This is a genomic window from Achromobacter sp. UBA2119 (genome assembly GCF_002331005.1).
GTDB lineage: Bacteria > Pseudomonadota > Gammaproteobacteria > Burkholderiales > Burkholderiaceae_B > Achromobacter > Achromobacter animicus.
This window is the reverse complement of sequence record NZ_DCYD01000022.1, coordinates 1-48021: the sequence shown is the minus strand read 5'-3', so window position 1 is coordinate 48021 and position 48021 is coordinate 1. Positions and strand designations below refer to the sequence as shown.

General features: G+C 67.0%; 42 protein-coding genes. 26 read left to right on the top strand and 16 right to left on the bottom strand.

The window, feature by feature from the left end:
• Nucleotides 1-186: 186 nt before the first annotated feature.
• The 3 genes from B3098_RS27675 to macA are packed head-to-tail and all read right to left on the bottom strand — an operon-like array spanning nt 187 to nt 4758.
• Entirely contained in the window at nt 187-1611 is a 1425-nt protein-coding gene (locus B3098_RS27675; RefSeq protein ID WP_286900394.1) for an efflux transporter outer membrane subunit, read from the bottom strand.
• Between the two features lie 5 nt (nt 1612-1616).
• Nucleotides 1617-3575 carry a MacB family efflux pump subunit gene (locus tag B3098_RS27670; RefSeq protein ID WP_175123247.1) on the bottom strand — a complete coding sequence of 653 codons (1959 nt, stop codon included), beginning with the start codon at nt 3573-3575 and terminating at the stop codon, nt 1617-1619.
• A gap of 1 nt (nt 3576) precedes the next feature.
• Nucleotides 3577-4758, bottom strand: a complete 1182-nt coding sequence (macA, locus tag B3098_RS27665; protein ID WP_286900393.1) for a macrolide transporter subunit MacA — start codon at nt 4756-4758, stop codon at nt 3577-3579.
• Nucleotides 4759-5071: 313 nt separating this feature from the next.
• On the opposite strand from macA, the gene B3098_RS27660 reads away from it, so the two are divergent.
• From B3098_RS27660 to purU, 6 genes are all read left to right on the top strand, one after another.
• Nucleotides 5072-6280 (top strand): MFS transporter, encoded by a 1209-nt coding sequence (locus tag B3098_RS27660; protein ID WP_286900390.1) that lies wholly within the window; start codon nt 5072-5074, stop codon nt 6278-6280.
• 2 nt (nt 6281-6282) lie between these two features.
• Complete coding sequence (locus B3098_RS27655; protein ID WP_286900389.1) at nt 6283-6939, top strand: gamma-glutamylcyclotransferase; 657 nt, start codon at nt 6283-6285, stop codon at nt 6937-6939.
• 115 nt (nt 6940-7054) lie between these two features.
• The gene (gene pdxH, locus B3098_RS27650) at nt 7055-7684 is read left to right on the top strand and encodes a pyridoxamine 5'-phosphate oxidase (RefSeq protein WP_175123250.1); all 630 of its coding nucleotides are present in this window, start codon (nt 7055-7057) and stop codon (nt 7682-7684) included.
• 69 nt (nt 7685-7753) lie between these two features.
• On the top strand, nt 7754-8278 hold the full coding sequence (locus B3098_RS27645; protein ID WP_175138841.1) for a flavin reductase family protein: 525 nt from the start codon (nt 7754-7756) through the stop codon (nt 8276-8278).
• Complete coding sequence (locus B3098_RS27640) at nt 8275-9384, top strand: NAD(P)/FAD-dependent oxidoreductase (RefSeq protein WP_286900388.1); 1110 nt, start codon at nt 8275-8277, stop codon at nt 9382-9384. The genes B3098_RS27645 and B3098_RS27640 overlap by 4 nt, the downstream gene beginning before the upstream one ends.
• A gap of 40 nt (nt 9385-9424) precedes the next feature.
• A complete protein-coding gene (purU, locus tag B3098_RS27635; protein WP_175138843.1) occupies nt 9425-10279 on the top strand; it encodes a formyltetrahydrofolate deformylase in 855 nt (284 codons plus the stop codon).
• Nucleotides 10280-10282: 3 nt separating this feature from the next.
• Here purU and B3098_RS27630 read toward each other — a convergent pair whose 3' ends face one another.
• On the bottom strand, nt 10283-11203 hold the full coding sequence (locus B3098_RS27630; protein WP_286900387.1) for a LysR family transcriptional regulator: 921 nt from the start codon (nt 11201-11203) through the stop codon (nt 10283-10285).
• Between the two features lie 120 nt (nt 11204-11323).
• On the opposite strand from B3098_RS27630, the gene B3098_RS27625 reads away from it, so the two are divergent.
• From B3098_RS27625 to B3098_RS27610, 4 genes are all read left to right on the top strand, one after another.
• Nucleotides 11324-13024, top strand: a complete 1701-nt coding sequence (locus B3098_RS27625; protein ID WP_286900385.1) for an acyl-CoA dehydrogenase family protein — start codon at nt 11324-11326, stop codon at nt 13022-13024.
• Between the two features lie 69 nt (nt 13025-13093).
• Nucleotides 13094-14074: a Bug family tripartite tricarboxylate transporter substrate binding protein gene (locus B3098_RS27620; RefSeq protein ID WP_218344949.1), complete on the top strand. Its 981-nt coding sequence runs from the start codon at nt 13094-13096 to the stop codon at nt 14072-14074.
• 13 nt (nt 14075-14087) lie between these two features.
• Nucleotides 14088-15215, top strand: coding sequence for a CaiB/BaiF CoA transferase family protein (locus B3098_RS27615; protein ID WP_218344950.1), 1128 nt, complete (start codon nt 14088-14090; stop codon nt 15213-15215).
• A gap of 239 nt (nt 15216-15454) precedes the next feature.
• Nucleotides 15455-16846: an APC family permease gene (locus B3098_RS27610; protein ID WP_286900384.1), complete on the top strand. Its 1392-nt coding sequence runs from the start codon at nt 15455-15457 to the stop codon at nt 16844-16846.
• Nucleotides 16847-16955: 109 nt separating this feature from the next.
• Here B3098_RS27610 and ggt read toward each other — a convergent pair whose 3' ends face one another.
• A complete protein-coding gene (ggt, locus tag B3098_RS27605) occupies nt 16956-18719 on the bottom strand; it encodes a gamma-glutamyltransferase (RefSeq protein WP_286900383.1) in 1764 nt (587 codons plus the stop codon).
• Nucleotides 18720-18915: 196 nt separating this feature from the next.
• Between ggt and B3098_RS27600 the strand changes: the two genes are divergently transcribed.
• The gene (locus B3098_RS27600; RefSeq protein WP_286900381.1) at nt 18916-19836 is read left to right on the top strand and encodes a LysR family transcriptional regulator; all 921 of its coding nucleotides are present in this window, start codon (nt 18916-18918) and stop codon (nt 19834-19836) included.
• A 111-nt stretch (nt 19837-19947) separates the two neighbouring features.
• Here B3098_RS27600 and B3098_RS27595 read toward each other — a convergent pair whose 3' ends face one another.
• On the bottom strand, nt 19948-20940 hold the full coding sequence (locus B3098_RS27595; RefSeq protein ID WP_279975763.1) for a tripartite tricarboxylate transporter substrate binding protein BugE: 993 nt from the start codon (nt 20938-20940) through the stop codon (nt 19948-19950).
• Between the two features lie 242 nt (nt 20941-21182).
• Between B3098_RS27595 and B3098_RS27590 the strand changes: the two genes are divergently transcribed.
• A complete protein-coding gene (locus B3098_RS27590; protein ID WP_286900379.1) occupies nt 21183-22079 on the top strand; it encodes an AEC family transporter in 897 nt (298 codons plus the stop codon).
• Between the two features lie 79 nt (nt 22080-22158).
• On the opposite strand, the gene fumC is transcribed toward B3098_RS27590, so the two are convergent.
• Nucleotides 22159-23556, bottom strand: coding sequence for a class II fumarate hydratase (fumC, locus tag B3098_RS27585; RefSeq protein WP_175123263.1), 1398 nt, complete (start codon nt 23554-23556; stop codon nt 22159-22161).
• Nucleotides 23557-23718: 162 nt separating this feature from the next.
• On the opposite strand from fumC, the gene tsaE reads away from it, so the two are divergent.
• A complete protein-coding gene (tsaE, locus tag B3098_RS27580; protein ID WP_175123264.1) occupies nt 23719-24258 on the top strand; it encodes a tRNA (adenosine(37)-N6)-threonylcarbamoyltransferase complex ATPase subunit type 1 TsaE in 540 nt (179 codons plus the stop codon).
• Nucleotides 24186-25568, top strand: coding sequence for an N-acetylmuramoyl-L-alanine amidase (locus B3098_RS27575; protein WP_286900376.1), 1383 nt, complete (start codon nt 24186-24188; stop codon nt 25566-25568). Before tsaE ends, B3098_RS27575 begins: the two co-directional genes overlap by 73 nt.
• Nucleotides 25569-25665: 97 nt before the next feature.
• On the opposite strand, the gene B3098_RS27570 is transcribed toward B3098_RS27575, so the two are convergent.
• Nucleotides 25666-26304 (bottom strand): VTT domain-containing protein, encoded by a 639-nt coding sequence (locus B3098_RS27570; RefSeq protein ID WP_175123266.1) that lies wholly within the window; start codon nt 26302-26304, stop codon nt 25666-25668.
• Nucleotides 26305-26403: 99 nt separating this feature from the next.
• Between B3098_RS27570 and mutL the strand changes: the two genes are divergently transcribed.
• Both mutL and miaA read left to right on the top strand, forming a co-directional pair.
• Nucleotides 26404-28443, top strand: a complete 2040-nt coding sequence (gene mutL / locus B3098_RS27565) for a DNA mismatch repair endonuclease MutL (protein ID WP_286900374.1) — start codon at nt 26404-26406, stop codon at nt 28441-28443.
• A 1-nt stretch (nt 28444) separates the two neighbouring features.
• Nucleotides 28445-29404, top strand: coding sequence for a tRNA (adenosine(37)-N6)-dimethylallyltransferase MiaA (miaA, locus tag B3098_RS27560; RefSeq protein WP_286900371.1), 960 nt, complete (start codon nt 28445-28447; stop codon nt 29402-29404).
• A 196-nt stretch (nt 29405-29600) separates the two neighbouring features.
• Here miaA and purM read toward each other — a convergent pair whose 3' ends face one another.
• Nucleotides 29601-30650: a phosphoribosylformylglycinamidine cyclo-ligase gene (gene purM / locus B3098_RS27555; RefSeq protein WP_286900369.1), complete on the bottom strand. Its 1050-nt coding sequence runs from the start codon at nt 30648-30650 to the stop codon at nt 29601-29603.
• A gap of 340 nt (nt 30651-30990) precedes the next feature.
• Here purM and hda point away from each other — a divergent pair, with 340 nt between their 5' ends.
• Genes hda through B3098_RS27535 form a run of 4 tightly spaced genes read left to right on the top strand, consistent with a single transcriptional unit; the run spans nt 30991 to nt 34254 of the window.
• Nucleotides 30991-31692, top strand: a complete 702-nt coding sequence (gene hda, locus B3098_RS27550; protein WP_105237474.1) for a DnaA regulatory inactivator Hda — start codon at nt 30991-30993, stop codon at nt 31690-31692.
• On the top strand, nt 31689-32387 hold the full coding sequence (locus tag B3098_RS27545) for an HAD family hydrolase (protein ID WP_286900367.1): 699 nt from the start codon (nt 31689-31691) through the stop codon (nt 32385-32387). Before hda ends, B3098_RS27545 begins: the two co-directional genes overlap by 4 nt.
• Entirely contained in the window at nt 32388-33761 is a 1374-nt protein-coding gene (pcnB, locus tag B3098_RS27540; protein ID WP_286900365.1) for a polynucleotide adenylyltransferase PcnB, read from the top strand. It abuts the gene before it with no gap.
• 4 nt (nt 33762-33765) lie between these two features.
• The gene (locus B3098_RS27535) at nt 33766-34254 is read left to right on the top strand and encodes a 2-amino-4-hydroxy-6-hydroxymethyldihydropteridine diphosphokinase (RefSeq protein ID WP_286900363.1); all 489 of its coding nucleotides are present in this window, start codon (nt 33766-33768) and stop codon (nt 34252-34254) included.
• A 145-nt stretch (nt 34255-34399) separates the two neighbouring features.
• Here B3098_RS27535 and B3098_RS27530 read toward each other — a convergent pair whose 3' ends face one another.
• The 4 genes from B3098_RS27530 to B3098_RS27515 form a co-directional block, all read right to left on the bottom strand.
• Complete coding sequence (locus B3098_RS27530) at nt 34400-35296, bottom strand: sugar kinase (RefSeq protein ID WP_286900362.1); 897 nt, start codon at nt 35294-35296, stop codon at nt 34400-34402.
• A gap of 71 nt (nt 35297-35367) precedes the next feature.
• The gene (locus B3098_RS27525) at nt 35368-36201 is read right to left on the bottom strand and encodes an HpcH/HpaI aldolase/citrate lyase family protein (protein ID WP_175123274.1); all 834 of its coding nucleotides are present in this window, start codon (nt 36199-36201) and stop codon (nt 35368-35370) included.
• On the bottom strand, nt 36198-37391 hold the full coding sequence (locus B3098_RS27520) for a CaiB/BaiF CoA transferase family protein (protein WP_286900360.1): 1194 nt from the start codon (nt 37389-37391) through the stop codon (nt 36198-36200). Before B3098_RS27520 ends, B3098_RS27525 begins: the two co-directional genes overlap by 4 nt.
• Complete coding sequence (locus B3098_RS27515) at nt 37388-38218, bottom strand: FAS1-like dehydratase domain-containing protein (RefSeq protein WP_286900359.1); 831 nt, start codon at nt 38216-38218, stop codon at nt 37388-37390. The genes B3098_RS27520 and B3098_RS27515 overlap by 4 nt, the downstream gene beginning before the upstream one ends.
• 143 nt (nt 38219-38361) lie before the next feature.
• On the opposite strand from B3098_RS27515, the gene B3098_RS27510 reads away from it, so the two are divergent.
• Nucleotides 38362-39255 (top strand): LysR substrate-binding domain-containing protein, encoded by an 894-nt coding sequence (locus B3098_RS27510; RefSeq protein WP_175123277.1) that lies wholly within the window; start codon nt 38362-38364, stop codon nt 39253-39255.
• Between the two features lie 12 nt (nt 39256-39267).
• Here B3098_RS27510 and paaG read toward each other — a convergent pair whose 3' ends face one another.
• From paaG to B3098_RS27495, 3 genes are read right to left on the bottom strand one after another with little or no spacing between them, the layout of a single operon-like run.
• Nucleotides 39268-40074: a 2-(1,2-epoxy-1,2-dihydrophenyl)acetyl-CoA isomerase PaaG gene (gene paaG, locus B3098_RS27505; RefSeq protein ID WP_286900358.1), complete on the bottom strand. Its 807-nt coding sequence runs from the start codon at nt 40072-40074 to the stop codon at nt 39268-39270.
• Nucleotides 40071-41183, bottom strand: a complete 1113-nt coding sequence (locus B3098_RS27500; protein WP_286900357.1) for an acyl-CoA dehydrogenase family protein — start codon at nt 41181-41183, stop codon at nt 40071-40073. The genes paaG and B3098_RS27500 overlap by 4 nt, the downstream gene beginning before the upstream one ends.
• A gap of 33 nt (nt 41184-41216) precedes the next feature.
• Nucleotides 41217-42407: an acyl-CoA dehydrogenase family protein gene (locus tag B3098_RS27495; protein WP_286900354.1), complete on the bottom strand. Its 1191-nt coding sequence runs from the start codon at nt 42405-42407 to the stop codon at nt 41217-41219.
• Between the two features lie 228 nt (nt 42408-42635).
• Between B3098_RS27495 and B3098_RS27490 the strand changes: the two genes are divergently transcribed.
• From B3098_RS27490 to B3098_RS27470, 5 genes are read left to right on the top strand one after another with little or no spacing between them, the layout of a single operon-like run.
• Entirely contained in the window at nt 42636-43040 is a 405-nt protein-coding gene (locus B3098_RS27490) for a Zn-ribbon domain-containing OB-fold protein (protein ID WP_286900352.1), read from the top strand.
• Nucleotides 43037-44209, top strand: a complete 1173-nt coding sequence (locus tag B3098_RS27485; RefSeq protein ID WP_175123282.1) for a thiolase — start codon at nt 43037-43039, stop codon at nt 44207-44209. The genes B3098_RS27490 and B3098_RS27485 overlap by 4 nt, the downstream gene beginning before the upstream one ends.
• A gap of 17 nt (nt 44210-44226) precedes the next feature.
• Nucleotides 44227-45744: a class I adenylate-forming enzyme family protein gene (locus tag B3098_RS27480; RefSeq protein ID WP_286900350.1), complete on the top strand. Its 1518-nt coding sequence runs from the start codon at nt 44227-44229 to the stop codon at nt 45742-45744.
• A 57-nt stretch (nt 45745-45801) separates the two neighbouring features.
• Nucleotides 45802-46776, top strand: coding sequence for a Bug family tripartite tricarboxylate transporter substrate binding protein (locus tag B3098_RS27475; protein ID WP_279975787.1), 975 nt, complete (start codon nt 45802-45804; stop codon nt 46774-46776).
• 19 nt (nt 46777-46795) lie between these two features.
• A complete protein-coding gene (locus tag B3098_RS27470; protein WP_286900348.1) occupies nt 46796-47761 on the top strand; it encodes an NAD(P)H-dependent flavin oxidoreductase in 966 nt (321 codons plus the stop codon).
• Nucleotides 47762-48021 lie beyond the last annotated feature (260 nt).

Below are 48021 nucleotides of genomic sequence, written 5' to 3'. Positions count from 1 at the left end.
CCCGCGCGCCCCAGGCCGACGACGCGCCGGGCGTCTTAAGAACCACAATCGACACCTAAAACACCCGCCAAGCGCCACAAGAACCACAATCGACACCCAAAACACCCGCCGAGCACCACAAGAACCGCAACCGACACCCGCCCCCCGACTTTCGCCGAAAATCGATGCGCCGGCCGGCTGAAAACGTCACATCCGCAGCCCATCCCCCTCAACAGCCACCACATCATCCCCGCCAAGCGCCTGATAAACCGTGACCTGATTCACCAACCGATTCAGCATATTCTCATCGCTGGCCACCTCAGCCACCCGCCGTTTCTCCTGCGCATCCAGCCAATCCCGCAGCGGCACCGCCCCCGCCCGATACCTGACTTCGTACAGCCGCTCAGCCTCCCGAGCCGCCCGCAACGACAGATCCAGCTGCGCCGCACGAATCGACAACTGCGTCCGATTCGACAGCGCATTCTCCACATCCGCCATCGCCTGATACAGCGCCTGCCGGAACGTCACCACCCGCTCCTCAAAATCCGCTTTCGAAATCCGGATATTGAGCTGCATCTGGTTCCATTGCAGAAATGGCAACGTCAACCCCGCCCCCAACGTCCCGATCGGATTCTTCAACACATCCGACAACGTCGGGCTAGAACTCCCCAACGCCCCCGTCAACGTCACAGGCGGATAAAAGCTAGCCCGCGTCGCATCCACGGTAGCCAGCGACTCCCGCAACCGCAGCTCCGCCGCCCGCAGATCCGGCCGCCGCCCCAGCAACTCCGCTGGCACCCCCGCCCGCGCCTCCGGCAACGCGCTCGACGGCAACCGCATCGGATCCGCCGTAATGCGATCCGGCGGCCCATCGAACAGAATCGTCAACGCATTGATGTACTCCACCCGTTGCTGCACCAGCAACGCATGCGCCGCCTCCTGGCTAGCCACCGTCTGCTCCGCCTCGGCCAACTCCAGCGCCGACGCCCCGCCCGCCGCGTACTGCGCCCGCACCAGGTCCTGCGTGCGCCGCGCGTAGGCAATGCTCTCCTCGCTGCTGGCGATGCGTTGGTTGATGAACGCCGTCTGCCAATACAACGTCGCCGTCGTCCCCACCAGCGACAGCGCCGCGGCCTGGCGGTCCTGCTCCGTCGCCAGCGCCTCCCACTGCGCCGCATCCCGCTGGCGCGCCAGCTTGCCCCACAGGTCCACCTGATAGCTCACCGTCAGCTCGGCCGAATTGGCCCGCGTGATCGCGCGATCCCCATACAGATTGCGCACCCGCGACACATTGGCGTCCCCGCCAAACTGCGGCATCAGCTGATCATCCGCCAATCCCGCCTGATACTGCGCCCGCCGCACGCGGATCGCCGCCGCCGCCAGATCGTTATTGCGCGCCAGCGCCGTCTCCACCAACCTGTTCAGCACCGGATCATCGAAATTGCGCCACCAGTCGCCTCCATCGGCCAGCGAAGCCTGCGCGCCCGCATCAGCGCCCGCCCCCGCATAAGTCCAGGACGCCGGCACACTTACCGCCGGCCGCTCGTAATCCGTACGCAGCAGACCGCACCCGCCCAGCGCCAGCAACAGCGCCACGCCCAGCGGCTTGCACACCAGAGAAACTGCTTTCATCTTCCTCATTCCCGGGCCAACGCCTCGACGGGATCCAGGCGCGCCGCGTTGCGCGCCGGCAGATAGCCAAAAATCACACCGATCAGCGTCGAGCACGTGAATGCCGCCACCATCGATGCCGTGGAATAGATCATCTGGAACGAGCCGCCCGTCGCCTTGCTGACCAGCACGCCCAAGCCCAGCGACAACAGGATGCCGACCGCCCCGCCGATCAGGCACACCAGCACCGCCTCGATCAGGAACTGCTGCATGATGTCGCTGCGCCGCGCGCCCACCGCCATCCGCACCCCGATCTCGCGCGTGCGCTCGGTCACCGACACCAGCATGATGTTCATCACGCCGATGCCGCCCACCATCAGCGAAATCAGGGCGATCAGCGACACCAGCAGCGTCATCGTCGCCGTCGTGCGCTCGATCGTCTTGCGCACCGCATCCGTGTTGAACACGAAAAAGTCCTTCACCACGTGCCGGCGCGTCAGCACCCGCACGATCGCCTGTTCGGCGGCGGCCGGCGGCGTCGCGTCGTTCACGCGCACCGTGATGCTTTTCAGGTGCTGCTGCCCCAGCACCCGTGACAGCGCCGTCGTATAGGGAATCCACACGTTCAGCGAGTCGTTGCTGCCGAACACCGTGTCCTTCTTCTGCGTCACCCCGATCACGCGCGCCGGCATCGATCCCAGGAAGATCACCTGCCCGATGGGCTCCGTATGCGACCCGAACAGCGCACGCCGCGTGCCCTCGTCGATCACCACTTCCTGCGCGCGGCGCGCCACGCTGGTCTCGTCAAAGAACTTGCCCTCGGCCAGCTTGATCGCGCGCACCCGGAAGTACTGATCGCCCACGCCCTGGATCGACCCATTCACCGACACGTTGCGATAACGCAGCGTATTGCTCGTTCCCACTTCCGGCGTCACGCTGTCCACATAGGACTCGCGCGCCAACGCCTCGGCGTCCGCCGCCACCAGCGTGCGGATGTTCACCGCCTTCTCGTCGCCGAAATCCTTACCCGGAAAAACCTCAACCGTGTTCGTGCCGATTGCGCTGATGTCTTCGAGGATCTTGCGCCGCGAGCCCTCGCCCAGCGCCACCACCGACACCACCGCCGCAATGCCGATGATGATGCCCAGCATCGTCAGCGACGTGCGCAGCCGATGCGCGTTCATCGCCAGCAGCGCCATGCGCAGCGCCTCGCCGCAGCGGTCCAGATACGCCTGCCAGGCCGGCCGCTGGGCCATCGCCGGGGCCTCGTCCAATGCCGTCTGATGGCGCGGCGCGTCCGGATTGCGCTTGTCCGCGACGATCTCGCCGTCACTGATCTCGATGATGCGCTGCGCGTGGCGCGCCACGTTCATATCGTGCGTGACGATGATGATCGTGTGTCCCGCCGCGTTCAGTTCTTCCAGGATGCGCAGCACCTCCTGGCCCGTATGCGTGTCCAGCGCGCCCGTGGGCTCGTCGGCCAGGATGATGTCGCCGCCGTTCATCAGCGCTCGCGCGATACTCACGCGCTGCTGCTGACCGCCGGACAACTGGCCGGGCCGGTGCTCGGAACGATCGGCCAGGCCCAGCCGCGCCAGCAAGGCCGAAGCCCGCTCCAGCCGCGCCTCGCGGCGCTTGCCTGCGTAGACCGCCGGAACCTCCACGTTGCCCTGCGCGCTCAGGTCCGCCAGCAGGTGATAGCGCTGGAAGATGAACCCGAAGTGCTCCCGGCGCAGCTCTGCGAGCTCGTCCGGATCGAGCTCGCCCGTGCTGCGGCCGTCGACCTTGTAATCGCCGCGCGTGGGCCGGTCCAGGCAGCCCAGGATGTTCATGAGCGTCGACTTGCCCGACCCGGACGCCCCCACGATGGCGACCATCTCGCCCGCCTCGATCGTGAGGTTGACGTCCTTCAGGACCGCGATCGTCTGGTCGCCCGCTGGAAACTCGCGGCGCACGCCCGACAGGGAAATGAGCGGACCGCTCATGTCAGGCTCCCGGCTTGGCGGCGGCCGGCGACGAATCCGCCGACACGACGCGTTCGCCCACCTCCAGGCCTTCCAGCACCTGCGCCTGCACATTGTTGTTCATGCCGATGCGGACCTGGCGCGTCTCGGTCTTGTTGCCGTCCAGCACCACGCGCACCTCGTATCGTCCGTCCGCGCCGCGCTTGCCCAGCGCCGACGCCGGCACCACCACCGCCCCCTTGGCCTCGCCCAGCACGATGAAGACCTGCGCCGTCATCGAGATGCGCAGCTTCTCGTCGGGATTGGGCACATCGAACAGCCCGTTGTAATAGACCGCGGCGCTGGTGGAGGTGCTGGTCGAGGACGTCAGCGATGACGCCGCGTCGTCCTTCTGGATGGAATCGGGGGCCGGTTCCACCGCGCGCAGCGTGGCGCGGTAGCGCTCGTCCGGTTCGCCCAGGATCGTGAAGTAAACCGGCAGCCCGGGCTTAACCCGCGTCACATCGGCCTCGGAGATCTGCGCCTTGATCGTCATGGTGTCCACCTGCGCCACCTTGATGATGGTGGGCGCGCTCTGGATGGAGTTGACCGTCTGGCCTTCCTTGGTCACCACGGCGACCACCATGCCGTCCATCGGCGAGACGATGCGCGTGTAACCCAGGTTGACCCGGGCCGTGTCCACCTGGATCTCGGCCTGCGCGATCTGCGCGTCCAGCGACGCGATCTCGGCACGGGTCACGGCCAGCGTGGCCTCGGCGGTTTCATAGGCCTCGCGCGAGCTGGCGTCGGCCGCCAACATCATGCGCTGGCGCTTGAACGCCAGTTCGGCCTGCTTCAGCGTGGCGACCTTGGCCGCCCGCTCGGCGCGCCGCGTCTGCAGCGCCGCTTCGGCGTTGCGCAGCTCGTTCTGCTGGGTCAGGTCATCGATCTCGGCGACCAATTGTCCTTTCTTCACGCGATCGCCCAGTTCCACCTTCAGGGACTTGAGCTGGCCCGTGGCCTGCGCCCCGACGCTGACGCGTTCGATGGCGTCGATGGTGCCGCTGGCCAGGACGCTGTCTTCCAGGTCCGCGCGGGACACCTCGGCCACGGCGAAGGTAGGCGGCGGCGCCGAGAAGAACGCGGCGCGCGCACCGAAGACAAGAAGCAGGAGGATGACGGCTATCAGGACGTAGCGCTTGAACTTGCTGCGGGACTTTTTCATTGAACCTGGACGATGGGAACGGCAAGGCGCCACGGGCGGCGCCGGTAATACTGCAAACCAGCGGTGAAAACCGTAGACGGATTGCACCACACGGTGGGTTCCGTTGCGTGAACGATACAACGATCCCGTCACTGCTTCGGAACCGTTTTACCGCGCCTGCCGCGAACGTGCCGTCATCTTGCCGAATAAGCGCACGACTTGTCCGGTAGAGACCGTTAACTTCGCAGTGTGACTAGTCACTGTCCGCTGCAGCGCAAAAACGCATCGCCTCGACATAGCCGGATGTTACGAACAGAATGAATGCAGTTAAGCCGTGTCTACCTCCAACAGATCCCCCTCCTCGCCATCCAGTTCCCCGGAATTTTCCGGGGCGGTGCTTTTGTGCCTGCTGGCAATGATGAATCATGTGGCGCTGACTGGCGGACGGATCACCGTTTCTCTGACGGCGCTGCAGATGGGGCTGTCCACATTCACGGTGGGCACGCTGGTGGCGGTGTTTGCCGTGCTGCCCATGCTGTTTTCGGTCCGAGCGGGTCGCTGGGTGGACCGGGTCGGCATCGTCCGTCCGCTGGTCATCGGCACCACATTGGTGGCTTTCGGCACGCTACTCCCCTCTATTTCACAAACCCAGTCCGCGCTGCTGGTCGCGTCCTGCTGCATCGGCATCGGCTTCATGCTGCATCAGGTCGCCACGCAGGATTTGCTGGGACACGCCGAACCCGAGAAGCGGCTGCGCAATTTCTCGTTCATGTCATTGGCCCTGGCAGGGTCGGGATTTTCCGGTCCTTTGATCGCCGGTCTGGCCATTGACCACCTGGGTACGCGCACGGCCTTCGGCCTACTCGCCGTCGGGCCCCTGCTCTCGGGAATCGGCCTGTATGCGCTGCGCAATCAGTTGAAGGCCGTCGACGCTGCCATCACTGGCGTGCGAGAGGCCCAGCGCCGCCGGGTGACCGAATTGCTCGCCGTGCCCGCCTTGCGCCGTGTCCTGATGGTGAACACCATCCTGTCCGGCGCGTGGGATACCCACCTGTTCGTCGTACCGATTTTCGGCGTGGCGATTGGCTTGTCCGCCACCACCATCGGCGTCATTCTTGCGTCGTTCGCGGCGGCAACTTTCGTTATCCGGCTGGTTTTGCCGCTGATCCAGCGCCGGGTGCGATCCTGGACACTGGTGCGCGTGGCCATGGCCACGGCGGCAATCGACTTCGTGCTTTACCCGCTGTTCACCGACGTTACCGTCCTGATCGTGCTGTCTTTCATCCTGGGACTGGCGCTGGGCTGTTGCCAACCCAGCATGCTGTCCATGCTGCACCAATACTCACCACCGGGCCGCGCCGCCGAAGCCGTGGGCCTGCGCATGGCGCTGATCAATGGTTCGCAGGTGTCCCTGCCGTTGACCTTCGGCGCGCTGGGTGCGGTAATTGGCGTTGCCCCGCTTTTCTGGGCCTATTCCGTGGCGCTGATGGCCGGGGGCTGGGCCAATCGAAATCCTCCGCACGAGCCTGAACGGAAAACGTAGTTGTGAACAAGCAGTCCTCCCCCTCAGACATCTCCGGCGCGTCCTTGCCCTTCCGGCTCTGGACGCCAGAAGAACGCCAAGTCTCGCTCGACGACGCGCTCAAACACTGGCAGGCCGGGGAAGACGTCTGGGTATTCGGGTACGGATCCCTGATCTGGCGACCGGATTTCGACTTCCAGGAACGGCGCCTGGCCACATTGCGCGGCCATCATCGGGCGCTGTGCCTGTGGTCCCGGGTGAACCGGGGTACGCCCGAATGCCCGGGCCTGGTGTTCGGATTGGATCGAGGCGGTTCCTGCCGGGGCGTGGTCTACCGGCTGGCGGGCGACCAGGTCCCCAATTACTTTCCTGCCCTCTGGGAACGCGAGATGTCCACGGGCGCCTACCTGCCCCGCTGGATCAACTGCGCCACGGACGAAGGGGTCGTCCGCGCACTGGTCTTTATCATGAACCGCAGCAATCCCGCCTATATCCGCGCGCTGCCCGAGCCGGAACTGCTGGAGATCGTACGCCGCGCGGCGGGACGCTACGGCCCGTGCACGGATTATGTGGTGCAGACCGCCCAGGCCCTGCGGTCCGCCGGCATCCACGACGCCCGGCTCGACGCGATCGCACGCCGGCTGGAACTGGACGGCCACCCGCTGCCCGAAGGTCCCTGACGCCCACGGGGCAAGCAGGCGCGGCGAACTTGCCCGGGGCCTGCGCGGGGTCAATGAGGGGCCGGTCTTCCAGGCGGTATAAACTCCCTGTTATCAACGCTGAACCCCTAAGACCATGTCCGTCTCTGATCTGCGTCAAAGCTACGAAAAGAATGTGCTCCTGGAAAGCCAGGCCGCCCGCTCCCCGTTCGAGCAATTCACCCGCTGGTTCGACGAGGCCCTCGCGGCCAAGGTGCCCGAACCCAACGCCATGACCCTGGCGACGGTGGATGCCAGCGGCCAGCCCAGCGCCCGCATCGTCCTCATCAAGGGCTTTGACGACCAAGGCTTCACGTTCTTCACCAATTACGAATCGCGCAAGGGCCTGGACCTGCTGGCCGAACCGCGCGCCAGCCTGCTGTTCTTCTGGCAGCCGCTGGAGCGCCAGGTCCGCATCGAGGGCGTGGTGGAAAAAGTGGCCGCCGAAGAGTCGGACGCCTACTATCACAGCCGCCCGGCCGGATCGCGCATCGGCGCCTGGGCTTCGCGCCAGAGCCAGCCCATCACCCGCGAAGAACTGGAAGCCCGCGAAAAGGAATTCCGTGAACGCTTCGGCGAACAGCCGCCGCGTCCGCCGCACTGGGGCGGCTACCGTCTGAAGCCCACCGCCTTTGAGTTCTGGCAGGGGCGGCCGTCCCGCCTGCACGACCGCCTGCGCTACGTCGCGGACGGCGCGGACTGGAAGATCGAACGCCTGTCTCCCTGATACAGGCGCCCCCGTCGCGGGGCGTCCCCACGCCGGGTGCCTCCCGCGCCCGACCGAACTGTCTACTGCATGTCCGCCTCCTCCCCTGATTTCGATTCCGTCTTCTTTCGCACCGCATTGGGCCGTTACGCCACCGGCGTGACGGTCGTGACGACCGCCGGCCAGGACGGCGCGCCCATCGGCCTGACGGTCAGCTCGTTCAATTCGGTCTCGCTGAACCCGCCGCTGGTGCTGTGGAGCCTGTCGCTGGGCTCCTCGTCGCTGGAGGCCTTCGAACAGTGCGAGCGCTACGTGGTAAACGTGCTGAGCGCGGATCAGATCGCGCTGGCGCGGCGCTTCGCGACCGGCAAGACGCCGGACCGCTATGCCGGACTGCAGGTGCATTACGCGCCGGGCGGCACGCCGATGCTGGACGGCCACTGCGCCGCGTGGTTCGAATGCCGCAACCGCAGCCGCTATGTCGAAGGAGATCACGTCATCATGGTCGGAGAAGTCGAACGTTGCGGTCATAGCGGCGAGCCGCCGCTGGTGTTTCACGCCGGCGGATTCGACCTGACGCCGGCCGGCACGCGCGCCGAGAAGGCCAAATCATGAGCGTCGACGTCGATTGCGTCGTCATCGGCGCCGGCGTAGTCGGCCTGGCAATCGCCCGCGCGCTGGCCCAATCCGGCCGCGAGGTGCTGGTGGCCGAGGCCACCGAGGCCATCGGCACCGGCACCAGCTCGCGCAACTCCGAAGTCATCCACGCCGGCATCTATTACCCCGCCGGAAGCCTGAAGGCGCGGCTATGCGTGCGCGGCAAGCATCTGCTGTATGCCTACTGCGCCGAGCGCGGCGTGCCGCACAAGCGGCTGGGCAAGCTCATCGTCGCCACCAGCCCCGAACAGGCCACGCAGCTGGAAGGCATCGCCCAGCGCGCCCGCGCCAACGGCGTGGACGACCTGCAGTACATCTCGGGCGAAGAAGCCATGCGCCTTGAGCCCGCGCTGCAATGCACCGCCGCGCTGGTGTCGCCGTCCACCGGCATCGTGGACAGCCACGCGCTGATGCTGTCCTTTCAGGGCGACGCCGAGAACGCGGGCGCCCAATGCGTCTTCCATACCCCGCTCGTGTCGGGGCGTGTGCGTCCTGAAGGCGGCTTCGAGCTGCAATTCGGCGGCGATGACGCCATGCAACTGACCTGCAACGTGCTGATCAACTCGGCCGGCCTGCAGGCGCCCGCCCTGGCGCGGCGCATCGAAGGCGTGCCGGCAGACAGCATCCCCACCGATTACCTGTGCAAGGGCAGCTATTTCACGCTGTCCGGGCGCGCGCCGTTTTCGCGCCTGATCTATCCCGTGCCGCAGCACGCCGGCCTGGGCGTGCACCTGACGCTGGACATGGGCGGCCAGGCCAAGTTCGGCCCCGACACCGAATGGGTCGGGACCGAGAACTACACGCTGGACGCATCCCGCGCCGAGGTGTTCTACGAAGCCGTCCGCACCTACTGGCCAGCGTTGCCGGACGACGCGCTGGCGCCCGGTTACACGGGCATCCGGCCCAAGATCTCCGGCCCGCACGAGCCGGCCGCCGACTTCGTCATCGCCGGCCCCGCCGTGCATGGCGTGCCGGGCCTGGTGAACCTGTTCGGCATCGAATCCCCCGGGCTGACCTCCAGCCTGGCCCTGGCGGAAGAAACCCTGGCGCGCCTGTCCGCCTGATCTCCGCCCGCTTCCTCTTTCTTATTCATCCATTTCCGCCATGCAGCACAACGACTACATCCTGACCCTGTCCTGCCCCGACCGCACCGGCATCGTCTACCGCGTCAGCGGCCTGTTGTTCGAACTGGGTTGCAACATCCTGGATTCGCAGCAGTTCGGCGACGAAGAGACCGGCCGGTTCTTTCTGCGCGTGCACTTCGACCTGCCGGTCGGCGCCTCCGCCGACGACCTGCGCACCCGCCTGGACGCCATGTCCGCCGACTACGGCATGGAACTGAAGCTGCACGACGCGCGCCGCAAGGAACGCCTGCTGATCATGGTCAGCAAGCAGGGCCACTGCCTGAACGACCTGCTGTTCCGCGTGCACAGCGGCCATCTGCATGCCGAAGTGGCCGCCATCGTCTCGAATCACAACGACTACGCCGGCCTGGCCGCCACCTACAACATCCCGTTCCACCACCTGCCGGTCACGCCCGACACCAAGCTGGAACAGGAGAAGCAGGTGCTCAAGATCGTCGACGAGGCGAACATCGACCTGGTCGTGCTGGCGCGCTACATGCAGATCCTGTCCGCCGACATGTGCCGCGCGCTGACCGGACGCGCGATCAACATCCACCACAGCTTCCTGCCCAGCTTCAAGGGGGCACGTCCTTATCACCAGGCGCATGCGCGCGGCGTGAAGATCATCGGCGCCACGGCCCACTACGTGACCTCGGACCTGGACGAAGGCCCGATCATCGACCAGGACATCGAACGCGTCGACCACACGATGACCGCCCAGGACCTGACCCAGGTGGGCAGCGACATCGAATCCCTGGTGCTGTCGCGCGCCGTGCGTAGCCACGTCGAACACCGCATCCTGCTGAACCGCAACAAGACCGTCGTGTTCCGCTGATCCTTACGCCTTTGACGGGACCGCCGCGGGCGGTTGCAACGGCGGAAACGCCTGGGCCACCAACGCCACCGCGCGCTCCTGCAAGGGCGAACGCGCCGCATCGGGCCAGATCACCTGGCTGATCGAGCGCGCATCGTGTTCAAACGCAATGAACCGCGTGCCCGCCAGCCCGCTGCGCGACAGGCACGCCGGCACGATCGACACCCCCAATCCCTGCGACACCAGCGACGCCACGCTCAGCCAGTGGCGCACCTCGTGCCGGATCGCCGGCATGAAGCCGGCCGACACGCACATGGCCAGCACGGTTTCGTAATAGCTGGGCGAGGCCGCCCGCGCGAAAAAGACAAAGTCATCCTCCGCCAGCTCCGCCAGCCGCAGCGACGTGCGCTGCGCGAGCGGATGCGCGTCCGGCAGACACACGACGAACGGCTCGGCCATCAGATCACGCGCCTGCACGCCGTCCGGCACCGGATTGGCGTGGATGAAGCCCAGATCCTGCTCGCCGCGCCGCACCGCCTCGATCTGGTCATGTGAGTTCAGTTCGGTCAGCACGTGCTCCACGTCGGGCAGTTCCGTGCGCATGGCGCTCAGTAGCGCGGGCAGGCCCCGATACAGCATCGACCCCACGAAGCCGATGCGCAGCCGGCCCCGCAGGCCCGCGTCCACCTGGCGCACCAGCGTGCGGACCTCTTCAGCCTGGCGCAGCAGAATCAGGGCCTCGTGGTAGAGCGCCTGGCCGGCGTCGGTCAGCTCGACATGCCGGCTGGTGCGGGCCAAGAGGCGCGCGCCGATGTTCTCTTCCAGCTGGCGAATCGCGTAGCTGAGCGGCGGCTGCGAGATGTGCAGGCGCGCCGCCGCGCGGCTGAAATGGCGCTCTTCGGCCACGGCGATGAAGTAGCGCAGCAGCCGGGGTTCCAAGTCCATGCGTCCCTCCTTAAGGCATATCTATATTTTTTTTGGATTGATCTACATCAAAACAGTATTTGAATAGATAAATCAAGGCCCTCACCATAGGACATCTCCCCGTTCGACCCGGATGCCGCCATGGATACCCCTGCCTTGCCCGTTGCCGCCACCGCCACGCCCGTCCCGGATTCCCGCGGGCTGAACCTGTTCAGCGCCGACCCATACGCCGAGGCGCTGAGCCGACGCTACCTGCCGCCCGCCCTGCACGCGCATCTGTTGCCGCACCTGAGCCGGCTGGGCGAACTGGCAGGCGGGGTGATGGACGAACTGGCTTCCGTGGCCGACAAGCATCCGCCCACGCTGTCCGTGCGCACCCGGGCCGGCACGGACGAGTCCCGCATCGACAAGCATCCGGCCTACGTCGAACTGGAACGCCTGGCCTACAGCGAATTCGGTCTGGCCGCCCTGTCCCACCGGGGCGGTGTGCTCGGCTGGCCCGAGCCCATGCCCGCCGCCGCCAAATACGCGCTCAGCCATCTCTTCGTGCAGGCGGAGTTCGGCCTGTGCTGCCCGGTCAGCATGACGGACTCGCTGGCGCGCACGCTGCGCAAGTTCGGCGACCCCGCACTGGTCGAGCGCGTGCTGCCGCAGGTGACGTCGCAGGACTTCGATACGCTGCGCCAGGGCGCCATGTTCATGACCGAACAAGGCGCGGGCTCGGATGTCAGCGCCACGGAGGTCACGGCGCAAGCGCAGGATGACGGCACTTGGCGCATTCACGGCGACAAGTGGTTCTGCTCGAACCCCGACGCCGGCTTTGCGATGGTGCTGGCCCGCAGCGAAACGGACCCCGGCCTGAAGGGCGTGTCGCTCTTTCTGCTGCCGCGCGACCTGGCGGACGGCACGCACAACCACTACCGCATCCTGCGCCTGAAGGACAAGCTGGGCACGCGCTCCATGGCCAGCGGCGAAATCCGTCTGGAAGGCGCGGTGGCCTGGCTGGTGGGCGAACGCGGCCGCGGCTTCAAGCACATGGCCGACATGATCAACAACTCGCGCCTGTCCAACGGCATGCGCGCCGCGGGCCTGATGCGCCGCGCCGTCACCGAGGCCGTCTACGTGTCGCAGCATCGCCGCGCCTTCGGCAAGCGGCTGATCGACATGCCGCTGATGCAGCGTCAGCTCGTCAAGATGATCGTGTGGACAGAACAGGCGCGTAGCGTCATGTTCCAGACGGCGCGCGCGCTGGCCGATGCCGATCAGGGCGCGGCGGACCCCGCGCTGGCGCGCATCCTGACACCGCTGATCAAGTTCCGCGCCTGCCGCGACGCGCGCAAGGTCACCGGCGACGCGATGGAAGTGCGCGGCGGCTGCGGCTATATCGAGGAGTTCACCGAACCCCGCCTGGTGCGCGACGCGCATCTGGGTTCCATCTGGGAAGGCACCAGCAACATCGTCGCGCTGGATGTCCTGCGCGCCATCAAGAAAGAGCATTCCCTGCCGGCGCTGCGCAGCCACATCGACCGCCTGCTGGCCGACGGCGCGCCCTGCCCGTCCGAACTGGCCGATCTGCAGGCCAGCGCCCTGGAAAAGACCTACGCGCTGGCGGAACACGCCGCGCAAGGCGACCATGCCCAGCTGGCGCGCCAGGCCGCATCGCTGCTGTATCACGCGGTGTCCATGGCCGCGTTGCGCTGGGAAGCCACCGGCACGGGTCTGGAAAGCCGCGCGCGGCTGGCCGACCAAGTGCTGCTGCACCGCCTGGCGCCGCGCGATCCCTATGCCATCCCGCCTGACGAAAGCGCGGCCTGCCAGGCCATCCTGCAGTACGCGCTGTAACGCCCTTCCGGCTTTTGCAGTAACCCGACGCCGGCGGCACAGCCGGCGCGCCATCCACTGGAGACATGCATGAAACGCTATTTCACCCCCCTGTTCCTGGCGGCCGCCGCCATCGTCGCGGCCACCCCGGCCGTTGCCGCAGACGCCTACCCCACTGCGCGGCCGGTCACGCTGGTCGTGCCCTTCCCGCCCGGCGGCCCCACCGACGCGCTGGCGCGCCGCCTGGCCGAAAAGCTGCGCGAGCCGCTCAAGCAGAACGTCATCGTCGAAAACCGCAGCGGCGCGGGCGGCAACATCGGCTCTGAATACGTCGCGTCCGCCAAGCCCGACGGCTACACCATCCTGTTCGGCACGTCCGGCCCGCTGGCCATCAACGTCAGCCTGTACAAGAAGCAGAACTACAACCCCGAGACCAGCTTCGCGCCCATCATCCGCATCGGCCACCTGCCCAACATCCTGGTCGTGAACCCGTCGGTGCCCGCCAACAACATGCAGGAACTGATCGCCTACGCGCAGAAGAATCCGGACAAGCTGAGCTACGCCTCGTCCGGCAACGGCGCGTCGTCGCACCTGGCCGGCATCCTGTTCAACCGCATGGCCGGCACCAAGATCATGCACATCCCCTACAAGGGCACCGGCCCCGCGCTGAACGATCTGCTGGGCGGCCAGGTGTCGATGTCGTTCACCGACATCCTGACCGCGCTGCCGTACATCAAGGCGGGCAAGCTGCGCGCCATCGGCCTGGCCAGCGCGCAGCGTTCCGACGCGCTGCCCGAGCTGCCGACGCTGTCCGAGCAGGGGCTGAAGGGCTATGACGTCAGCGTCTTCTTCGGCATCGTTGCTCCCAAGGACACGCCGGCCGACGTGGTGAACACGCTGAACCAGGCCTTCAAGACGGCGCTGTCCGATCCGGCGATCGAGCAGACGCTGCGCATGCAGGGCATCGTCGAAGCGCAGGACAAGACGCCGCAAGGCCTGTCCACCTTCATCACCACCGAAGTCCCCAAGTGGCGCGAGCTGATCCAGAGCGCCAACGTTTCCATCGACTGACGCGAAGAATTCCATGGCTCACACCCTACCCAATGCCGGCGCCCTTGCGGGCTGCAAGGTGATCGATCTGTCACGCGTGCTGGGCGGTCCGTACTGCACGCAGATCCTGGCCGACCACGGCGCCGACGTGCTGAAGATCGAGCCGCCCGGCGGCGACGAGACGCGCGGCTGGGGCCCGCCCTTTCTGGGCGAGACGGCCTCGTACTTTGTCGGCGTGAACCGCAACAAGGACGGCATGACGCTGGATCTGTCGCAGCCCGCCGGGCAGGAACTGCTGCGCCACCTGCTGGCTGACGCCGACGTGCTGGTCGAGAACTTCAAGCCCGGCACGCTGGAAAAGTGGGGCCTGGGCTATGAAGACCTGAAGGCGGCCTTCCCCGCGCTGATCCATTGCCGCGTCAGCGGGTTCGGCTCGGACGGCCCGTTGGGCGGCTTGCCCGGCTACGACGCCTGCGCGCAGGCGATGTGCGGGCTGATGAGCGTAAACGGCGATGCGGACGGCGAAGCGACGCGCGTGGGCCTGCCGGTGGTGGACATGGTGACGGGGCTGAACGCAGCGGTGGCGATCCTGCTGGCGCTCAACGAGCGCACGCGCAGCGGGCTGGGGCAGTTCCTGGACATCACGCTGTATGACTGCGCGCTGTCGCTGCTGCACCCGCATGCGCCCAATTATTTCTACAGCGGCAAGGTGCCGCAGCGCAGCGGCAACGCGCACCCGAACATCGCGCCGTACGAAACCTTGCCGACCGCCAGCGGGCCGATCTTTCTGGCCGTGGGCAACAACCGCCAGTTTGCGATGCTGGCGCAGACGCTCGATGCGCCGGCGCTATCGGCGGATGCTCGCTACGCCACGAATGCAGACCGCCTGCGCCATCGCCAGGCGCTGCGCGACGATCTCTCTGCGCTGCTTGCCCGCCACGAAGCCGCCGCGCTTGCCGACCAACTGCTGCGCGCCGGCGTGCCTGCCGCCGCCGTGCAGACGGTCGATCAGGCGCTCGCGCATCCGCATACGCGGCACCGCGGCATGGTGCTGGAACAGGGCGATTACAAAGGCGTGGGCTCGCCCATCAAGCTGTCGCGCACGCCTGCCACGCTGCGCAAGCTGCCGCCAGACCTGGCGCCACCAGCCGGGCAGGACTGATCCCGCATCGATGCCCCCGCCCGGCGCCCGCCGGGCTTTTTTTGCTGCAGCGTTTCCGCTTGGCCAGGTGTCAGACACCGTCCGAAGTGGACCGCTATCCCCGCGCGCAACAACTTAGACATTTGGTTTCAGCACACCGCCCTATTGCCGCCGTAGACTTTTTTTGCATTTTGCGTCGCATCTGCACGCTTTCCCGAGCCACATAAAAAGGCGAGCCACATAAGAGGAAATAAAAGACTATGGCCACGACAGACTCACAAGACCACGGCCAGCTGAAACGGGTGATGGGCCCGAAGCTGCTCCTGCTATTCATTGTTGGCGACATCCTGGGCACCGGCGTCTACGCACTGACAGGGCAAGTGGCCGCTGAAGTCGGCGGCGCAGCCTGGCTGCCGTTCCTGGTCGCCTTCGGGGTGGCCCTGCTGACCGCGCTGTCCTACCTTGAATTGGTCACCAAGTACCCGCGCGCCGCGGGCGCCGCGCTCTACGTCCACAAGGCGTTCGGCGTGCACTTCCTGACGTTCATCGTCTGCTTTACCGTCATGTGTTCCGGCCTGACGTCGGCCGCCACCGCCTCGCAGGCCTTCGCCGCCAACCTGTTCGCCGCGATGGGCATCGAGGCCGAAAAGCACTGGATCACGCTTGGCGCGCTGGGCTTCATGACGCTGGTCATGCTGGTCAACTTTCGTGGCGCGACTGAAAGCGTCCGGGCCAACGTCGTGCTTACGCTGATCGAGCTGTCAGGCCTGCTGATGGTCATCCTGCTGGGCTTTTACGCCATCTCCGGCGGCCAGGCGGATTTCTCGCGCGTCGTCGCGTTCGACACGCCCGAGGACAAGAGCGTGTTCCTGGCCGTGACCTCGGCCACCGCGCTCGCGTTCTTCGCCATGGTCGGCTTCGAGGATTCGGTCAACATGGCCGAGGAAACGCACGATCCCAGCCGCATCTTCCCGAAGGTCATGCTGACCGGCCTGGGCATCACAGCACTCATCTATGTGCTGGTGTCCATCTGCGCCGTTGCGCTGGTGCCGGTGGGCGAACTGGCCAAGAGCAGCACGCCGCTGGTACTGGTGGTCAAGCGCGCCGCGCCGGATCTGCCCGTGGAGTACATCATGCCGATCATCTCGATGTTCGCCGTGGCGAACTCGGCGCTGATCAACATGATGATGGCCAGCCGCCTGTTGTACGGCATGTCGCGCCAGGGCGTGCTGCCGTCGTTCCTGGCGCACGTGCACCGCAAGAACCAGACGCCGTGGACGGCCATCCTGTTCACGACGGCGCTGGCCTTCGGCCTCATCATCCTGGTGTCGCTGACCGACTCGCAGGCGATCCGCGCGCTGGGCGGCACCACCGCGTTGCTGCTGCTGGGCGTGTTCGCGTTCGTGAACGTCGCGGTGCTGGTGCTGCGGCGTGACCAGGTCAAGCACAAGCACTTTGCCATCAACCGCATTGTCCCGTGGCTGGGCGCCGCGGCCTGCCTGTTCCTGGTTACGCCGCTGACGGGCCGTGACGTGATCCAGTATCAGGTCGCCGGCTGGCTGCTGCTGCTGGGCGTGGTGATGTGGTTCGTGACCTGGCTGGCGCGGCGCCGCGAGGCCAAGATGGAGCTGGATCCCTCGGCCCTGGAGTGATGCGTGGCGCCACGGCTGAGGCGCCCTCAGCCGGGCGCCTCAGTCTCACGCGCTGGCCGCGGCGTCTCAGCGAGGACACCCCCGCCGGGCCTGGCGCCGCAGCGCGGCGTCAGCCGCCCACCGCCAGCCCTTCGCGGCGCGGGTCCGCGCCGCCTTGCAGGCCCTTCGCATCGATGACGATGCCGTGGATGCCGCTGGGAAACTCGGTGATGCGCACCGGGTGGCCCATGCGCTCCAGTTCCGGCGCCAATGCTTCCAGCGCCGTGCCCTTCTCCAGTTCGGTTTCCTTGTTGCGGCTGCCCATGTTGGGCAGGTCGATTGCCGACTGAATATCGAGATCCCAGTCCAGCACGCCCACGAGCGTCTTGGCGACGTAGTTGATGATTGCGCTGCCGCCCGGCGAGCCCACCAGCACGTAAGGCTTGCCATCGCGTAGCACCATCATCGGCGCCATCGAGCTGCGCGGGCGCTTGCCCGGCTCGATTCGGTTGGCGACGAGCCGGCCTTCGGGATCCTTGAACGACGACGAAAAATCGGTCATCTCGTTGTTCAGCAGAAAGCCCCGCACGAAGATCTTGCTGCCGAATTCGCTTTCGATGGTCGTCGTCATGGTGAGCGCGTTGCCTTGCGCGTCGACGGCCACGAGGTGGCTGGTGGACGGCAGTTCCAGCGCGTTGCCCTTGCCCAGCGACAGCAGCTTGCCTTCGGGGTCACCGGGCAGCGCGACCTTCATGCTGCGATCCGGCTGGATCAGCGCGCCGCGCGCGCGCAGGTAGGCGGGGTCCAGCAAGGCGCGTACCGGGACGCGCACGAAGTCCGGGTCGGCCACGTAGAAATCGCGATCAGCGAAGGCCAGCCGGCCGGCTTCCGAAAAATAATGCACCGCCTGCGCCGTGCCCGGCGCGTAGCGGCTCAGCGGAAACTGCTCCAGCTCGCCCAGCATCTGCAGGACGGCGATGGGACCACTGCTGGGCGGACCCATGCCGCAGAGTTGATAGCCGCGGTACGCGCCGCACACGGGGTCCCGCGGCTTGGCGCGATAACCGGCTAGATCGTCCAGGCTCAGGTCACCGGGCTTCTCGTGACCTTGCACTGCTGCGACGATGTCGCGCGCGATGTCGCCCTGGTAGAACGCATCAGCGCCTTGCGTTGCCACCGCGCGCAGCGTGCGTGCAAATTCCGGGTTTTTCAACACGTGGCCCACGGGCCAGGGCGTCCCGTCCGGCGCATAGAAATACGCGGCCGCCGCGGCCTGCTGCGGCAGCGCCTTGTTGCCGGCCAGCAGCGAATGCAGGCGCGGCGACACCGCAAAGCCCGCTTCCGCCAATTCAATAGCCGGCTGGAACAGGTCGGCCCAGGGCAGCTTGCCGTGCGTCTTGTGCACCAGTTCCAGACCGCGCAACAGGCCGGGCACCGCCACCGACATGCCGTTGTTGACGGCCTGCGCAAAAGGCAGCGGTTTGCCCTCGGCATCCAGGAAACGATCAGGCCGCGCGGCCGCGGGCGCGGTCTCGCGGCTGTCGATGGTGCGGATCTGGCCGTCCGCCGCGGAGTACAGCACCAGGAACGCGCCCCCGCCGATGCCCGACGATTGCGGCTCGACCAGATTCAGCACAAGCTGCGTGGCAATGGCGGCGTCCACCACGCTGCCGCCGCGCCGCAGCATCGCTTCGCCCGCACGGCTGGCCAGCGGGTTGGCCGACACCATCATGAAATGCGGCGCGCGCACCAGCTGGCGCGCCTGGACGCCGCTGGCGGCTTCGGGATTGATGTCCTCGGCTGCGGGCGGCGTGCGCGCCCAACTGGCGGAAACAAATGGCAGGCCGGTTATCGCGGCGGCGAGCAGCAGGGCGGCGTGGCGGCGTAGGCGCATGAATGGCTCCGGTGGTCGCCGGACATCCGGCTGGCGTCCATGATAGTCAAAGGGCGGCGCCGCTGTCGCGGTTCAACTGCAGCGGTTTCGCGGCGGTGGCAGTTTCACGGCGGTAGCGGTGCCGCCCCTGTGGCGGCGCGCGGCGCGCCATCCGGCTTAGAATCGCGGTTTCGGATCACCCCCCCATTTCCGCGCCATGCGCCTGCGCCACATCGAGATATTCGAAGCGATCCGCCGCACCGGATCCCTGACCGAAGCCGCCGCCGCGCTGCACATTTCCCAGCCTGCCGCGAGCAAACTGCTGGCGCATGCGGAAAGCCAGCTGGGCTTCAAGCTGTTCGACCGCGTGAAGGGCCGGCTGGTCGCCACGCGCGAGGCCGAGATCCTCACCCCGGAGATCGCGCGCCTGAGCCAGGACCTGAACAGCGTGCGCAGGCTGGCGACCAACCTGCGCGACCGGCCCCACGGCCATCTGCGGCTGGGCTGCGCGCCGGCGTTGGGACTGGGTCTGTTGCCCGGCGTTGTGCGCGACAGCCGCAACGCGCAACCCGGCATCACCTTCGACATCCACACGCACCACAGCGCCGAACTCGTGCAAGGGCTGCTGACGCGGGAGCTCGATCTGGCGATCACGTTCGACACGAACGATTATCCCGGCCTGACGCGCATGGGGCTGGGGCACACGGAACTCGTGCACCTGAGCCGCAAGCCCGGGAATGGGCCGCTAAGACTGTCGGAATTGTCTGAAACCGCGGACGCCACGGCATCCGGCGACACGCTCATCGTGCTGGACGCGGGCGACGCATCGGGCGCCCTGCTCCAACTGGCGCTGGATGCGCAGGGCCTGGCGCCGCAGGTCGCCATCCAGGTGCAGACCCATTACGTGGCCTGCGCGCTGGTCGATGCAGGCTGCGGCGACGCCATCGTTGACGCCATCACCGCGCGCGCCATGCTGCGTCCCGGCATGACCCTGCGCCGTCTGGAACCGGCGCTGCGCGTGCCGATCAGCATCATGACGCGCAACCAGGATCCGCTGTCGGCGTTGCACCGAGACCTGATCGAACGTCTGCGCACGGCGTGCGCCGCGCTGCTGGAAGGGCTGGACACGCCCGCCTGACAAGCCGCGCGCGGCCGGCAAAGCACAACGCACAAAGCACAACGCACAACGGGCGCCCGAAGGCGCCCGTTGCTGTGTCGATCGGGGCAACCCAGGCCGCCCCGCGCAGCATCAGTCCAGCTTGATGTTCTGCTTCTTCACGACGTCCTGGGCCCAGTTGAACTGTTCCTGGATTTCCTTGGCGAACTCTTCCGGCGTGTTGCCCGACGGCGCCGAGCCTTGCTCGTCCAGCGCCTTGATGACCTTCGGGTCCTTCAGGGCCACGACGGCGGCGTCACGCAGCTTGTTCACGACTTCCATCGGCGTGCCCTTGGGCGCCAGGAGGCCGTACCAGACGGGCTGGTTCAGCACCGGGAAGCCGACGTCCTTGAAGGTCGGCACACCCTTGACGGCGGCGATCTGCTCGGGCCACGCGATGGCCATGGCGTTCAGCTTGCCGGCCTGGATCTGCGGCATCGAGGACGGCAGGTTGTCGAACAGGATTTCGATCTGGCCGCCGACGGCGTCAGCCAGCGCCGGGCCCGAACCCTTGTAGGGCACGTGCACGATGTCGGTGCCGGTGGCCATCTTGAACGATTCGCCCATCAGGTGCAGCACGCCGCAGGTGCCCGAGCTGCCGTACGAATACTTGCCCGGGTTCTTCTTCAGCTCTTCGATGAAGCCCTTGAAGTCCTTGGCGGGGAACTTGGGGTTCACGGCCACGACGTTGGCGGTGTTGGCGAAGTTGGTGACCGGCTGGAAGTCCTTGATCGGATCGTACGGCAGGTCCTTCGGACGGCAGGCGGGGTTCACAGCCATCGTGGAGACGGTGGCGATGGACAGCGTGTAGCCGTCGGCCGGTGCGCGCGCGGCTTCGGCCGCACCGATGGCGCCGCCGGCACCGCCCTTGTTTTCAACGACCATCGGCTGGCCGAGTTCCTGGCTCATGCGCTGCGTCACGAGGCGCGCAATGATGTCCGTGGAACCGCCAGGCGCGAACGGAACGATCACGCGGATGGCCTTGCTGGGGTACTTGTCTGCGGCGTGCGCGACCGAAGCGCCCAACGTGCCGGCAGCACCGGTAGCAAGGGCGATGGCCACTGCCAGGGAGCGGACCTTATTCATAGTTGTGTTTCCTCCAAGATTGCGAGCCCGTGTGTAGACGGACCGTTGTGTGTTGTGCCCGCCTGTAGACGGACCAGCAGATAACGGTGCGGGCGCATTGCTTGTGCGCAGCGTGTCTACGCCGCATTTATAGGTTGCTTGTGGCACACGCGCCCGCCAGAATGACGGAGAATAGCAGCAAATGCTTACACCCGCATAGCGCGCCCGACGCCGCCCGGCGCCAGACGAAAAACCACTCCCTCATGTCTGTTGCACTCCTGGTTCTCCCCGATTTCATGCTGGTCGCGCTGGGTTGGGCGCTACGTCACAAACTGGGTTTCTCACGCGAGTTCTTCGCCGGCACGGAACGTCTCGTCTACTTCGTGCTGTTCCCCGCGCTGCTGTTCCAATCGATCCTGCGCACGCCCATCACGGCGGGCAACGCGGCGCTGCTGCTGCAGGCCACCGCGTCGGTCATTGCCGCCGGCGTCGCGATGGCGTGGCTGGCGGGCCTCGCGCTGCGGCCCTCGTCGCTGGGTCTCGCCTCCTCCGCGCAATGCGGGTTCCGCTTCAACACCTATATCGGGCTGGCGCTGTCGGCCAGCCTGGCGGGCGCGCCGGGCCAGACCGTCATGGCGCTGATCGTCGGCTTCGCAGTGCCCATGGCCAATGTCGCCGCCGTCTATGGCCTGGCGCGCCACAGCGGCGGCAACCTGCTGCGCGAACTCGCGCGCAATCCGCTGGTGATTTCCACGTTGCTCGGCCTGGCCTGCAATCTGGCGGGACTGCAGCTTCCCGGCCCCGTCGACACGGTGTTCGCACGCTTGGGCGCGGCGGCGCTTGCGCTGGGCATCATCTGCGTGGGCGCCAGCCTGGCGTGGGAAGGCGGCAAGGGTTATGGATCTCTGATCGCGTGGATGCTGACGGTCAAGCTGGTCGCGCTGCCCGCGGTGGCGCTGCTGGTGGCGCACCTGCTCGACCTGCCCCCGCTCGAAGCGCGCATGTTGCTGCTGTTCGCGGCGCTGCCCACGGCATCCGCGGCGTATGTGCTGGCGATGCGCATGGGCGGCGACGGCCGCATGGTCGCCGTGCTGATCTCGCTGGGCACGTTGTTTTCAGCGGTCACGATCCCGTTGTGGCTGCTCGTGGCGGGCGGCTAGCCCGCTCACAAGAAAAATGGCCGCCCTTTGCGGGGCGGCCATATTCATGGGACCGGCGGCGCGGGCCGGCGTGTGACGCTTACGACGGCTTGTGCGCGTTCGTCATCGAGCCGGGCACGACCCATTCGGCAAACTGCGCTTCGGTCACAAAGCCCAGCGCCAGCGCCGATTCCTTCAGCGACAGGCCTTCCTTGTGCGCCTTCTTGGCGATCTGCGCGGCCTTGTCGTAGCCGATGTGCGGATTCAGCGCGGTGACCAGCATCAGCGAACGGTCCACCAGTTCCGCGATGCGCTCGTGGTTGGGCTCGATGCCCGCGGCGCAATGCTGGTCGAAGCTGGCCATGCCGTCCGTGAGCAGACGCACCGATTGCAGGAAGTTGTGGATCACCAGCGGCTTGTAGACGTTCAGCTCGAAATTGCCGCTGGCGCCGCCGATGTTGATGGCCACGTCGTTGCCCATGACCTGCGCGGCCAGCATCGTGATGGCTTCGCACTGCGTCGGGTTGACCTTGCCCGGCATGATCGAGCTGCCCGGCTCGTTCTCGGGGATGCTGATCTCGCCCAGGCCCGAACGCGGACCGCTCGACAGCCAGCGCACGTCATTGGCGATCTTCATGAGGCCCGCCGCCAGCGACTTCAGCGCGCCGTGCGCGAACAGCAGCGCTTCGTGCGACGCCAGCGCCTGGAATTTGTTGGGCGCCGAGACAAACGCCGTGCCGGTAGCGTGGGCCAGTTCGGCCGACACCTTGGGGCTGAATTGCGGATGGGCGTTCAGGCCGGTGCCCACTGCCGTGCCGCCGATGGCCAGTTGGTGCAGCCCGGGCAGCGTGGCGCGGATCTGCTGCTCCGCCAGATCCAGCTGCGCCACGTATCCGGACAGTTCCTGGCCCAGCGTCAGCGGCGTGGCGTCCTGCAGGTGGGTGCGGCCGATCTTGACGATGTCGTAGAACTTGGCGCTCTTGGCCGCCAGCGTGGCGCGCAGGGCCTTCAGCGACGGCAGCAGGCGGTGTTCGACTTCCACGGCGGCCGCCACGTGCATCGCGGTCGGGAAGGTGTCGTTCGACGATTGTCCGCGGTTGACGTGGTCGTTCGGGTGCACCTTGCGCTCTTCGCCGCGCACGCCGCCCAGCAATTCCGAGGCGCGGTTGGCCAGCACCTCGTTCATGTTCATGTTGCTTTGCGTGCCCGAACCGGTCTGCCAGACGGACAGCGGAAACTCGTTGGGCCACTTGCCCGCGACGACTTCATCAGCGGCGCGCATGATCGCGTCGGCGATCTTGGGGTCCAGCTCGCCCAGGTCGGCATTGACCTTGGCCGCCGCGCGCTTGAGCCGCGCCATCGCATTGACCAGCGGCTCCGGCATCTTCTCGGTGGAAATCGCGAAGAAATGCAGGGAGCGCTGCGTCTGCGCTCCCCACAGGTGGTCTTCCGGCACCTCGATGGGGCCAAAGGTGTCTTTTTCGATGCGGGTCTTCATGGCGCGTACAACTCCGTGACGGCGTCAGTCGCGTGCGGCGGAAGGCCGCAAAGTCGCGACATTATTGAGAATAGCAATCGTTATAGGTTAGCAGAAACCCGCATTCCTATAATTGCTCCCATCTGTGCTCCGATCCTCGTTTTTTACCACTGCTCCCGCGCCATGTCCGCCCCCCTTGCCACCCTGACCCTGCACCTGCCCGACGAAGCCGCCACCGAGGCGCTGGCGCGCCAGCTCGCCCCGATGGTCACCGGCGCCAAAACCGGCCTGCCAGGCGCATGTATTCACCTTCGAGGGGACCTCGGAGCAGGAAAGACGGCCTTCTCCAGGGCATTGTTGCGGGAAAGCGGCATCACAGGCCGAATCAAGAGTCCAAGCTACGCGCTGCTTGAATCCTATAAAGTTTCTAACTTATACTTCTATCACCTTGATTTTTATAGATTTAGTGATTCGCGCGAATGGTTGGACGCAGGATTCCGGGATTTACTGCGTGACGAAGCAGTCGTTTTGATCGAATGGCCGGAGCGGGCGGAGGGTCTTTTGCCCCCGCCCGACCTGCTGATCTGCCTGGACTATGCAGGCGACGGACGTGACGCCAGCCTGACCGCGTACACCGCTCGAGGACAAACATGGTTGAACGCGATTGTCCCCCCGCCCCTGACGGCGCCCTCCCCTCGGCAGGCGCCACCCGCCGACGCCTGATCAGCGTCGCCGCCACCCTGCTCGTCCTGCCGGTCGTGCCAAGGCTGGCGCAGGCTGCAACGATCCTGGCTGTCCGGACCTGGCCGGCAGACGAATACACCCGGGTCACGCTGGAACTGGACAGCGAACTCAAGGCCGAACAATTCACCCTTGAAAATCCCCACCGCCTGGTGGTCGATATCGAGGGACTGACCCTCAGCGCGGCACTAAACGACCTGGTTTCAAAGGTCCGGCCCGACGACCCCTACATCCAGAGCCTGCGCGTGGCGCAGAACCGTCCGAACGTGGTGCGGCTGGTGTTCGACCTGAAGCAGCCCGTGGCGCCGCAGGTGTTTACGCTCAAGCCGGTGGCCGATTACCAGTACCGCCTGGTGCTCGACCTGTATCCCAAGATCGCGCAGGATCCGCTGATCGCGATCCTGAACAAATCCAGCGGTCCCGACGTGGACGATCCGCTGGCGCGCATCCTCGAAGACATCCAGCGCAACCCGGTGACCCGCGCGGATCCGCCCGAGCCGCCGCGCGTGCGCGGCCAGCAGCCGGCGCCCGCCCTGCTCACCCCGCCCAAGCCCCCCGCCACCGCCAGCCGCGGCAAGCCGCGCATGCTGACCATCGCGCTGGATCCCGGGCACGGCGGCGAAGACCCGGGCGCCATCGGCAAATCCGGGCTGCGCGAAAAAGACGTGGTCCTGCGCATCGCGCGGCGCCTGAAGGCGCTGATCGACAGCCAGCCCTACATGCGCGCCTACCTGACGCGCGACGACGATTACTTCGTGCCCCTGCACGTGCGCGTGCAAAAGGCGCGCCGCGTGCATGCGGACCTGTTCATCTCGATCCACGCGGACGCCTGGGTCAAGCCCTCGGCCAACGGCTCGTCGGTATTTGCGCTGTCCCAGCGCGGCGCCACCAGCGCGCAGGCCCGTTGGATGGCCGACAAGGAAAACGCGGCCGACCTGATCGGCGGCGTCAACCTGGGCAGCCACGATCGCCAAGTCGCGAAAGTGCTGCTGGACCTGTCCACCACGGCCCAGATCAATGACTCGCTCAAGGTTGGCAACGCCTTCCTGGACGAGATCAAGAAGATCAACCGCCTGCACAAGAACAGCGTCGAGCAGGCCGGCTTTGCCGTGCTGAAGGCGCCGGACATCCCGTCGGTGCTGGTCGAAACCGCCTTCATCAGCAATCCGCAAGAAGAAGCGCTGCTGCGCAGCTCCTCGCACCAGGACAAGCTGGCGCAGGCCATGATGACCGGCATCCAGCGCTACTTCACGGCCAATCCGCCGCTGGCCCGTTTGGGCGATCTGAGCTAGCCGGGATTCGGCCACGCGCTCGGACTCATTTCAGGGTCCACGAAAAAAGGCTATGCACCTTCCGGCGCATAGCCTTTTTGTTTGCGCAGCGCGGACGCTATTGCGTGCGGCGCGCGCGCACCAGCTTGAGGACACCGGCCCCCACTACCGGCACGACCGCCGCCGCCAGGCCCACCAGCACGATGGTGTTCAGGTGATCGCGGATGATCGGGATGTTGCCAAAGAAGTAACCCGCCGCCACCAGGCTGATCACCCACAACAGCGCGCCCATGATGTTGAACAGCTGGAAGCGCGCCATCGACATCTCGGCCACGCCCGCCACGAAGGGCGCGAATGTGCGCACCACCGGAATGAAGCGCGACATCACGATCGTCTTGCCGCCGTGCTTTTCGTAGAACGCGTGCGTGCGCATCAGCGCACCGCGGTCCAGAAAGCGCAGGTTCATCGAGAACACCCGCGGCCCGATGTAACGGCCGATGGCGTAGTTCAGCGAGTTGCCGGTCACGGCGGCGACGATGAGCAACACCGACATCAAAACGGGGTCGATGTGCCCTGTCGCGCCGAAGGCCCCGGCAATGAACAGCAGCGAGTCGCCCGGCAGGAAGGGCAGCACGACCAGCCCGGTCTCCGCAAAGACGATGAGAAACAGCACCAGGTACACCCACACGCCGTACTGCTCGACCCAAAGGCCAAGCGTCTGGTCGATGTGAAGCACCATATTGAAAAACTCAAGCATTGAAGCGCCCCTGATATCCGAGTGGAATTTGTCAGCGACTATAGCCGACCGGGGCATGACGCTAAAATCGTCCGCACTGCTACATAAGATCTGGGCCTCATGACCGAACGTCGTTCCATCCTTGCGCTTCCCGACCTGCTGATCAGCCAGATCGCCGCTGGCGAGGTCATCGAGCGCCCCGCGTCCGTGCTCAAGGAAATCCTTGAAAACGCCATCGACGCGGGCGGGCGCGCCATCGAGGTCCGCCTCGAAGGCGGCGGCATCCGGCGTATCGCCGTCACGGACGATGGCGGCGGCATTCCGCCCGAGGAACTGCCCCTGGCGCTGGCCCGCCACGCTACCAGCAAGATCCGCTCGCTGAACGAGTTGGAATCGGTCGCTTCCATGGGGTTCCGCGGCGAAGCGCTGGCGTCCATTGCGTCGGTCGCCCAGGTGTCCATCATCTCCCGCACCCGCGACGGCGATCACGCCTGGCAGATCGACGCGGGCAGCATGCAGGTCGGCCCCGCGTCCGGCCCGCCCGGCACTACGGTCGACGTGCGCCAGCTGTTTGACGCCGTGCCGGCCCGCCGCAAATTCCTGCGTTCCGAAGCCACCGAGTTCGGCCATTGCGTCGACGCCATGGAGCGCATCGCGCTGGCGCATCCGCAGATCGCCTTCCGCCTGTTCCACCACGACCGCGCGCAGCGCCAATGGCTGCCGGCCGACCCGCCGCAGCGCATCCGCGACGTGCTGGGCGCCGAATTCGCCGAGCACGGTCTGCTGCTGTCGCATTCGGTCGGCACGGTCAGTCTAGCCGGCATGATTACCCGGCCGACCGCCGCCCGCGCCCGCGCCGACCGCCAATACCTCTACGTGAACGGCCGCTACGTGCGGGACCGCACCGTCAGCCACGCGCTGCGCTCGGCCTATGCCGACGTGTTGCACGGCGACCGTCAGCCCGCGTACGTGCTGTTCCTGGACATCGACCCCGCCGCCGTGGACGTGAACGTCCACCCGGCCAAGCACGAGGTCCGTTTCCGCGACAGCGGCGCCGTGCACCGCTTTGTCTCGCACGCGGTCAGCCAGACGCTGGCCCAGATGGGCGGCTCGTCGGCCGTTGCGCCTGCGGGGCACGCTGAAGACGCCGAATTTGAAACCGTAGCGCGCCCGGCGGGCGACGCGGCCACGACCGACTCCGCCGCACCGGCTTACCGGCCGGCCACGCCGTCCACGACGGAATCTCCGCGCCCGGGCTACGGCGGCGTGAATGGCGGCTACGGCAGCACGAATGGCGGCAATGGCGGCTTGAACGGCGCCGCGGCTGGCGGCTCGAATGCCGGCGCTTACCCTGGCGCGAGTGGCCAAGGCAACGGCGCCGCCTACGGCCTGCGCCCCTCTCCCGCCCCCCAGCGCCCGCACACCCAGGTCCCCTTCCGCCTGCACGCCGAACCGGCCGGGATCCCCGCCGCCGACTGGCAATCGCTCTATCGCCCGCTGACCGACGACACGGCGGCCCGCGCCGCGCCCCTGCGCGAACCGTCGCCCGCGTCCGCCGCGTTACCGGCCGACGAAGAACACCCGCTGGGCATGGCGGTGGCACAACTGCACGGCGTCTACATCCTGGCGCAGAACCGCCGCGGCATGGTGCTGGTGGACATGCACGCCGCGCACGAGCGCGTGGTCTATGAACAGCTCAAGCAGGCCCTGGACGCGCGCAGCCTGCCGCGCCAGGACCTGCTGGTGCCCGTGGTGTTTCACGCGCAGGAAAAGGACGTGGCGCTGGTCGAGGAGTTCGAAGAACAGTTGAACGACCTGGGTTTCGAGATGCGCCCGTCAGGCCCCACGTCCATCGCCGTGCGGTCGGTGCCGGCCATCCTGGCGCGCGGCGACATCGAAACCCTGGCCCGCGCCGTGCTGCGCGACCTGGGCGCCGTCGGCGTGTCGCGACTGCTCACCGAACAGCGCAACGAACTGCTCTCGACCATGGCCTGCCACGGGTCCGTGCGCGCCAACCGCAAGCTCACGCTTGAAGAGATGAACGGCTTGCTGCGCCAGATGGAAACCACGGAACGGGCCGACCAGTGCAATCACGGGCGGCCCACCTGGGTGCAGTGGTCCATGTCGGACCTGGACAAGCTCTTTCTGCGCGGACAATAGCTTGTCGTCTTCCCAATCTCCCGCATCGCTCCCGGTCATCTGCCTTGCCGGCCCCACCGCGGCCGGCAAGAGCGCGTCCACGCTGGCGCTCGCCGAACGCTGGCCGCTCGAAATCGTCAACGTGGATTCGGCCACGATCTACCGCGGCATGGACATCGGCACGGCCAAGCCGTCGGCAGAAGAGCAGGCCCGCGTGCCGCAGCATCTGCTGGACATCCTGGATCCTGCCCAGTCGTATTCGGCCGCGGAATTCCGCGCCGATGCGCTGCGCCTGATCGGGGAGATTCGCGCGCGCGGCCGCATTCCGCTATTGGCGGGCGGCACGATGATGTACTACAAGGCGCTGCGCGACGGCCTGGACGACCTGCCGCAGGCCGATCCTGCCCTTCGCGCCGAACTGGAAGCGCGCGCCGCCCGCCTGGGTTGGCCCGCCCTGCATGCCGAGCTGGCGGTGCTGGACCCCATCACCGCCGCGCGCCTCGCGCCCAACGATAGCCAGCGCATCCAGCGCGCCCTGGAAATCTGCCAGCTGTCCGGCCAGCCGATGTCGGCGCTGCTGCAGCGGGCCGAGCGCAAGCCGGACGACGACGCCAACCGGTATCTGACCATCAGCCTGGAACCTTCGGACCGCGCCGCGCTGCACGCGCGCATCGAACAGCGCTTTGACGCCATGCTGCTGCACGGCCTGCTTGACGAGGTGCGCGGCCTGCACGCCCGCGCCGACCTGCATCCGGGCCTGCCGTCGGTGCGGTGCGTGGGCTACCGGCAGATGTGGGCGCACCTGGACGGCGAGATCGACCTGGATACCGCCCGCGAACAGGGCATCGCGGCAACGCGGCAGCTGGCCAAGCGCCAGATCACCTGGCTGCGTGCGCAGCCCGAACGCGTGATCGTGGACTGCCTGGCCGCCGACGCCGTCGCGCAGACGATCGACGCCGTGGCGGTGGCGCTGGCGGACTGACGGGCGGCAACACTTCCTAATTCGAGGGTGTCTCTCGAAGGTGTCTGCCCCCCCTGAGTCAGCATCGCAGGATGAAGTCGGTCTCATTGGGGTGTCAGACACCTTCGAGAGCGTGGTGCCCAGGCGACCGCTCGCGACACAAAAAAAATGACCGCCATCACGGCGGTCATTTCATTTCAGCGCTATCGCCGCGGCATCACACCACGAAGGTCTGCGCCATGCCGGCTTCCTGGGGAACGATCTCGCCCAGCTTGCTGACCGTCTCGCCCTGCTCGCGCAGCGTGGCGGCGATGGCGTCGGCCTGGGCCGGGTCCACCACCAGCACCATGCCGATGCCGCAGTTGAAGACGCGGTACATCTCGGTGTCTTCGACGCCGCCCTGCTCCTGCAGCCATTGGAACAGCTTGGGCATTTCCCAGGCGTCGCGGTGCAGCTTGGCGGCCAGACCGTCCTGCAGGATGCGCGGCACGTTGTCCAGCAAGCCACCGCCCGTGATGTGGGCCAGGCCCTTGATGTCGGTGCCGTGCTTGGCCAGCGCGGCCAGCACCTGCTTTACGTAGATGCGGGTCGGGGCCATGACCACGTCCACCATCTTCTGGCCGTGGAAATCGTCGTCCGGCTTGGCGCCGGCGCGTTCCAGGATCTTGCGCAGCAGCGAGTAGCCGTTGGAGTGCGCGCCGCTGGACGCCAGGCCCATGACCACGTCACCCGCCTTGATGGACTTGCCGTCGATGATCTTGGACTTTTCCACCGCGCCCACCGCGAAGCCGGCCAGATCGTATTCGCCGTCCGGGTACATGCCCGGCATTTCGGCGGTTTCGCCGCCGATCAGGGCGCAGCCCGACAGTTCGCAGCCCTTGGCAATGCCGCCCACCACCGCCGCCGCCGTGTCCACCGACAGCTTGCCGCAGCCGAAGTAGTCCAGGAAGAACAGCGGCTCGGCGCCCTGCACCAGGATGTCGTTGACGCTCATGGCGACCAGGTCGATGCCGACCGTGTCGTGGCGGTTCCAGTCGAACGCGAGGCGCAGCTTGGTGCCCACGCCGTCGGTGCCGGAAACCAGCACCGGCTCCTTGTAGGTCTTGGGCACTTCGAACAGGCCGCCAAAGCCGCCGATACCGGCCAGCACCCCGGGACGCATGGTGCGCGCGGCAAGGGGTTTGATTCGGTCGACCAGGGCGTCGCCTGCGTCGATGTCGACACCGGCGTCGCGGTAGGTCAGGGGGGCTTTAGGTTGGTTCGTCATGAGAAATGCCGTGGGGTATGTAACAATTGCTGGGATTTTGGTGGAACGCCCTGCATTTTACGATGACGCGGGCATGGACAGGCGCGTAAGGCGCAAACCCACGCCAGGCCGAGCGTTCAGACGCGACATCAGCGCCCCAGGTGGTTTAAAGTGTAGGGTTGGCCGGTATTGATTTTGCCAGTTTCTACATGGCCCTTGCATCATCGATTTTTCTTGGCTTTTTTTCCTGGCTTTTTGTGGCGCCCCGAATTGGCTATTCCGGCGCCTTTGAAAATGGCTCTTCCGGCGCCCCTGAACATGGCTATTCCAGCGCCCCTGAAAAGCCCGATTGCTAACTCTCATGAACCGCCAGCTGCTGCTTGACGTTCTCCCCGCGCCAGCGCCATCGCTGAACAACTACATCGCCGGCCCCAACGGAGAAGCGGTGGCGGCCGTGCGTGCGCTCAAGCCCGGACGGGCCCTGTACATCTGGGGCGCCGCCGGCTGCGGCCGCACCCACCTCTTGCGCGCGCTGACCGCCCGGCCCGATGCCGTCTACGTCGACCCGGCCAACGGCGAAAACATGTTGCGCCGCCTGGCCGAGGCCGATTCCAAATCGCCCATGCCCAAGTTCGTGGCGGTCGACGACGTGCACCGCATGGACGACAGCCGCCAGGCTGCCCTGTTTGCGCTGTACAACCGGTGGCGCGAATCCGCCGCCACGCAGCGCGCCTTTGCGCTGGCGCTGGCCGGCGACCGCGCGCCGCTGTCGATGCCGCTGCGCGAAGACCTGCGCACGCGACTGGGCTGGGATCTGGTGTTCCGCCTGGATCCGCTGTCCGACGCCGACAAGCTGGCCGCGCTGTCCGCGCAGGCCGCCGAACGCGGGCTGCATCTGGCGCCCGAAATCATCAACTGGATGCTCACGCACCACGAACGCGACATCCGCAAGCTTGCCGCGTTGCTCGACGCGCTGGACCGTTATTCATTGGCCACCGGCCGCCCCATCACCCTCCCCCTGCTGCGCGCCATGCTCGCAGATCCTGATTCACAACGCACATGACCACCCGACGTCTCGCCCTGTTCGACCTGGATCACACCTTGCTGCCGCTCGACAGCGACTACCAATGGGCCGACTTTCTGGCGCGCACAGGCCGCGCGGGCGATCCCGTCGAAGCCCGCCGCCTGAATGACGATCTGATGGACCGCTACAACCGCGGCGAACTCACGGCCGAACAGGCCGCGGAATTCATGCTGGGCCTGCTGGCCGCGCATTCGCCGTACGACCTGGCTGCCTGGCACGAAACCTTCATGGGCGAAGTCATCCGCCCGTCCATCACGCCGGCTGCCCGCGACCTCGTCGACAGCCACCTCGAAGCCGGCGACCTCTGCGCCATCGTCACGGCCACCAACAGCTTCGTCACCGCCCCGATCGCCCGCGCCTTCGGCGTGCCCCACCTGGTCGCGACCGACGCCGAGTACCTGCGCGGCCGCTACACCGGCCGCATCCTGGGCACGCCCAGCTTCAAGGAAGGCAAGGTCGTGCGCGTCAACGACTGGCTCGCCGGCATGGGGCTGGGGGTTGCGGATTTCTCCGAATCGTTTTTCTATAGCGATTCGGTCAATGATGTACCGCTGCTCGAAAAAGTGACCCGTCCGATTGCCGCCAACCCCAGCCCCACCCTGCGCGCCATCGCACAGGAACGCGGCTGGCAAGTGATCGACCTGTTCGACCACATGGAAGATTCGAAGTCCTAAATGATCACTGAAACCATAAGAAAATTCGTCGGCCGGCTCTTCGCGCCGACACCCAAGGGGCCGTTGCGCATCGGGCGCGACAAGCACGGAATCGATCGCCGCAACGTATCGCGCCACGCCATCAAGGTGTGCGAGGTGCTGCGCCAGCACGGCTACGAAGCCTATATCGTCGGCGGCGCGGTGCGCGACCTGATCGTCGGACTGGAGCCCAAGGACTTCGACGTGGCCACCAACGCCACGCCCGAACAGATCCGCCCGCTGTTCCGCCGCGCGCGCATCATCGGCCGCCGCTTCCAGCTGGTGCACGTGGTGTTCGGCCAGGAAATCATCGAGACCTCCACCTTCCGCGCGCCCGCCTCGGAAGACCAGGAGACCGACGAGCACGGCCGCATCCTGCGCGACAACGTCTTCGGTTCGCAGGAAGAAGACGCCAAGCGCCGCGACTTCACCATGAACGCGCTGTACTACGACCCGCACAACGAGGAAGTCATCGACTACCACGACGGCGTGGCCGACCTGAAGAAGCGCCAGATCCGCATCATCGGCGACCCCGTCAAGCGCTACCGCGAAGACCCGGTCCGCATGCTGCGCGCGGTGCGCTTTGCCGCCAAGCTGAACGGCACGATCGACCCGGCCACGCGCCAGCCCATCAGCACAATGGCCGACCTCATCGAAAACGTGCCGGCCTCGCGCCTGTTCGACGAGATGCTCAAGCTGCTGACCTGCGGCCATGCCATGGACTGCCTGCGCCAGTTGCGCGCCGACGGCCTGCACAACGGCCTCTTGCCGCTCCTGGACGTCGTGCTTGAGCAACCCGGCGGCGAACACTTCGTGGAACTGGCGCTGGAACGCACCGATGCGCGCGTGCGCGCCGGCAAGACCATCAGCCCCAGCTTCCTCTTTGCCGCGCTGTTGTGGCAGCAGGTGGACGTGCGCTGGAAGCAGTTGCGCGCCCAGGGCGAGCACACCATCCCCGCGCTGTCGACGGCGGCGGACTCGGTGCTGGACGAACAGACCGAAAAGCTCGCCATCCAGCGCCGCTTCTCGTCCGACATGCGCGAAATCTGGTTCATGCAGCCGCGTTTCGAGCGCCGCATGGGCAAGACCATCTACCGCATGATCGAGCAGCCGCGCTTCCGCGCCGCCTGCGACTTCCTGCAGCTGCGCGCCGCCGCCGGCGAATTCGACAGCGTGCTGGCGCAGTGGTGGATGGATCTGGCCAATGCCGACGACGACTCCCGCGCCGAGATGATCGAGGAAATCTCGCGCCAGCCGCGCGAAGCCTCCGATGCGGCCACGGGCACGGCCTCTCCCGCGCGCCGGCGCCGCCGTCCGCGCCGCAGCGGACCGCGCAGCGCGCCCGCTGGCGAGTAACCCCATGCCGCAGCCGTCCGTGCGCGCCTACGTCGGCCTGGGCGCCAACCTGGGCGACAGCGCGGCCACCCTGCGCCAGGTCCTGGCGCAGTTGCAGGCCACCCCGGGCATCACCGGGGTAGCGGCTTCGCCGTTCTACCGCAGCGCGCCGGTGGAGGCCACCGGCCCCGACTTCATCAACGCCGTGGCGGCTGTGGACACCGTCCTCGCGCCGCTGGCGCTGCTGGACGTCCTGCAGGCGCTTGAAAACGAACACGGCCGCCTGCGCCCCTACCGCAATGCCCCCCGCACCCTCGATCTGGATCTGCTGCTGCACGGCGATACGCGACTGGATGACGCGCGGCTGATCCTGCCGCATCCCCGCCTGCATCTGCGCGCCTTCGTCCTGCTGCCGCTGCGCGATCTTGCGCCCGGCTTGGCCGTGCAAGGACAGCCGCTTGACGCGTGGATCGACGCGATCCACGATCAGCCGATCGAACGAATCGCACCCTGAGCGCAGGATCAGCAACGCGGCGCAATGCGCGCCTGCGCAATCGCGCGGCACATTGCGCGGCACATCGCGCAGCACATGACGCGACACATGACGCGACACATAGCACGACACATAGCGCGACACATGGCGCGCCGCGTGCCAGCCGTCATGCCTTCGGCGTAAACGCCATCATCGCCCGCTCGACGTCTTCCACGCCCGGCAGCCCCGCCTCGTTCCCCAGATGCTGGATCTTGTGCGCGGAGGCCGCCCGCGCAAACGTGAAATGCTCAATCCACGGTTGTTCCGGCCGTGTCAGGTAAGACCACACATACGCGCCGTGAAACACGTCGCCCGCGCCCGACGTGTCGATGATGCGCGCAGCCGGCACGTCAAGCGACGGCAGCATGTCGACGCGCCCCGTCTCGTCGTACCACAGCATCCCGCGCTCGCCGAGCGTCACCGCGCCGATGCGGCAGCCGCGCGCCTTCAGCAGATCCAGCAGCCCTTCGGGCGACAGACCTAGCTGCTCGCACATGCGCTCGGCGCACACGGCCACGTCGATATGGCGCAGCAGTTCGTCAGTGTTCTCGCGCATGCCGCCCCCGTCCAGCGAAGTCAGCACGCCGGACTGGCGGCAGGCGCGCGCGTAATGCAGCGCGGCGTCGGGCTGATGACCGTCCAGATGCAGGGCGCGATAGCCGCTAATGTCCAACCGGGGGAAGTCGTTCAGGTAGCCCGCGTCGCGTGCGCGGACGATGGCGCGCTTGCCGTGGTTGGGCATGATGAACGACAGCGAGGAGCGCCGCACCTGGCGCGCGTGCAGCGTGACGCCATGCGCGGCCGCCATGTCCGAGTACATGTGGCCGAGCCAGTCGGGCGCCAGCGAGCAGATCAGATCGGGCGGCAACCCCAGCCGCGCGCAGGCAAACGCCGCCGTCACCGCATTGCCGCCGAACGAGACCGCGTAGTCGCGCGCCACGCTTTTCTGGTCGCCCGTGGGCCATTCGTCGGCCAGCACGGTGACGTCGATGTAGGTATGTCCGATGAAAAGCGCCTCGCCCATGGGCCCGCCTTGTCAGGTTGTATGCGCGGGGCGCCTCGGCGCAGAGTCTGGACGAGGCGCCGGCGCGGGATTCAGCCGCGCGCGGATTCGCCCGCCTGCGCCAGCACCAGCCGCGCTCGTGCGATGACAGGTGCGTCGACCATCTTGCCATCCAGCATGAACGTGCCCGCGGCCGTGTCGCGATGCGCGGCGATGACCCGCCGCGCCCAGTCGAGTTCCTGCTGAGCCGGCACGAAGGCGGCGTGGATGACGGGGACTTGCGTGGGATGGATGCACAGCATGCCGCCAAAGCCCATCTGCTGCGCACGGCCGGCTGCCGCGGCCAGTCCGGCCTGATCCTGCACACCGGGAAAGACGCCATCCAACGCAGGCGCCAGACCCGCGGCACGCGTATGCAGCAGCACCTGCACCCGGGCGTGGTCCAGCACGGTTTCGGCGCCCGGCGTGTCGGGCGTCAGGCCCAGGTCCAGGCCGTAATCCAGACTGCCGAACGCCAGCCGCGCGACACCAGGGGTGGCGGCGATCTCGCCGGCATTGAGGATGCCCTGCGCGGTTTCAAGAATGGGAATCACGGGACAGCCAGTCTGGGCCGCGTGCCGCACCTGCATCATGCTTTCGGCCTTGGGCAGCAGAATGCCTGCCACGCCGGCCCTGCCGCGGCAGGCCTTCAGATCGTCGTCGTGCCAGGACGTGGAGGCGTCGTTGATGCGCACCCAGAGCCGGGCCTCGCGATTCAAGCCCAGGAAATCGCACAGGGCTTCTCGGGCCGACGCCTTGGCCAGGTGCTCCACGGCGTCTTCCAGGTCCACGATGACGGCGTCCGCGCCCGCAGCCAGCGCTTTGGGGATGCGTTCGGGCCGCGAGGCCGGCACAAACAGGGCGCTACGAACGACGGGATGCGTCACACAACCTCCGAGGCATGAAACTGCGCCACCCGATCCGGCGCGTATCCCAGAGATGCTAGCACCGCATCGGTGTTTTGGCCCACCGCGGGCACAGGCCCCATGTGCGCCGTGAACGCGTTGCTGGTGGCGGGCGGCAGCAGTGCCGGCAGCATGCCGGCGGGGCTATCGACCTCGCTCCAGCGCTGGCGCGCCTGCAATTGCGGATGCGCCCACACGCCGGCCATGTCGTTGACGCGCGCATTGGCGATCTGCGCGTCTTCCAGGCGTTGCGTCACCTGCTCGATGGACAGGTCGGCAAACGCGGCAACGATCAGCGCGCGCAGCGCGTCGCGATTGGCGGTGCGCAGCGAATTGGAGATAAAGCGCGGGTCTTCGGCCAGCTCGGCCTGCCGCAGCACCTGGGCGCAGAAGACGCGCCATTCGCGTTCGTTCTGCAGGCCCAGCATGATGGTCGAACCGCCGCCCACCGGGAACGGCCCGTACGGATAGATGGAGGCATGCGCCGCGCCCGCGCGCACGGGCGGCGCCGCGCCGTCGAAGGCGTAGTACATGGGGAAACCCATCCACTCGACCATGCTTTCCAGCATGGACACGTCCAGCCGGCTGCCCAGGCCCGTGCGCTGGCGCAGCAGCAGCGCGTTCAGGATGGCCGAATACGCGTACATGCCCGCGGCGATGTCCGCGATGGAACATCCTGCCTTGACCGGATCGTCCTTCGTGCCGGTGACCGACAGGAAGCCGCTTTCGCTCTGGATGAGGAGGTCGTAGGCCTTCTTGTCCTGGTAGGGGCCGCCCTCGCCGTAGCCCGAGATGTCGCAAACGATGAGGCGCGGGTATTTCTGGTGCAGCGCCTCGAACGACAGGCCCAGGCGCGCCGCGGCGCCGGGCGCCAGGTTCTGCACCAGCACGTCGGCCGATTCCAGCAGGCGGTCCATGATGCCGCCGGCTTCGTCGCGCTTGAGGTCCAGCGTCAGGCTTTCCTTGGAGCGGTTGGTCCAGACGAAGTGCGAGGACAGGCCCCGCACGCGCTCGTCGTAGCCGCGGGCGAAGTCGCCGGTGCCGGGGCGTTCGATCTTGATGACGCGCGCGCCCATGTCCGCCAGCTGGCGGGTGCAGAAAGGCGCGGCGATGGCGTGTTCCAGGCTGACGACGGTGATGCCGTCCAGCGGGCGGGAGGCCTGCATGTTCATTCGGTGAACCTCAATTCGGCTTGATGGGCCAGCGTGCCGTCCTGCTCGGCCCAGAGCTGGGCGACGCCCGGCTCGGACAGGCGGCCGGCGACCTGGAAGGGCGCGGGGGAAATCAGCGGACGCAGGCCGCGGTAGGCAAGATGCGTGAGGCGGGCCTTGGGGTGCGCCCGCAAAAAGGCGGCGACCATCTCGGTGGCGATGAGCGGGCCGTGGACGACCAAGCCGGGATAGCCTTCGACGCCGGTGACATAGGGATGGTCGTAGTGAATGCGATGGCCGTTGAACGTGACGGCCGAATAGCGGAACAGCAGCACCGACGTGGGATTGACCGTGTCGCGCCATTGCGCCTGCGGCGCCGGCTCGCTGCCCGTGAGCTTGGGCGGCGTGGGCTGGCGGTACACGATGTCCTGCTCTTCCAGGATGGCCACTTCGCCCGACTGCCGGTATTCATGCTGCACGGTCACGAACAGCAGGGAGCCGGTGCGGCCGGTCTTTTCCTTGACCTCGGCCACGGTGGACACGCGCTCGGCCGGCACGCCGACCTTGAGCGGCTGGCGGAATTCCACCCGGCCGCCCGCCCACATGCGGTTGCGGTCCTGCGCGGGCGGCAGGAAACCGCCGCGCGACGGGTGGCCATCCGTCCCCAACCCGTCCATGCCCACGGTGGAGATGAAGAATGCCCATTGCCACAACGGCGGGAGGTCGTCGCCCTCGGCCGGCACCGGACCGCCCAGGGTGGCGGCGATACGCGCGGCGTGGCCGGGATCCATGGCGTCCGCCTTGCGTTCGCCGCTGCCGATCCACGCGGCCGGATCTGTAGATGTCATGCCGAGTTCCTCTGGTGGTGTTTTTACAGCCTGAAGCATGCCCGCAAGCCGACGGGCGTGTGAATTCGTTTTTCCTCAAGGCGGGGTTTGCTGCGCCTGAATCGGCCATCCGCGCCGACGCCGGCCGCCGTAATATATGGCCCATGCACTTCGACCTTGCCGACCTCCGACTGTTCATCCACATCGCCGAATCCCCCAGCCTGACGCAGGCAGCCAAGCGGGCGCATCTGTCCCTGGCCGCGGTCAGCGTGCGAATCAAGGCGCTGGAGAACCAGCTCAATTCCCGCCTGCTCTACCGCGACAGCCGCGGCGTGGAAATCACGCCTGCCGGGCAGAAACTGCTGCAGCATGCGCGCGTCATCATGCGGCAGGTGGATCACCTGAAACACGACTTCCAGGAACAGGCCGACGGCGACGCCGGCCACATCCGCATCTTTGCCAACACCACGGCCGTCACGGAATTCATGCCGGACATCCTGGCGCAATTCCTGTCGGGCCATCCGGGCGTCACGGTCGATCTGCAGGAACGCCTGACGCGCGACATCGTGCGCGGCGTGCTGGATGGCACCACCGACCTCGGCATCGTCGCGGGACCGGTGGATGCACCCGAATTGCAGACCATCCACTTCAGCACCGACCGCCTGGTGCTGGTGGTGCCCAACGGCCATCCGCTGCAGGACCAGGACAAGGTCAAGCTGGTGGACGCCGTGCGCTATCCGTTCATCACCATGCACGAAGGCTCCACGCTCGTGGCCTTCCTGCGCGACCAGCTGGAACGCGTCGGCCAGCGCCTGCCGCAGCGCATCCAGCTCTACAGCTTCGACTCGATCTGCCGCATGGTGCAGGCAGGCGTGGGCGTCGGCGTCATTCCCGACTCGGCCGCGCGCCGCTACGGGGCAGACACCAAGCTGCAAGTGGTCGAGCTGGACGAGCCGTGGGTGGTGCGCGAACGCAAGCTGCTGGTGCGCGACATCGACGCGCTGCCCGGCTGCGCGCGCGAACTCATCGACCAGATTCAGACGCCGCAAACGCCCTGACGTTGCGCCGCGTCATTTGCCGGTGAACGCCGGCGGCCGCTTTTCCGCGAAGGCGCGCATGCCCTCCAGGTAATCGTCGGTGTAGCCCAGCTCGCGCTGCAGGCGGCATTCCAGATCGAACTGCTGCGCCAGCGTGTTGCCGCTGGATGCCTGCAACGCCGCCTTGGTGGCCCCATAGGCGCGCGTGGGGCCGGCGGCCAGCGTGTCCGTCACCTGCTGGATCGTTTCCGCCAGCGCCGCGTCGGGCACCACCCGCCAGATCAGACCCCAGGCCTCCGCCTGCGCGGCCGATACCGATTCTCCGAACAGCGCCGCGCCCATCGCGCGCGCCGACCCGACCAGGCGCGGCAGGAACCACGTTCCGCCCGCATCGGGCAACAGGCCGATCTTGCTGAACGCCTGCACGAAGCGCGCCGACTCCACCGCAAACACCACGTCGCACGCCAGCACCAGACTGGCGCCCGCGCCTGCCGCCACGCCGTTCATGATGCACACCACCGGCACCGGCAACGCGCGCAGGCGGTTGATGAGCGGGCGATAGCACTTTTCCAGCATGAGGCTCAGATCGCGGCGCGAGCCGTCTTCGGCGGGCTTGCGTTCGCCCAGGTCCTGGCCGGCGCAAAATCCGCGGCCCGCGCCGGTGATCACGAGGCCGCGCAGGTTTTCATGCCCTTCCAGCAGGTCCAGCGCGCGCGACAGCTCGCCGTGCATGACCTCGGTGAAGCTGTTCATGCGCTCGGGACGGTTCAGCGTAATGACGCCCACACCGCGGTCCAGCGTGAACTGGATCTGAGTAAAAGCCGGTACGTGCGCGCTCATGCCAACTCCTCCAGCACGGCCAGCTGCTCGGCCGTATCGCCCATCAATTGATCCACGACGGTCAGGCGCTTGAAATAATCGCCGACCTCCAGTTCGTCCGTCATGCCCATACCGCCGTGCAACTGCACGGCCAGCTGCGCGACCAGACGGCCGGCGCGCGCGGCTTCCAGCTTGGCCGACGCGATCATGCGGCGCCGCTGCGCCGCGTCGGATTCGGTCAACGCCGCCACCGCCACATAGGCCATGGACAGCGCGAGTTCCTTGGCCACCAGCATCTCGGCCATCCGGTGCTGCAGCGCCTGGAAGGACGCCAACGGCTGACCGAACTGCTTGCGGGTCTTCAGGTATTCCACCGTGATTTGCAGCAGCCGCTCCATGGCGCCGGCCGCGTGCGCGCACAGCGCGGCCGTGCCCCATTGCAACGCCTGCGCCAGCGCATCATCGGCCGCGGCGCCCGCTGCGAGCAGCGCCTCCGCGGGCAGCGTCACCGCATCGAAGTCCAGCCGCGCGCAGCGCGCGCCATCCAGCGTGGGCGTGTCCGTCACGCGCACGCCGGCCGCATCGGCCGGCACCGCCAACAGGACGGTCTGACCGTCACCACCGCGCGCGCTGACGAACCACGCATCGGCGGCCGCGCCGTGCCAGACCAGGTGCTTGGCGCCGTCCAGCCGCCAGCCTTCGGCGGTCTGCGCAGCACGGCAGTCCTGCGGATCAGCCGCATATCGCCGGCCGGGCTCCTGCCACGCCACGCTGACGATGGCCTCGCCCGAGGCAATGGCCGGCAGCCAGCGGCCGCGTGCCGCCTCGCCGCAGCCGTCCGCCAACGCCGCGCCCATCACCGCGCTCGGGATGACCGGCTCGGACACCAGTCCGCGCCCCAGCTCGACATGCACCGGCAGCAGGCTGGCCGGCACCTCGCCAAAGCCGCCGTGGTCCTGCGAAATGGTCAGGCCCAGCACGCCCAGTTCTGCCAGCGCATTCCAGGCCTGCCGGTCCAGCGTGCCCGCGGCCTGGCGGGCGCGCCGCTGGGGAAAGGTCCATGCCTGGTCCACCAGGCGGCGCAGGCTGTCGGCCAGCATGCGCTGTTCTTCCGTGTAGATGAAATCCATGCGTCGTGTTCCTGTCGGGGTTGCGCGGCGGGCCTACGCGCCCAGCACGAGGCGGGCGATGATGCCCTTCTGCACTTCGGTCGTGCCGCCATAGATCGAGGTCTTGCGCATATCGGCATAGCCGGCGCCGGCGGCGGCAGCCATCTCGGGGCCGGGGCCGTGAAAATCGTTGCCGGCCACCAGCCAGTCGGGGTCATAAGGCCAGGCGTCCGGGCCCGCGACTTCCATCTGCAGCATGGCCAGGTCCTGCTGGATCTCGGACCCGCGGATCTTCAGCACCGAGGCCTCCGGCCCGGGCGTGCCATCGTTGCTGGCGGCCACGCGCAGCAGCAGCATTTCCAGCGCCATGATGTCGACCTCGATACGCGAGATGCGGTCGCGCATCCGGCTGTCCTGCAGCAGCGGCCTGCCGCGCGACTGCGCACGCGCCGCCATGTCTTTCAGGATGCCCAGCTCGCGGTGGCAATGGCCCAGGCCCGCAATGCCGGTGCGCTCGTGGCCGAGCAGGTACTTGGCGTAGGTCCAGCCCTGGTTTTCCTCGCCGACAAGATTGGCGACCGGCACGCGCACGTCTTCCAGCCAGACCTCGTTGACGTCATGGCCGCCGTCCAGCGTGCGGATGGGTCGCACCGTGACGCCCGGCGAGCGCATGTCCAGCAGCAGCATCGAGATGCCGCGCTGCGCGCGCGCATCGGGATCGGTGCGCACCAGGCAGAACATCCAGTCCGCATACTGCGCCAGCGTGGTCCAGGTCTTCTGGCCGTTGACCACGTAGTCGTCGCCATCGCGCACGGCACGGGTTTTCAGCGACGCCAGGTCGGAACCGGAGCCCGGCTCGGAATACCCCTGGCACCACCAGTCCTCCACACGGATCATGCGCGACAGCAACCGGGCCTTCTGCTCGGCGCTGCCGTATTTCATCAGCACGGGGCCGATCATGGACAGGCCGAACGGCAGCAGCCGCGGCGCGCCCGCCTTGAAGCATTCCACTTCGAAGATCAGGCGCTGCAAGGCGTTCCACCCCGTGCCGCCGTGCTCGACCGGCCAGTTGGGCGCGCCCCAACCCTGGTCGGCCAGGATGTTGTGCCACCGCACGTAGTCGTCGCGTTCCAGCCGCTGGTGCCGCAGCACCTTGGCGCGTATGTCTTCCGGCAGCTTCTCGGCGGCGAAGGCGCGCACGGCTTCGCGGAATTGGCGCTCTTCTGGCGTCCAGGTCAGGTTCATGGTCCACCTCCTTTGCCCGGTATCTAGCCACGGCGCGTACGGCCGGACAATCTGCCTCTCCCGAAGACGGGCTTCGCGTTGCGTGTAGGGCGTGCGGTCCACTACGGATTGGCAAAAGTCCTGCTTCAGCAATGAAGAATGGCCGAAGCCGCTGGCAGTGCGGACACTAGGCGCTGTTCAGCTTCACGCTTCAGATTCACGCTTCACTCACTGGAATCCCATCGCACCATGACTGCTCCCGATCAGACGGATGGCGTCTCGCAAGGCGTCGAGGCGCAACACCGCCAGGCGCTCGACGACGGCCGCTTCCTCATCCAGCGCTGCGGCGGCTGCGACCGCGCCGTGTTCTATCCCCGCATGATCTGCCCGCACTGCGGCGCGGACAAGCTTTCCTTCGCGGCGCCCGACGGGCGCGGCACCGTCTATTCCACGACTGTCGTGCGGCGCAAGCCCGAGGCGGGTGGCGACTACAACGTCGCGCTGATCGACCTGCAGGAAGGCGTGCGGCTGATGAGCCGCGTCGACGGTGTGGCGCCGGACGCCGTTCGCATCGGCATGGGCGTGCGCGCGCAGGTGATCCAGCAGGACGGCCGCGGGCTGGTCGTCTTTGTTCCCAACAAGGAGGCGGCATGACGCTGAACGAATTGCGCGGCGCCGTGGCGGTGGCCGGCGTGGGCCACGCGGGCCTCGGACAGGCCACTGGCTTTACCGAAATGGAAATCCTGGTGCAGGCGGCGCAGCGCGCCGTGGCGGACGCGGGCCTGACGATGCGCGACATCGACGGCATCTGCACGGCCAGCGTGGCCGCGCCGATGTGGGCCATGCCGGTGATCGAACACCTGGGCATCCGCCCGACGTTCATCGACAGCACCATGCTGGGCGGCTCGAGCTTCGTGGCGCATCTGATGCCGGCGCTGCACGCGCTGGCGTCCGGCCAGTGCAATGCCGTGCTGGTCTGCTACGGCAGCACGCAGCGCACGTCCACGCTCAGCCGTGCAGAGGTCGGACGCGTGCGCAAGCAGTTCGATCCGCAACCCTACGAGTCCCCCTACGATCCGCTCAACCCGCTGTCCTCGTACGCGCTGGCAGCCGCCCGGCACATGCATCAGTACGGCACCCGACGCGAAGATCTGGCGCGGGTGGCGCTGGCGGCCAACCAGTGGGCGCAGCTCAATCCGGAAGCGCAATTGCGCGAGCCGGCCACGCTGGATCAGATTCTGTCCGCGCGCATGGTGTCCGACCCCTTGAGCGTGCGCGATTGCTGCCTGGTCACCGACGGCGCGGGCGCCTACGTGCTGGTGCGCGCCGACCGCGCGCGCGATCTGCCGCGTCCGCCCGTCTATGTGCTGGGCAATGCGACGGCGGTGTGGAACCGGCAGATCTCTTCGATGGAAGACCTGACGGTCACCGCCGCGTCCGAGTCTGGCCGCCGGGCCTTCGCGATGGCGGGCCTTGCCCCCAAGGACATCGACGTCGTCGAGCTCTACGACGCGTTCACCATCAACACGTTGCTGTTCCTGGAAGACCTGGGCTTCTGCGCCAAGGGCGAAAGCAAGGAGTTCATCGCGGACGGCGCCATTGCGCCCGGGGGCCGGCTGCCGGTTAACACCAACGGCGGCGGGCTGTGCTGCGTGCATCCCGGCATGTATGGCGTCTTCATCATGATCGAGGCGGTGCGCCAGCTTCGCGGCGAATGCGGCGAACGGCAGGTTTCGGACGCACAGCTTGCGCTGGTGCATGGCAATGGCGGTACCCTGTCCAGCCAATCGACCGCCATCCTGGGCACCCAGGCAACTCTTTGATCCTGACGTATCAACCCATGTCTCACGCAGAACCCATCACCCGCATCCACGACATCCTGGCGCTGCAGGCGCGCCGGCAGCCCGACGCCATCTGCCTGTACGAGGAAGGCGGCGGCACGGTGACTTACGCCCAGTTGTGGCAGCGGGTGCAGGACACAGCGCAATGGCTGCGCGGCCAGGGCGTGCAGCCCGGCCATCGCGTGATGATGGTGGGCGAGAACTGCACGGCGATGCTGGCCGCGCTGTTCGGCTGCGGGGTGGCGGGCGCCTGGCCCGTGGGCGTGAATGCGCGCCTGTCGGGCCGCGAGATCGACAACATCCGCCAGCACGCGCAGCCCGAGCTGGTGCTGTTCACGAGCGGCGTGTCGACGTCGGCTGCCGCGCATGCCGCCGCGGCGGGCGCTGTTGATGCAGACGCTGCCGTCTGGGGACCGGGCATCGCCGCCGCGCGCGCGGCCGAGCCCACGCACGCTGAAACCGGCGAGCTGGCCGGCGAGGTCGCGACGGTGATCTACACGTCCGGCACGACGGGCGCACCCAAGGGCGTGATGGTGCCGCATCGCGGGCTGATCCACTTTGCGCGGGTGTCGGCGGCGTCACGCCGGCTGACGCCGCACGATATCGGTTACGCGGCGCTGCCGATGTCGCACATCTTCGGCATCGCGACCGTGTTGATGGCCACGCTGCACGCAGGGGCCAGCCTGGTGTTGCGCAGCCGCTTCGATCCGGAAGACGTGTTCAAGGCGCTGGCGCATCCCGGCGTCAGCATCCTGCAGGGCGTGCCGACGATGTTCAGCCGCTTGATGGCGGTGGCGCCGCCCCGCGCGGAACTGCGCGCGCCGGCCCTGCGCTACCTGTACACGGGCGGCGCGGCGCTGGATCCGACGCAGAAGCGCGACGCCGAACGCTACTTCGGCGTGCCGATGCACCACGGCTACGGCATCACGGAATACGCGGGGTCCATGTTCATCACGGACATCGATTCGCCGCGGGACGATTGCTCGGCGGGGCATGCGGTGGACGGCGTGGAACTGCGTATCGGCAACCCGGACGCGGCGACTGCGCCGGGCACGCGCGGCGACCTGCTGATCCGCGGTCCGGGCGTGATGCTGGGCTATTACCGCAACCCGGACCAGACAGCGCAGGCGCTGCTGCCGGGCGGCTGGCTCAACACGGGCGACATCGGATTTGTCGACGCCAGCGGCGCGCTGTTCATCTCGGGGCGGTCGAAGGACCTGATCATCCGGTCGGGCTTCAACGTGTATCCGATCGAGGTCGAGTCGGTGATCAACGCGTTTCCCGGTGTGCGGCTGTCGGCCGTGGTGGGACGCGACACCGAAGATCACAACGAAGAGGTCATCGCTTTCGTCGAGCCGCTGCCGGGCGCGACGATCGACACGAATCTGCTGATGCTGCACCTGCGCGCCCAGCTTGCGCCGTACAAGCGGCCGGCGCGGATCATTCCCATCGAGACGATTCCCACCACCGTCAGCGGCAAGATCCTGAAGCAGCCGCTGAAAGAAAGGCTGGCGTAGGCGCGGACAGCTGTTCCGCTCTGACGACCGGCCACCTATGCACAAGGAGACAAGAGCGTGAACATCAAGACCCTGATCGCCGCGGCCTCGGCCGTGGCCGCGTTGGCTGGCGCGCAAACCGCGGCCGCGCAGACGTATCCCGACCGTCCCATCCGCCTGCTGGTGGGCTACGCGCCGGGCGGCCCGGTGGACACGACGGCGCGTGTCTTTGCGAAGTATCTCGGCGACAAGCTGGGACAGACCGTGGTGGTGGAGAACCGGGCGGGCGCGAGCGGGATGATCGCGTCGGACGCGACCGCCAAGGCGACGCCTGACGGCTACATGCTGGGCTTTGCCGCCAGCCCGACGCTGACGATGTCGCCGCTGGTCCAGCGCAGCACGCTGTTTGACCCCCGCAAGGACTTTTCGCTGATCGGCCTGGTGGTGGATTACGCGAACGTGCTGCTGATCGGGCCGCAGATTCCAGCGAAGAATGTGGGCGAACTCGTCACCTATGCGCGGGAGCATCCGGAGGCGGTGTCGTTCGGGTCAGCGGGGATCGGGGCGTCGAATCATCTTTCGGCTGAATTGCTGAAGAAGCAGAGCCAGGCGTCGATGCTGCACGTACCGTATCGGGGGAATTCACCGGCGATGATGGACGTGGTGAGCGGGAAGGTGACGTTCATGTTCGACATCACGAGTACGGCGATTCCATTCGTGAAAAGCGGCAAGGCGCGGGCGCTGGCGGTGACGTCGAAGACGCGCAATCCGGAGCTGCCGGACGTGCCGACGATGATGGAGGCTGGGATCAAGGATTACGAGGTGGTGGGCTGGTATGCGCTGGTGGGGCCGAAGAAGCTGCCTGATGCAGTGACGGCGCGGCTGACACAGGCGCTGTCGGAGGTGTCGAAGGATCCGGCTTTCCGCCAGGCGATGACGGAAGGCGGGTACACGATCAACGCGGGCGATTCGAAGGCGCTGCAGGCGCGGATCGACCGCGAGTACGCGTTGTGGTCGGACGTGATCCAGACCGCGAATATTCAGGCCAATTGATTTTCCCCGGAGCATCACGATGAATTCCCCGTCCGCATTGCGAGACCAGATCCGCCTGCCTGTGATTGGCGCCCCGATGTTTCTGGTGTCGGGGCCGCAACTGGTGGTCGCGCAGTGCGCGGCGGGGATCATCGGGACGTTTCCGTCGTTGAACGCGCGGCCGCAGGAGCAGTTGCACGAGTGGATCACGCGGATCGAAGATGGACTGGCGGCGCGGCGTCGTGCGGTGCCTGGGGAGAAGGTGGCGCCTTATGGGGTGAACCTGATCGTGCATCCGAGCAATCCGCGGTGGCAAGGCGACTTGGCGATCTGCGCGGAACGGCGGGTGCCGTTGCTGATCACTTCTCTGCACGCGCCGGAGGCTGTCGTGAAGGCGGCGCATGCCTATGGGGGGGTGGTCTATCACGATGTGACGAACGTGCGGCATGCGAAGCGGGCGCTGGATGCGGGGGTTGACGGGTTGATCCTGGTTGCCGCGGGGGCTGGGGGACATGCGGGGCAGATGAATCCGATTGCGCTGGTGAATGAGATACGGGCCTTTTATGACGGGCCGTTGGCGTTATCTGGATGCATCAGCCATGGGAAGGATATTCTGGCTGCGCAGGTGCTTGGGTGCGATTTTGCTTATATGGGGACTCGGTTTATTGCTACCCGGGAGTCGCTGGCGGGGGATGCTTACCGGGAGATGGTGCTGGCTGCGCAGGCGGGGGATGTGACTTATACGGCTTACTTTTCGGGGGTGCCTGCGAATTATTTGTCGGCCAGTATTTTGGCGGCGGGGTTGGATCCGGTTGTGTTGGGCAGCAATGGGGTGACGCCGCCTCCGAATATGGATAAGAGTTCGCGGCCTAAGGCTTGGAAGGATGTTTGGAGTGCTGGGCAGGGGGTGGGGGCTGTGCAGGAGGTGTTGGCTGTTGCGGAACTGGTGGCGCAGTTGGAGGGGGAGTATCTGGGGGCTATTGGTGCTGTGTCGCGAAGGGTTTGAGTTCTTTTGACGTCCGGCGCTTCGTTGGCCTGAGATGGTTCTTCTGATGCCCGGCGCTGCGTCGGCCTGAGTAGGTTCTTTTGACGCGCCCGGCACGGCGTCGGCATGAGTTGGTTCTTTTGACGCCCGGCACGGCGTCGGCCTCGGGCGCGCGGGGCTACGATTGCGGTCTGGGGGGTTCGCTCCGGAGTGCACCATCCTCATCCTCGTTGCCGCCTGCGGCGGCTGCCTTCGGATTCCCTAGGGCACATTCACGACAC

What these genes read in the sequence shown, in the direction of transcription:
- B3098_RS27675 (WP_286900394.1), bottom strand. Translation starts at nt 1,611, where the DNA reads ATGAAAGCAGTTTCTCTGGTGTGCAAGCCGCTGGGCGTGGCGCTGTTG.
- B3098_RS27670 (WP_175123247.1), bottom strand. Translation starts at nt 3,575, where the DNA reads ATGAGCGGTCCGCTCATTTCCCTGTCGGGCGTGCGCCGCGAGTTTCCA.
- macA (WP_286900393.1), bottom strand. Translation starts at nt 4,758, where the DNA reads ATGAAAAAGTCCCGCAGCAAGTTCAAGCGCTACGTCCTGATAGCCGTC.
- pdxH (WP_175123250.1), top strand. Translation starts at nt 7,055, where the DNA reads ATGTCCGTCTCTGATCTGCGTCAAAGCTACGAAAAGAATGTGCTCCTG.
- B3098_RS27645 (WP_175138841.1), top strand. Translation starts at nt 7,754, where the DNA reads ATGTCCGCCTCCTCCCCTGATTTCGATTCCGTCTTCTTTCGCACCGCA.
- B3098_RS27640 (WP_286900388.1), top strand. Translation starts at nt 8,275, where the DNA reads ATGAGCGTCGACGTCGATTGCGTCGTCATCGGCGCCGGCGTAGTCGGC.
- purU (WP_175138843.1), top strand. Translation starts at nt 9,425, where the DNA reads ATGCAGCACAACGACTACATCCTGACCCTGTCCTGCCCCGACCGCACC.
- B3098_RS27630 (WP_286900387.1), bottom strand. Translation starts at nt 11,203, where the DNA reads ATGGACTTGGAACCCCGGCTGCTGCGCTACTTCATCGCCGTGGCCGAA.
- B3098_RS27625 (WP_286900385.1), top strand. Translation starts at nt 11,324, where the DNA reads ATGGATACCCCTGCCTTGCCCGTTGCCGCCACCGCCACGCCCGTCCCG.
- B3098_RS27620 (WP_218344949.1), top strand. Translation starts at nt 13,094, where the DNA reads ATGAAACGCTATTTCACCCCCCTGTTCCTGGCGGCCGCCGCCATCGTC.
- B3098_RS27615 (WP_218344950.1), top strand. Translation starts at nt 14,088, where the DNA reads ATGGCTCACACCCTACCCAATGCCGGCGCCCTTGCGGGCTGCAAGGTG.
- B3098_RS27610 (WP_286900384.1), top strand. Translation starts at nt 15,455, where the DNA reads ATGGCCACGACAGACTCACAAGACCACGGCCAGCTGAAACGGGTGATG.
- ggt (WP_286900383.1), bottom strand. Translation starts at nt 18,719, where the DNA reads ATGCGCCTACGCCGCCACGCCGCCCTGCTGCTCGCCGCCGCGATAACC.
- B3098_RS27600 (WP_286900381.1), top strand. Translation starts at nt 18,916, where the DNA reads ATGCGCCTGCGCCACATCGAGATATTCGAAGCGATCCGCCGCACCGGA.
- B3098_RS27595 (WP_279975763.1), bottom strand. Translation starts at nt 20,940, where the DNA reads ATGAATAAGGTCCGCTCCCTGGCAGTGGCCATCGCCCTTGCTACCGGT.
- B3098_RS27590 (WP_286900379.1), top strand. Translation starts at nt 21,183, where the DNA reads ATGTCTGTTGCACTCCTGGTTCTCCCCGATTTCATGCTGGTCGCGCTG.
- fumC (WP_175123263.1), bottom strand. Translation starts at nt 23,556, where the DNA reads ATGAAGACCCGCATCGAAAAAGACACCTTTGGCCCCATCGAGGTGCCG.
- tsaE (WP_175123264.1), top strand. Translation starts at nt 23,719, where the DNA reads ATGTCCGCCCCCCTTGCCACCCTGACCCTGCACCTGCCCGACGAAGCC.
- B3098_RS27575 (WP_286900376.1), top strand. Translation starts at nt 24,186, where the DNA reads ATGGTTGAACGCGATTGTCCCCCCGCCCCTGACGGCGCCCTCCCCTCG.
- B3098_RS27570 (WP_175123266.1), bottom strand. Translation starts at nt 26,304, where the DNA reads ATGCTTGAGTTTTTCAATATGGTGCTTCACATCGACCAGACGCTTGGC.
- mutL (WP_286900374.1), top strand. Translation starts at nt 26,404, where the DNA reads ATGACCGAACGTCGTTCCATCCTTGCGCTTCCCGACCTGCTGATCAGC.
- purM (WP_286900369.1), bottom strand. Translation starts at nt 30,650, where the DNA reads ATGACGAACCAACCTAAAGCCCCCCTGACCTACCGCGACGCCGGTGTC.
- hda (WP_105237474.1), top strand. Translation starts at nt 30,991, where the DNA reads ATGAACCGCCAGCTGCTGCTTGACGTTCTCCCCGCGCCAGCGCCATCG.
- B3098_RS27545 (WP_286900367.1), top strand. Translation starts at nt 31,689, where the DNA reads ATGACCACCCGACGTCTCGCCCTGTTCGACCTGGATCACACCTTGCTG.
- pcnB (WP_286900365.1), top strand. Translation starts at nt 32,388, where the DNA reads ATGATCACTGAAACCATAAGAAAATTCGTCGGCCGGCTCTTCGCGCCG.
- B3098_RS27535 (WP_286900363.1), top strand. Translation starts at nt 33,766, where the DNA reads ATGCCGCAGCCGTCCGTGCGCGCCTACGTCGGCCTGGGCGCCAACCTG.
- B3098_RS27530 (WP_286900362.1), bottom strand. Translation starts at nt 35,296, where the DNA reads ATGGGCGAGGCGCTTTTCATCGGACATACCTACATCGACGTCACCGTG.
- B3098_RS27520 (WP_286900360.1), bottom strand. Translation starts at nt 37,391, where the DNA reads ATGAACATGCAGGCCTCCCGCCCGCTGGACGGCATCACCGTCGTCAGC.
- B3098_RS27515 (WP_286900359.1), bottom strand. Translation starts at nt 38,218, where the DNA reads ATGACATCTACAGATCCGGCCGCGTGGATCGGCAGCGGCGAACGCAAG.
- B3098_RS27510 (WP_175123277.1), top strand. Translation starts at nt 38,362, where the DNA reads ATGCACTTCGACCTTGCCGACCTCCGACTGTTCATCCACATCGCCGAA.
- paaG (WP_286900358.1), bottom strand. Translation starts at nt 40,074, where the DNA reads ATGAGCGCGCACGTACCGGCTTTTACTCAGATCCAGTTCACGCTGGAC.
- B3098_RS27500 (WP_286900357.1), bottom strand. Translation starts at nt 41,183, where the DNA reads ATGGATTTCATCTACACGGAAGAACAGCGCATGCTGGCCGACAGCCTG.
- B3098_RS27495 (WP_286900354.1), bottom strand. Translation starts at nt 42,407, where the DNA reads ATGAACCTGACCTGGACGCCAGAAGAGCGCCAATTCCGCGAAGCCGTG.
- B3098_RS27490 (WP_286900352.1), top strand. Translation starts at nt 42,636, where the DNA reads ATGACTGCTCCCGATCAGACGGATGGCGTCTCGCAAGGCGTCGAGGCG.
- B3098_RS27485 (WP_175123282.1), top strand. Translation starts at nt 43,037, where the DNA reads ATGACGCTGAACGAATTGCGCGGCGCCGTGGCGGTGGCCGGCGTGGGC.
- B3098_RS27480 (WP_286900350.1), top strand. Translation starts at nt 44,227, where the DNA reads ATGTCTCACGCAGAACCCATCACCCGCATCCACGACATCCTGGCGCTG.
- B3098_RS27470 (WP_286900348.1), top strand. Translation starts at nt 46,796, where the DNA reads ATGAATTCCCCGTCCGCATTGCGAGACCAGATCCGCCTGCCTGTGATT.